54 protein-coding genes, 1 tRNA gene, 1 other RNA gene and 2 pseudogenes are annotated in these 57,671 nt (G+C 40.1%); 40 read left to right on the top strand and 18 right to left on the bottom strand.

Features of this window, described 5'->3' with window-relative positions:
• Positions 1 to 37: 37 nt before the first annotated feature.
• Entirely contained in the window at positions 38 to 325 is a 288-nt protein-coding gene (locus tag ACFIKQ_RS01615; RefSeq protein ID WP_375655701.1) for a hypothetical protein, read from the top strand.
• 186 nt (positions 326 to 511) lie between these two features.
• Here the strand turns inward: ACFIKQ_RS01615 and ACFIKQ_RS01610 are convergent.
• Positions 512 to 586, bottom strand: a tRNA-Thr gene (locus tag ACFIKQ_RS01610).
• 177 nt (positions 587 to 763) lie between these two features.
• Between ACFIKQ_RS01610 and ACFIKQ_RS01605 the strand changes: the two genes are divergently transcribed.
• The 6 genes and pseudogenes from ACFIKQ_RS01605 (at position 764) to ACFIKQ_RS01585 (ending at position 5,018) form a co-directional block, all read left to right on the top strand.
• Complete coding sequence (locus tag ACFIKQ_RS01605) at positions 764 to 916, top strand: hypothetical protein (protein WP_015856869.1); 153 nt, start codon at positions 764 to 766, stop codon at positions 914 to 916.
• A 159-nt stretch (positions 917 to 1,075) separates the two neighbouring features.
• Positions 1,076 to 2,371, top strand: coding sequence for a UDP-N-acetylglucosamine 1-carboxyvinyltransferase (murA, locus tag ACFIKQ_RS01600; RefSeq protein WP_375655699.1), 1,296 nt, complete (start codon positions 1,076 to 1,078; stop codon positions 2,369 to 2,371).
• Positions 2,372 to 2,561: 190 nt separating this feature from the next.
• Positions 2,562 to 2,757: pseudogene (locus ACFIKQ_RS09110) on the top strand (UDP-N-acetylglucosamine 1-carboxyvinyltransferase); the annotation flags it as partial.
• 163 nt (positions 2,758 to 2,920) lie between these two features.
• Positions 2,921 to 3,187: a hypothetical protein gene (locus tag ACFIKQ_RS01595; protein ID WP_375635614.1), complete on the top strand. Its 267-nt coding sequence runs from the start codon at positions 2,921 to 2,923 to the stop codon at positions 3,185 to 3,187.
• A 654-nt stretch (positions 3,188 to 3,841) separates the two neighbouring features.
• Positions 3,842 to 4,381 carry a helix-turn-helix domain-containing protein gene (locus ACFIKQ_RS01590; protein ID WP_375655697.1) on the top strand — a complete coding sequence of 180 codons (540 nt, stop codon included), beginning with the start codon at positions 3,842 to 3,844 and terminating at the stop codon, positions 4,379 to 4,381.
• Between the two features lie 172 nt (positions 4,382 to 4,553).
• Positions 4,554 to 5,018, top strand: coding sequence for a helix-turn-helix domain-containing protein (locus ACFIKQ_RS01585; protein WP_375655695.1), 465 nt, complete (start codon positions 4,554 to 4,556; stop codon positions 5,016 to 5,018).
• 368 nt (positions 5,019 to 5,386) lie between these two features.
• Here ACFIKQ_RS01585 and ACFIKQ_RS01580 read toward each other — a convergent pair whose 3' ends face one another.
• From ACFIKQ_RS01580 to ykgO, 5 genes are all read right to left on the bottom strand, one after another.
• Positions 5,387 to 6,208, bottom strand: coding sequence for a TIGR00282 family metallophosphoesterase (locus ACFIKQ_RS01580; protein ID WP_375652776.1), 822 nt, complete (start codon positions 6,206 to 6,208; stop codon positions 5,387 to 5,389).
• 18 nt (positions 6,209 to 6,226) lie between these two features.
• Positions 6,227 to 6,832, bottom strand: coding sequence for a 5-formyltetrahydrofolate cyclo-ligase (locus tag ACFIKQ_RS01575; protein WP_375644540.1), 606 nt, complete (start codon positions 6,830 to 6,832; stop codon positions 6,227 to 6,229).
• Positions 6,833 to 7,163: 331 nt separating this feature from the next.
• Positions 7,164 to 7,324, bottom strand: a non-coding RNA gene (ssrS, locus tag ACFIKQ_RS01570) — 6S RNA.
• A gap of 802 nt (positions 7,325 to 8,126) precedes the next feature.
• Positions 8,127 to 8,912 (bottom strand): tetratricopeptide repeat protein, encoded by a 786-nt coding sequence (locus tag ACFIKQ_RS01565; RefSeq protein WP_375635618.1) that lies wholly within the window; start codon positions 8,910 to 8,912, stop codon positions 8,127 to 8,129.
• A gap of 140 nt (positions 8,913 to 9,052) precedes the next feature.
• Positions 9,053 to 9,178: a type B 50S ribosomal protein L36 gene (ykgO, locus tag ACFIKQ_RS01560; RefSeq protein WP_013545486.1), complete on the bottom strand. Its 126-nt coding sequence runs from the start codon at positions 9,176 to 9,178 to the stop codon at positions 9,053 to 9,055.
• 2,597 nt (positions 9,179 to 11,775) lie between these two features.
• Between ykgO and ACFIKQ_RS01555 the strand changes: the two genes are divergently transcribed.
• Positions 11,776 to 11,916, top strand: coding sequence for a hypothetical protein (locus ACFIKQ_RS01555; RefSeq protein WP_375644522.1), 141 nt, complete (start codon positions 11,776 to 11,778; stop codon positions 11,914 to 11,916).
• Positions 11,917 to 12,163: 247 nt separating this feature from the next.
• Here the strand turns inward: ACFIKQ_RS01555 and ACFIKQ_RS01550 are convergent, their stop codons facing one another.
• The 3 genes from ACFIKQ_RS01550 to purE are packed head-to-tail and all read right to left on the bottom strand — an operon-like array spanning position 12,164 to position 13,976.
• Complete coding sequence (locus tag ACFIKQ_RS01550; protein WP_375655828.1) at positions 12,164 to 13,246, bottom strand: 5-(carboxyamino)imidazole ribonucleotide synthase; 1,083 nt, start codon at positions 13,244 to 13,246, stop codon at positions 12,164 to 12,166.
• Positions 13,216 to 13,533 carry a hypothetical protein gene (locus ACFIKQ_RS01545; RefSeq protein WP_375655836.1) on the bottom strand — a complete coding sequence of 106 codons (318 nt, stop codon included), beginning with the start codon at positions 13,531 to 13,533 and terminating at the stop codon, positions 13,216 to 13,218. Before ACFIKQ_RS01545 ends, ACFIKQ_RS01550 begins: the two co-directional genes overlap by 31 nt.
• Entirely contained in the window at positions 13,479 to 13,976 is a 498-nt protein-coding gene (gene purE / locus ACFIKQ_RS01540) for a 5-(carboxyamino)imidazole ribonucleotide mutase (RefSeq protein WP_015856858.1), read from the bottom strand. The genes ACFIKQ_RS01545 and purE overlap by 55 nt, the downstream gene beginning before the upstream one ends.
• A gap of 814 nt (positions 13,977 to 14,790) precedes the next feature.
• Here purE and ACFIKQ_RS01535 point away from each other — a divergent pair.
• The 3 genes from ACFIKQ_RS01535 to ACFIKQ_RS01525 all read left to right on the top strand — a co-directional run bounded on the left by ACFIKQ_RS01535 (position 14,791) and on the right by ACFIKQ_RS01525 (position 16,448).
• Positions 14,791 to 14,943 carry a DUF5993 family protein gene (locus ACFIKQ_RS01535; protein ID WP_015856857.1) on the top strand — a complete coding sequence of 51 codons (153 nt, stop codon included), beginning with the start codon at positions 14,791 to 14,793 and terminating at the stop codon, positions 14,941 to 14,943.
• A 10-nt stretch (positions 14,944 to 14,953) separates the two neighbouring features.
• Complete coding sequence (locus ACFIKQ_RS01530) at positions 14,954 to 15,535, top strand: disulfide bond formation protein B (protein ID WP_375655692.1); 582 nt, start codon at positions 14,954 to 14,956, stop codon at positions 15,533 to 15,535.
• A 697-nt stretch (positions 15,536 to 16,232) separates the two neighbouring features.
• The gene (locus ACFIKQ_RS01525; protein ID WP_375655690.1) at positions 16,233 to 16,448 is read left to right on the top strand and encodes a hypothetical protein; all 216 of its coding nucleotides are present in this window, start codon (positions 16,233 to 16,235) and stop codon (positions 16,446 to 16,448) included.
• 843 nt (positions 16,449 to 17,291) lie between these two features.
• On the opposite strand, the gene ACFIKQ_RS01520 is transcribed toward ACFIKQ_RS01525, so the two are convergent.
• Complete coding sequence (locus ACFIKQ_RS01520) at positions 17,292 to 17,657, bottom strand: helix-turn-helix domain-containing protein (RefSeq protein ID WP_375655688.1); 366 nt, start codon at positions 17,655 to 17,657, stop codon at positions 17,292 to 17,294.
• Positions 17,658 to 18,037: 380 nt separating this feature from the next.
• Entirely contained in the window at positions 18,038 to 18,403 is a 366-nt protein-coding gene (locus ACFIKQ_RS01515) for a helix-turn-helix domain-containing protein (RefSeq protein ID WP_375655686.1), read from the bottom strand.
• Between the two features lie 951 nt (positions 18,404 to 19,354).
• Here ACFIKQ_RS01515 and ACFIKQ_RS01510 point away from each other — a divergent pair.
• Positions 19,355 to 19,492 (top strand): hypothetical protein, encoded by a 138-nt coding sequence (locus tag ACFIKQ_RS01510; RefSeq protein ID WP_375652782.1) that lies wholly within the window; start codon positions 19,355 to 19,357, stop codon positions 19,490 to 19,492.
• 132 nt (positions 19,493 to 19,624) lie between these two features.
• On the opposite strand, the gene ACFIKQ_RS01505 is transcribed toward ACFIKQ_RS01510, so the two are convergent.
• Positions 19,625 to 19,990 carry a helix-turn-helix domain-containing protein gene (locus ACFIKQ_RS01505; protein WP_375635624.1) on the bottom strand — a complete coding sequence of 122 codons (366 nt, stop codon included), beginning with the start codon at positions 19,988 to 19,990 and terminating at the stop codon, positions 19,625 to 19,627.
• 155 nt (positions 19,991 to 20,145) lie between these two features.
• Here ACFIKQ_RS01505 and ACFIKQ_RS01500 point away from each other — a divergent pair, with 155 nt between their 5' ends.
• From ACFIKQ_RS01500 to ACFIKQ_RS01475, 6 genes are all read left to right on the top strand, one after another.
• Entirely contained in the window at positions 20,146 to 20,319 is a 174-nt protein-coding gene (locus ACFIKQ_RS01500) for a hypothetical protein (RefSeq protein ID WP_375655684.1), read from the top strand.
• A 392-nt stretch (positions 20,320 to 20,711) separates the two neighbouring features.
• Positions 20,712 to 20,855 (top strand): hypothetical protein, encoded by a 144-nt coding sequence (locus ACFIKQ_RS01495; protein WP_375655682.1) that lies wholly within the window; start codon positions 20,712 to 20,714, stop codon positions 20,853 to 20,855.
• Between the two features lie 331 nt (positions 20,856 to 21,186).
• A complete protein-coding gene (gene infA, locus ACFIKQ_RS01490) occupies positions 21,187 to 21,405 on the top strand; it encodes a translation initiation factor IF-1 (RefSeq protein WP_004857577.1) in 219 nt (72 codons plus the stop codon).
• Between the two features lie 220 nt (positions 21,406 to 21,625).
• Positions 21,626 to 22,339: a Maf family nucleotide pyrophosphatase gene (locus tag ACFIKQ_RS01485; RefSeq protein WP_375652810.1), complete on the top strand. Its 714-nt coding sequence runs from the start codon at positions 21,626 to 21,628 to the stop codon at positions 22,337 to 22,339.
• A 98-nt stretch (positions 22,340 to 22,437) separates the two neighbouring features.
• Positions 22,438 to 22,644: a DNA gyrase inhibitor YacG gene (gene yacG / locus ACFIKQ_RS01480; RefSeq protein ID WP_375622490.1), complete on the top strand. Its 207-nt coding sequence runs from the start codon at positions 22,438 to 22,440 to the stop codon at positions 22,642 to 22,644.
• Between the two features lie 305 nt (positions 22,645 to 22,949).
• The gene (locus ACFIKQ_RS01475) at positions 22,950 to 24,158 is read left to right on the top strand and encodes an MFS transporter (RefSeq protein ID WP_375655680.1); all 1,209 of its coding nucleotides are present in this window, start codon (positions 22,950 to 22,952) and stop codon (positions 24,156 to 24,158) included.
• A 426-nt stretch (positions 24,159 to 24,584) separates the two neighbouring features.
• Here ACFIKQ_RS01475 and ACFIKQ_RS01470 read toward each other — a convergent pair whose 3' ends face one another.
• Entirely contained in the window at positions 24,585 to 24,956 is a 372-nt protein-coding gene (locus ACFIKQ_RS01470; protein ID WP_375647308.1) for a helix-turn-helix domain-containing protein, read from the bottom strand.
• Between the two features lie 1,014 nt (positions 24,957 to 25,970).
• Between ACFIKQ_RS01470 and ACFIKQ_RS01465 the strand changes: the two genes are divergently transcribed.
• On the top strand, positions 25,971 to 26,111 hold the full coding sequence (locus tag ACFIKQ_RS01465; RefSeq protein WP_375635629.1) for a hypothetical protein: 141 nt from the start codon (positions 25,971 to 25,973) through the stop codon (positions 26,109 to 26,111).
• 982 nt (positions 26,112 to 27,093) lie between these two features.
• Here the strand turns inward: ACFIKQ_RS01465 and ACFIKQ_RS01460 are convergent.
• Positions 27,094 to 27,426 (bottom strand): hypothetical protein, encoded by a 333-nt coding sequence (locus tag ACFIKQ_RS01460; RefSeq protein ID WP_375655678.1) that lies wholly within the window; start codon positions 27,424 to 27,426, stop codon positions 27,094 to 27,096.
• Positions 27,423 to 28,019, bottom strand: coding sequence for a DUF3472 domain-containing protein (locus ACFIKQ_RS01455; RefSeq protein ID WP_375644527.1), 597 nt, complete (start codon positions 28,017 to 28,019; stop codon positions 27,423 to 27,425). Before ACFIKQ_RS01455 ends, ACFIKQ_RS01460 begins: the two co-directional genes overlap by 4 nt.
• Positions 28,020 to 28,500: 481 nt before the next feature.
• Here ACFIKQ_RS01455 and ACFIKQ_RS01450 point away from each other — a divergent pair, with 481 nt between their 5' ends.
• The 4 genes from ACFIKQ_RS01450 (at position 28,501) to ACFIKQ_RS01435 (ending at position 33,547) form a co-directional block, all read left to right on the top strand.
• On the top strand, positions 28,501 to 28,689 hold the full coding sequence (locus ACFIKQ_RS01450) for a hypothetical protein (RefSeq protein ID WP_375655676.1): 189 nt from the start codon (positions 28,501 to 28,503) through the stop codon (positions 28,687 to 28,689).
• 54 nt (positions 28,690 to 28,743) lie between these two features.
• Positions 28,744 to 28,869, top strand: a complete 126-nt coding sequence (locus tag ACFIKQ_RS01445; RefSeq protein WP_375655674.1) for a hypothetical protein — start codon at positions 28,744 to 28,746, stop codon at positions 28,867 to 28,869.
• Positions 28,870 to 28,937: 68 nt separating this feature from the next.
• A complete protein-coding gene (gene clpB, locus ACFIKQ_RS01440) occupies positions 28,938 to 31,517 on the top strand; it encodes an ATP-dependent chaperone ClpB (protein ID WP_375655672.1) in 2,580 nt (859 codons plus the stop codon).
• An 875-nt stretch (positions 31,518 to 32,392) separates the two neighbouring features.
• Positions 32,393 to 33,547 carry a hypothetical protein gene (locus ACFIKQ_RS01435; protein WP_375655670.1) on the top strand — a complete coding sequence of 385 codons (1,155 nt, stop codon included), beginning with the start codon at positions 32,393 to 32,395 and terminating at the stop codon, positions 33,545 to 33,547.
• Positions 33,548 to 33,720: 173 nt separating this feature from the next.
• Here ACFIKQ_RS01435 and ACFIKQ_RS01430 read toward each other — a convergent pair whose 3' ends face one another.
• Positions 33,721 to 34,092: a helix-turn-helix domain-containing protein gene (locus tag ACFIKQ_RS01430; protein WP_375655826.1), complete on the bottom strand. Its 372-nt coding sequence runs from the start codon at positions 34,090 to 34,092 to the stop codon at positions 33,721 to 33,723.
• 2,002 nt (positions 34,093 to 36,094) lie between these two features.
• Here ACFIKQ_RS01430 and ACFIKQ_RS01425 point away from each other — a divergent pair.
• The 4 genes and pseudogenes from ACFIKQ_RS01425 to ACFIKQ_RS01410 all read left to right on the top strand — a co-directional run bounded on the left by ACFIKQ_RS01425 (position 36,095) and on the right by ACFIKQ_RS01410 (position 39,702).
• Positions 36,095 to 36,385 carry a DNA polymerase gene (locus tag ACFIKQ_RS01425; protein ID WP_375655824.1) on the top strand — a complete coding sequence of 97 codons (291 nt, stop codon included), beginning with the start codon at positions 36,095 to 36,097 and terminating at the stop codon, positions 36,383 to 36,385.
• A gap of 434 nt (positions 36,386 to 36,819) precedes the next feature.
• Positions 36,820 to 38,056 (top strand): annotated as a pseudogene (locus ACFIKQ_RS01420) (MFS transporter).
• A 162-nt stretch (positions 38,057 to 38,218) separates the two neighbouring features.
• Positions 38,219 to 38,341 (top strand): hypothetical protein, encoded by a 123-nt coding sequence (locus ACFIKQ_RS01415; protein ID WP_273788452.1) that lies wholly within the window; start codon positions 38,219 to 38,221, stop codon positions 38,339 to 38,341.
• Positions 38,342 to 39,306: 965 nt separating this feature from the next.
• Complete coding sequence (locus ACFIKQ_RS01410; RefSeq protein WP_375655668.1) at positions 39,307 to 39,702, top strand: hypothetical protein; 396 nt, start codon at positions 39,307 to 39,309, stop codon at positions 39,700 to 39,702.
• A 1,932-nt stretch (positions 39,703 to 41,634) separates the two neighbouring features.
• On the opposite strand, the gene ACFIKQ_RS01405 is transcribed toward ACFIKQ_RS01410, so the two are convergent.
• A complete protein-coding gene (locus tag ACFIKQ_RS01405; RefSeq protein WP_375628909.1) occupies positions 41,635 to 42,006 on the bottom strand; it encodes a helix-turn-helix domain-containing protein in 372 nt (123 codons plus the stop codon).
• A 744-nt stretch (positions 42,007 to 42,750) separates the two neighbouring features.
• Positions 42,751 to 43,122, bottom strand: coding sequence for a helix-turn-helix domain-containing protein (locus ACFIKQ_RS01400; protein ID WP_375628911.1), 372 nt, complete (start codon positions 43,120 to 43,122; stop codon positions 42,751 to 42,753).
• Positions 43,123 to 43,954: 832 nt separating this feature from the next.
• Between ACFIKQ_RS01400 and ACFIKQ_RS01395 the strand changes: the two genes are divergently transcribed.
• From ACFIKQ_RS01395 to ACFIKQ_RS01335, 13 genes are all read left to right on the top strand, one after another.
• Positions 43,955 to 44,281 carry a hypothetical protein gene (locus ACFIKQ_RS01395; protein ID WP_375639170.1) on the top strand — a complete coding sequence of 109 codons (327 nt, stop codon included), beginning with the start codon at positions 43,955 to 43,957 and terminating at the stop codon, positions 44,279 to 44,281.
• A 13-nt stretch (positions 44,282 to 44,294) separates the two neighbouring features.
• The gene (locus tag ACFIKQ_RS01390) at positions 44,295 to 44,432 is read left to right on the top strand and encodes a hypothetical protein (protein ID WP_375647317.1); all 138 of its coding nucleotides are present in this window, start codon (positions 44,295 to 44,297) and stop codon (positions 44,430 to 44,432) included.
• Positions 44,425 to 44,616: a hypothetical protein gene (locus ACFIKQ_RS01385; RefSeq protein WP_375655667.1), complete on the top strand. Its 192-nt coding sequence runs from the start codon at positions 44,425 to 44,427 to the stop codon at positions 44,614 to 44,616. Before ACFIKQ_RS01390 ends, ACFIKQ_RS01385 begins: the two co-directional genes overlap by 8 nt.
• Positions 44,617 to 45,299: 683 nt before the next feature.
• Complete coding sequence (locus tag ACFIKQ_RS01380) at positions 45,300 to 46,661, top strand: PBSX family phage terminase large subunit (RefSeq protein ID WP_375635637.1); 1,362 nt, start codon at positions 45,300 to 45,302, stop codon at positions 46,659 to 46,661.
• Complete coding sequence (locus tag ACFIKQ_RS01375) at positions 46,661 to 48,502, top strand: portal protein (RefSeq protein ID WP_375655665.1); 1,842 nt, start codon at positions 46,661 to 46,663, stop codon at positions 48,500 to 48,502. The genes ACFIKQ_RS01380 and ACFIKQ_RS01375 overlap by 1 nt, the downstream gene beginning before the upstream one ends.
• Before the next feature lie 307 nt (positions 48,503 to 48,809).
• On the top strand, positions 48,810 to 49,583 hold the full coding sequence (locus tag ACFIKQ_RS01370; RefSeq protein ID WP_375635639.1) for a hypothetical protein: 774 nt from the start codon (positions 48,810 to 48,812) through the stop codon (positions 49,581 to 49,583).
• Between the two features lie 240 nt (positions 49,584 to 49,823).
• Positions 49,824 to 50,942, top strand: coding sequence for a N4-gp56 family major capsid protein (locus tag ACFIKQ_RS01365; protein ID WP_375635640.1), 1,119 nt, complete (start codon positions 49,824 to 49,826; stop codon positions 50,940 to 50,942).
• 82 nt (positions 50,943 to 51,024) lie between these two features.
• Complete coding sequence (locus ACFIKQ_RS01360) at positions 51,025 to 51,720, top strand: hypothetical protein (protein ID WP_375635641.1); 696 nt, start codon at positions 51,025 to 51,027, stop codon at positions 51,718 to 51,720.
• 264 nt (positions 51,721 to 51,984) lie between these two features.
• On the top strand, positions 51,985 to 53,448 hold the full coding sequence (locus ACFIKQ_RS01355; RefSeq protein ID WP_375635642.1) for a hypothetical protein: 1,464 nt from the start codon (positions 51,985 to 51,987) through the stop codon (positions 53,446 to 53,448).
• A gap of 232 nt (positions 53,449 to 53,680) precedes the next feature.
• Entirely contained in the window at positions 53,681 to 54,163 is a 483-nt protein-coding gene (locus ACFIKQ_RS01350) for a hypothetical protein (RefSeq protein WP_375628924.1), read from the top strand.
• A complete protein-coding gene (locus tag ACFIKQ_RS01345; protein WP_375655663.1) occupies positions 54,160 to 55,299 on the top strand; it encodes a tail fiber domain-containing protein in 1,140 nt (379 codons plus the stop codon). The genes ACFIKQ_RS01350 and ACFIKQ_RS01345 overlap by 4 nt, the downstream gene beginning before the upstream one ends.
• Positions 55,296 to 56,300, top strand: a complete 1,005-nt coding sequence (locus tag ACFIKQ_RS01340; protein ID WP_375635644.1) for a phage tail protein — start codon at positions 55,296 to 55,298, stop codon at positions 56,298 to 56,300. The genes ACFIKQ_RS01345 and ACFIKQ_RS01340 overlap by 4 nt, the downstream gene beginning before the upstream one ends.
• Before the next feature lie 848 nt (positions 56,301 to 57,148).
• Complete coding sequence (locus tag ACFIKQ_RS01335) at positions 57,149 to 57,304, top strand: hypothetical protein (RefSeq protein WP_375655661.1); 156 nt, start codon at positions 57,149 to 57,151, stop codon at positions 57,302 to 57,304.
• Positions 57,305 to 57,671 lie beyond the last annotated feature (367 nt).

Raw genomic sequence — 57,671 nt, 5'->3', positions numbered from 1 at the left:
GGAGTGAATGTGAAAACTTGTTGGGAAATGGAAGGAGATGTTTGAAGGGGGAATTAAGACCGTTAAAGCTTGTTTAGACGTATTGGGACAGAAGGGGGGGCTGGGAGCTTTTGTGTTGAGTGTTAAGGGGGATATTATTTTACTCATGAAAGGGCAAATGCTTCTTTATTGCGATGACAATGGTGCGCGTTATGCTTTTGTTTTTTGGGGGCTATCTGTTTTAGTCGGTATAGGGAAAGAGAGGTATGAAGAGCCTATGCATGAGGAACTGTGGGAGGCGTGTTGGGGAAGTGAGACAGGAGACGTATGGGGGCGTGGGTTTTAGCTGCTTTTATGTTGAGTGTTAGATGTTGAGTGTTAGGGAGCCACTAATAAATAAGGCAAGAGCCTTTCTCACTGGGGAGAGAATGCTGCGCATGATACTTTCGTTGATGGAGGATCAATGGAGGTGATTGATGCTTATAGAAAAGAGGAGAGGGGTAGGAGAAGAATAAACAAAAGAAGAATAAAATGGTGCTGCGAGAGAGGATTGAACTCTCGACCTCTCCCTTACCAAGGGAGTGCTCTACCACTGAGCTACCGCAGCCCCTTTTCAATCTTTGCGCTGTCTTGTGCCATATTGTCAGAAAATAGGCAAGAGAACATTTGTATATTCTTGCAAGAAAACGTATCTTATGTCATGACATATGTTTCTTATATGCTTAAATATTTAAGGTTATGAGTTGCTTGGATAGAAGCTCAACACTGTTTAAAAGGTTGCGCAATGACACAAATGCATCAAAAACAAAAACAAAATGAAATGAATCATCAAGATGAAAAGGCAAAACGGCGTCAAGAAAGATTGGCGCAACAATTGCGTCAAAACCTGAAACGTCGAAAAGAGCAAAGCCGACAAAGAGCGCAAACAGAGCTCTAAAATGCAAAAAAATGTTTTTTAGTGAAGCTTTGCAACTAAACTTCTCAATAATTTGTTCTCATATTTAGAATGCGTTCTAAAACGATTAATAAAGCATAACTTCCCGAAGGGGGAAAAACCTTTGGAAGGGCAGGCACAAAGGAAAAGAGGGAAAACACTATGGATTCTATTCAAATTGTTGGGGGGAAAAAGCTTAAAGGAACCATTCCTATATCAGGGGCAAAAAACGCTGCATTGCCTCTTATGATTGCGGCGCTTTTGACAGAAGAAACGCTCACTTTAGAAAATATCCCTCATCTGGCCGATGTCGAACTGCTTATTCGTATTCTCAATAATCATGGTGTTGGGTATGCTGTTGATGGACAAGAGTTTAACGATGAGTGTGTGAATTCAAGAACAATTCATTTTACTGCGCAAAAAATAGCGACAACACGTGCGCCGTACGAACTGGTGAAAAAAATGCGCGCAAGCTTTTGGGTTATCGGACCTCTCCTTGCACGATGCTTAGAGGCTTATGTGTCGCTTCCTGGAGGATGTGCTATCGGAACAAGACCTGTCGATTTTATCCTTGAGGGACTCAAAACTTTAGGCGCACAGATTACGATCGAAAATGGATATGTTCATGCAAAAGCACCAAGGGGGTTAAAAGGTGCTCACTATCGTTTCCCTAAAGTCACAGTTGGTGGAACACATGTAATGCTTATGGCGGCGACATTGGCAGAGGGAACAACCTTTCTTGAGAATGCGGCTTGTGAACCAGAAGTGGCAAACCTTATTCGAACTCTGAATGCTATGGGGGCTCAAATAACTGGTGAAGGAACAACAACGCTTACAATTGAAGGGGTTAAAAAACTTAAAGGAACAAAAATACGCGTCATTGCTGATCGAATCGAAGCGGGGACATATGCAATGGCTGTTGCTATGACAGGAGGCGATGTCTTTCTTAAAAATGCAAATCCTAATCATCTTACAAAAGTGCTTAAGGTGCTTCAAAAAACAGGACTCGAGATTCAAATAGAACCTCAAGGAATTCATGTTAAGCGAAATCCAAAGAACACAAAAATTATGCCTGTTGATATTAAAACAGGACCTTATCCTGCTTTTCCAACCGATCTCCAAGCGCAATTCATGGCGCTCATGACACGGGCTGAAGGAATCGCGCATATTACAGAGACGATTTTCGAAAATCGTTTTATGCATGTTCAAGAACTCAATCGTTTAGGGGCCTCGATAAAGCTTGATGGGCAGACAGCAACTGTCTATGGAACAGAGAATTTGCAAGGGGCTCCTGTCATGGCGACGGATTTGCGCGCTTCTGTTTCTCTTGTGATTGCAGCATTGGCAGCAAAGGGAGAAACAATCGTCAATCGTGTCTATCATCTTGATCGTGGATTTGAGAGATTAGAGGAAAAATTAGTCCGTTGTGGCGCAAAAATCCAACGTATCACAGTGTAATTCCCTTTGAGGGTATTCTTTAATCTCTCTCTTCGGGGGGCTTAATCTCAGAAAACAAGGTTTGTTAATCCTCTCAATAAACGTGGGGTTTATCTCATGGTTTTGGAGTTTTTACGAGCGGGCATAAGTGTTTGAGAGGCGGGTGGAGCTCATAAAACAAAAAAAGATTTGTATCATTATCTAAATGTCGTTTATGGCGCTCATAACACGGGGTTGAGGGAACCGCGCATATTACAGAGACGAGATTTTCGAAAATCGTTTTATGCATGTTCAAGAACTCAATCGTTTGAGGGCGTCTAGAAAGCTTGATGGGCGAGAGGGCAACGCATCTCATGGAACAGAGAATTTGCAAGGGGGGCCTCATCATGGCGACGGATTTGCGCGCTTTTTGTTTCTTTTGTATTTGTGTTATTTGTATTATCATTGCCAAAGAAAATAATTCAAAATGATAGTAAACGTTCACAATATTTATTGTTTTTTAATATAAAAATATGATAATAAAATAATCTATGTATTTTATAGTGTTTATAATTATTCAAGGAAAATGAAATGAAGCAGACTTTTAAATTATTGAGTGCTTTATTGATTATGATTGGATGTTATCAAGCTCAATTGCCTCAAACCATTGCAGGTACATGGAAAAAGTCTGGTGTAAATCAACTTGAAAAAAAAGTTCTTTATGGTGCTTCAGAAGATTTTCAGAATGACCCTGCTTATATAGAATGGTGTATAGTACATGACAAGAATCCGGAGTGTAATCCTTTAGAATCTCGCAATCCACGGAAGTTTAGTAGAACTCTTGGGCACGGGTACTGATGAAAAGGGCAATGTAATCTCTTTAATTGATGAAAAAACGAATATGGAAAACCTATAAAAGACAATCATAACAAAAAAGTATCTTCATTCTTTAAAAGCTGAGGATGGCATTGTTAATGGGGCGCCGATAAAGCGCTATGGATTAGAGGGTAGCGCATCTCATAAAACAGAGAATTTGCAAGGGGGGCCTCATCATGGCGACGGATTTGCGCGCTTTTTGTTTCTCTTGTGATTGCAGCCCTCTTATCTTGTTACATTGGCAGCAAAGGGAGAAACAATCGTCAATCGTGTCTATCATCTTGATCGTGGATTTGAGAGATTGGAGGAAAAATTAGTCCGATTTGGCGCAAAAATCCAACGCATCACAGTGTAAATCTGTAAGATGTCTCTCAAAAATGGCTTTGGGAGGGGGCTATATGTTGTTAGGTGTGCTTTTGGGAGGCTTGATCTCAAAAATAAAGGGTTATTAGTCCTCTCAATAAAAGTGGGTTTTATCTCATGGTTTTGGAGTTTTTACGAGCGGGCATAAGCATTTGAGAGGCGGGGGGGTGGAGCTCATAAAATAAAGACTGTTTTAAATTTTATTGTAAATTTCCTGAAATTGCTTTATTGGTAAGAGAATGTTTTGGTCGTCTACGCAACGGCCAACAGGGAATGAAAGACCCGAAACTTGAGACACGTATTTATCCAGCTTTATGGATATCCCGGATTTCCGGGAGCTTTTGTTATGTCCAGGTGCTCTTTAGCACTAAAAGCAAAAGGCTGAGTCAAGTTTCAGCTCTTTCAACTCCCGGAATACCAATGCGAGGGCGCTCGCAACCGGCAGGGGAGCTTGAAGTGAAAGCTAAAAATCCACACTTTAATGACATTTCGATAGGCAGAAAAATTCGCTTTAAAAGAACAATGCTGGGAATGTCGCAAAAGCAATTAGGTAGCCAGTTAGGTGTGACTTTTCAACAAATCCAAAAATATGAAAAAGGCTCCAATCGTATAGGGGCGGGGCGTTTACAAGAAATTGCTGATATTCTCAATGTTCCCATTTCCTTTTTTTACGCTGATCTCTCAACAAAAGAAGACGTCTTGTATCCTTATGATGAAAGGATCGGAAGTAAAGAAGAGCAAGTCCTTTTGAAAAGTTTTAGAGAGCTCAAACCTAAAAAGCAGAAAGCAATTTTGTGTTTGATTGTCTCATGAGATAAGAAACACTGTTTTAATTTTTATTGCTGATCTCCTGAAATTATTTTATGAACAAGAGCCAAGGTTCTCGTCGTACAGTGTGGTTGAATGGTGGAACCTAAAGCCTGAGAATTCAAGCTGAGACATTAGCCTGCTTTATAAGTATCGCGAGATTCCGGGAGTTTTTGCTATGTCCAGGTGCGCTTTAGCACTAAAACCAAAAAAGCTGACTGAACTCAGTGTTTTTGACTCCCGGAATACGCATAAGAGGCGCTCGCACTCGGCAGGGGAGCTTAAAGTGAAAGCTAAAAATCCACACTTTAACGACATTTCGATAGGCAGAAAAATTCGCTTTAAAAGAACAATGCTGGGAATGTCGCAAAAGAAATTAGGCAGCCAGTTAGGTGTGACTTTTCAACAAATCCAAAAATATGAAAAAGGCTCTAATCGTATAGGGGCGTGGCGTTTACAAGAAATTGCTGACATTCTCAATGTTCCCATTTCCTTTTTTTACGCTGATCTCTCAACAAAAGAAAACGCCTTGTATCCTTGTGATGAAAGGATCTCGAGCAAAGAAGAGCAAGTCCTTTTGAAAAGTTTTAGAGAGCTCAAACCTAAAAAGCAGAAAGCAATTTTAAGATTAAATTTTCGTTAGAATTAAAAAAAGATTAAAGAGGCTCTTGCTAAATAATAAATTATTATATAAACCCTTTTTCAGAGAAGGGGGTTAGCATTTCTCCCTCCCCCCCCCCGCAGAAATGTCGAAATAAAACCTCCTTCTCATCGTTTTAACAATCACGAAAAATTTTATCCTTTATCCTTTATTTTTTTTAAAAAGAGTGACTTATTTGTGCTAGAAAAGTTGCTGTATTAGGCAAATTGGGGGGTGGGGTGTTTTTAGGATTTGGGAAGGGTTTGAAAAATCGTCTTGCCAAATAGAGTTCTCAAAAGGAAACAGTGGAGAGCGATCATCCAAAGGGCGCACAGTGGAGAGTAATCATCAAAGGGGCGGCTTAAAAGAAGCTACCAAAAATCTGGAACTTCAGGCTTTAAATGAGGACCAATCCGTACCGCCGAGACCTTTTCTGCTAAACCTGTGCGATCTGAAATCTCAACCGCTAAACCACAAAGGGTGGCGGGACCACACGCCGGTTCAAAACGATCTTGCTTCGTCTTATAAAGAAAACGGTGTAAGGGTTCTTCTTTATCCATTCCAAGAGATGAATTATAATCTCCACACATGCCTGCATCTGTTAAATAGGCGCTCCCACCTTCTAAGATCTGCGCGTCAGCCGTGGGAATATGCGTATGTGTGCCAACGATAACACTCACACGACCATCAAGAAAATGGCCAAAACATTGCTTCTCGCTTGTCGTTTCTGCGTGAAAGTCAAAAATAACCGTATCGGCTTGCTCCATCAATGAACAGGCAAGCAGAATATTTTCCGCTGTTTCAAATGGATCTTCTACTTTGAACGGCATAAAAACGCTGCCCAACAGATTGGCGACAAGAACACGGGCTCCATTTTTTGCCGTAAAAATACCAACACCTCTTCCGGGAGTTTCTTTCGAAAAATTGGCAGGGCGTAAAAAACGATCGCTCTCATGGGCATACTGCAATGCTTCTTTGTGAGAAAAAGCATGATTGCCCGTGGTGACAACATCAACACCGGCTATCAAAAGATCTTGATACGTTTCTTGTGTGAGACCAAAACCACCAGAGGCATTTTCACCATTTACCACAACAAAATCAAGCTGCCACTTCTTAATCAGTTGAGGAAGGTGTTCAAAAACAGCTTTACAGCCTGTGTTACCAACAATGTCACCTAAAAATAAAAAACGCATAGGCACTTTAATCACATTTTAACATTTTAAGAAACCTTTTTCTGTAAAAATTCCCTGTACCTGTAGATCATGTTCTGCTGCGGGAATAGAGGAAACCTCCTGACATGAAAATCCTATGCCCCATAATGTCATTTGATGCCCTTGTTTTTCAAGAGCTTCAACCGCACGGTCATAATATCCTCCTCCATAGCCAAGACGGTGACATTGACGATCAAACGCAGAAAGTGGAACAATAATATTATTGGGGACAACAACACCATTGTCGGCACTGGGACCAAAGGTGCCAAAGCGCATGGGCTCTAAAATCGTGCTGGGCGAAAATGCACGGAAAACCATGGTGGTGGGATCAAGTACTGCTGGTAAGGCTAAACGTCCGCCGCGTAATGCTACAGCATCCAGTAAAGGACGCGGGTCAATTTCCGATTTAATGGGCCAATAGCCTGCCAAAATGAGGCGTGAAAAATCTGTCCCCTTTTTTTCAAGGTATTCAATAAAGTGGCAACAAGCACGCTGCGAAAAGAGTGTGCGCTCTTCTATTAAAAGAGCATCACGACGCGATAAACCGCTTTTGCGCTGCTGTGTACGAAGGGATGAAGCAGATTCACAGAGGGGATTTTGTGTCATTGTCTCGCCAGTTGTTTTATAAGATGCTGGCATTTTATCTATTGTTGGCGTTTTGTAAATCTCTGTTAAGATAAGAGCTGTGCTCATGAAAAAAAAGCATGAAAAAAGTGTGTGCTCTTTAGGGGGTATCTTGGTGCGACAAGCCGCTTTTGCGCTGCTTGCTGTGCAAAGGGATGAAGCGGATTTACAGAGGGGATTTTTTTGTAAGTGCTGTCTGTTTCATAAAATAAAGCCCCTCGTAATTTTTATTTTTTGAAAAGAGAGTATCGTCATTGGTCTTATGTAAAAGGATGCTCTCAATTTTTATCTGGAAAAATTTTGATGTAAAAAAGGGTGATCCACAACAGCCGATGGAAAAAGCTGATCCCAGGAACCTATACAAATAGGTGGGCGCCATATGAAAAAGCCCACGGGCTTGATCAGGGACAGCTCCCTTGGAGATCATTAAGGTCTCAGGAATACGTTATTTCCTGTCGAGAAGCGCAGAACACCCTCCTTAATATAAAACAATTTCAGAGTTTCTGCTAGAGATAAAATAACCGCGATCTCTTATTTTTCATAAAGTTTTTTCAAGATGGTTTTACAATCTTGCTGGTGGCTGCTGGAAATGGCTGTATTATATATAGAATGCTTTATTCAAAGCAAAAAAAGCAAAAAATATGATTGGGGGTGAGTGATTGAGTGACGCAGAACGGTTTATTGGCAATCGCTTGATTTTTATGTTTCGCGGGAATGCTTGGAGGAGCTTTGAAGGGGAAAAGTTTCTTATTCAAGGATGTTTGTTTAACTGACATTGCGTCTTTGAAGTTTTTTCCTTGTAGGGAATATTTCAGTGCTGTTTTATCAACTTTGAGGGGTGGAGGAGAGCCGATACGGTATGTGCTCCGCTATGGTTGAAGCTCATAAAAATAAAAAAAGACGATGACAGTTTATCAAAGGTGCTTAGCGATGTTTTAAGCTTTTTTCAAAAAATATTTTTTGAGGATCGTATTTACAAATTTTTTATCCATGATGGAGGGATGTAAAAAAAAGAGGAGGTGTGAAGAAGACTCAGGTGTGAAGCGTTTGCTTGCTATGAGAAGAAATTCTGTAGAGGGTATATTGGAAGTGTTTGGAAGCTGCCTTCAATACAAAACAGGTCAAAATTCAAAAAAGACATTGTCAATTGCGTGGTGGGGGGTGATGGCGTGGTTATAAGCAGGGGGCTTTTAGTTTATTGAGTGGAATGTGAAGCCGGCTTGCGTTTTATCTAAGTTTGAAAGGATGTCGTAAAGCGTCTCGTTCTTGAATGGTTTCAAAGAGCTTGTGGTGTTTGTTCGTCTAACAGAGCTTGCACGCGCTTTTGAATCCTGCGCATTTGTGGGTAATACTCTAATGCTGCTTCATAAGCTTTAAGAGCAAGTTTTGGACGCTCTGTTGCCTCCATGGTAACGCCAAGTTCAAAAAAAGCTATATAGTTGCGCGGCTCAAGTTCAAGAGCATGGTTGAGATCAAGCATGGCAAGCTTGAAGTCGTTTAGTTGAATGTGAATCCAAGCACGTCTTACCCAAGCTTCAGCGTAAGTAGGTAAAAGTGCAAGAGCATTATCAATATAATCAAGCGCAAGTCCATAATCGTCGCTACTGATCGCATTTTCAGCCCATGACATTAAAAGATCAATTGTATCGCTCCCCGATTGCGACCATAAAAGTTGAAGTTGTTGACTGATCTTTTTCGCTTGAGAAACATCAGCACAATATTTCAACTCTTTCAGTAAACGTAAAATTTCGGCTTCTTTGCGTTGCTTAACTCTGTCAACATGGGAAAGCTGCTCTTTGTCAAAATCTTCAAGAGTAATCGCAGACAAATCAGAATCAGAGGGCATTGAGGAAGGGGCAGGAGAATTGGGAATAAGATCATCTAACGGTAAAAGCGATTGTGGAGAAGGACGATCTTCAGGAAGCGAAGGAGGATTTTGCCCATAGCTAGAGGGAACAAAACAAAAAATGCCAACAAAAAAAAGAAAAAAAATGTGCTGGAAGATACAGAAAAAACGCAGCTGAAAAAATCGAAAAGCTTTTAGAAAAATAGAAGAATCCATAAAAACAAGCCCCCAAAAGATAAATCACCAAATATTATCAAACAATGGACTCGTAACCAACGGACTTATAACCAAAAAAAACTTAAGAAAAATTTTTAAGCCTACAAAAAGTAGGCATAAAAACATTAACCCTAAAAGAGTTAGCCCTGACGCGCTCTAAAACGTGGGTTCGTTTTATTAAGAATATAAATACGACCTTTACGACGCACCAAACGATTGTTACGGTGGCGCTCCTTTAGTGCTTTAAGCGAATTTTTAATTTTCATCATATTCACCGTTAAACAGTTTACGTAACACAATACTATAATACAACATTAAAACACGAAAATACAATATTACAACCCCAATACACTGCTCACACTATGAACATTGCATTGCGATATCGTACTTGCATCATAACATCACACGACACACTTTTTCACTGTGATCACAAAAAGAGAAGCGCACTCTTAAGGTACGCATTAACCACTTCATTAGCACAACGAATAAGTGAAAATTGCAAAAAAGTAAGAAAGATTTAACAAGAAGTCTTATTCTTGTCAAGGGTGTATTATACATTTCCTATGGTGGGTTAATGGTTGCCTTGAAGGTAAAAATATTCTCGCAAAAAAGAAGAATAAAAAGTGGAAACAAGTAAAAGCTTCTCATTTGTGAGAAGAGAAACCTGTTTTTCCGTAAAATATCATCGTTTAGGCGGTGTAGAAGGCTTATGTAAAATTTATACCATGATGTGTTTTTTGTTAGTGTGTGAGGATATTCTTAAAGTTTGCTCTTAAAACCTAGAAAATAAATTGCATGATGAAGACAAAAGGGATGAATTGATAAGGATCAATTTCTACTGTTCATAGTAGACATAGCAAACTTAAGAGTCTCGCATAGTGTTATGGTTTTCTCATTACAAATCTATGTATCTTTAACCATAGCATTTGCTGCCTGCATATCACAAGCGGGATTGGTGTATGGGTAAAAACACTTGAAGAGTAAGGAATAAAACGGTCTTTTATAAATGCTTTCAAGTGCAAGAGAGTGCTGCAACATTGGGGACTGGCAAAACGGTGTGATGAGGCTGGCGTTTACGCTTCATAAGCTTGAAGAAGGGGTGGTGCACTATAAATGTTTAAGCTATTATCGAGAGCTTTTATACTCTATGATGAGGGGCTGTTGTGAAGTGGTGGCAATGTGCATTGGCCAAGTGTTTCTTTAAAATAAGTGTTTCTCTAAAATAAGCGCGTAAATTGGTAATACAAGTGTCTTCTGTTTGAGGCTTTTTATTTTACGTGAGGGCTGAGAGGATGTTTGGGAATGGATAAGCTTAGTGCTGTAATCACGTCCTGTAATTATATCTTTGACGTGGAGATCAGGAACGGAGTGGCGCGCTTGGAACTTCTAATGGGGGATTAAATTTGTGCTATTAGAGTGAAAGATTCTGCATAAATTTCTCTTTGAAGTCAATAGCTTATGATTTTTTGCAACCCAATTATTTCTACGTGTATTTCTACGTGGGGTGGATTGCTGGATATTGTCAAGCGGATGGGGAATTCAAACCATCCGGTGAGGGAACCAGTATAGTGAGAATACACTTTGGCTCTTGAATGTGGATAGTTTGAATTCCTTTTAATATCCATGCTGTAGAAAAATTTGACCTTCCCAAGGGTGATCTATGATGATGTTTATTGAAAGAGTGAAAGGTTCACATTGTCTGGCGATAGACGTAATAAAAGTATGTCATAATACCAATTTATATACATGTTGCCAATGCCAAAGAGAGCTGACACAATGATCATTGGTATCCCGATCGATAGGGGCAGTGACTCTCTTCCTCCCATAAGGCATGCTATACAAAGAATTCCTGTCATTAATAAAAAGCCTATTGCGAAGACTTTCGTTACGAGAACAATGGGTTTACGAAAGATTAAAAGAAAGAGGAATAGCATGTGTCTGAATGGACCCCCTCTCCGTTTTTTTTGGGAGGAACAGGCTGTGCCTCATTTAAAGTTGCTTCCTTATTTTTAGAAATGAAGTATTTTTTCGCTAAATGAGCGTTTTAAAGGCAATGATAGTATTAAAAAGTATAATTTAGCTTTACTAGGATAATAAAATAAACATTTATACTTAGTCAATTAAGGGTGCTGTTAGGTGCTCTTGAAAGAAGCTTGGAGCGCGAAAAAAATTGAAACTTCGTGAAGTGTGCGGGTCTGATGGTCTTGATGAATGTCATTGTTGAGCAGGATAGAGAGTTACAGAGAGTCTTTTGTGGGTGAGAGTATGCGTAAACAAAGTACGCTTACGATAAGGGAGTTCATAAAGAACTGTGCGGGATGCAATAAAGATATGCCATAAAACCCATGAGCATTATACGGTGGTGATGCGCCTTATAATTTATTGTCTTAACAAGCTTAAAGAAAAGGTGGGAAAATCGATGCGCTGAAAAGAGGGGGAGCGTGAGAGAAGAAAAATTGATTTGTAAAGAAGAAATTTAAGCCGTTGGGGGACGTTGAGGAGACTTTTTCGAGAAAGATGTTGAGCGGATGAACAAAAGAAGAAGGTCCTCTATCCGTTAAGGAAAAAAGAGAGAGAGGAAAGTTGCTATGCTGGAGGGGCTATCTTCTGATCAATATTGGGCTGCGTTTGCGAGAGTTGTTTGGGTAGAGTAATACGTTTTACCTCTCAGCGATTTTATGAGAAAACAAAACTCATGCTTTTGTGAAAATGCTTTTGTGCAAAAATAAACATAAGAAGAGAGGCTAGAGGCAATAAAAGCGCATCGTGGATTGGTATCTATGGGCGCAATCGATCAGTCTCTTTCCTAAAGATTGGGATTAAAAGGAAAATGAAGGGGCTGCCTCTATCATGGGGAATAATGATGCCTAGAGGTAACATGTTGGATGAGGCGGTGATGTTGGATGAGGGGATGATGTTTTTGAGAAAAAAAGGGGGACAGAGTTTTGGGTGGGAAAGAAGGGTTGAAAGGGGTTGGGGAGCGTTTGTTGAGCCGCATGGATAGTCAATCGGTGTGGAGTGAAGATTTGTTTTTGAGGGGGGATGAGATGTGAAACGGTTTGTGGGCGAGAAGAGGTGATGTTTTTAAAAGAGCAGGGCTTGTCGGAGGGTGTGAAGGGGGGAGAAGCCATGTCAGGGGAAAGTTAAAAGGTCAGGGGTGTGCGCGATTTGAGCTGCTGGATATCGGTGTGAGGGGAGAGGGTGCTTTTTCTGTCTTCACTTGGGCGAAAAAGCGTTTTTATATGTGAGCGTTAAGATTTGCTCGCTGGTCCCATTAATTGGATGACATGCCCCATTTTGCGGTAGGGTTGAACAGTGCTTTTGCCATATAAATGGATTGAGGTGCGCTCTTGCGTGAGAAAATATTTTAACGTGCTTAAATTGTTCCCAAGAAGATTTGTCATTTGGCAATCGCTATGACGGTATGTGCTGCCTAAGGGAAGACCGCAAATAGCACGGATATGCTGTTCAAATTGTGAAGTTATGCATGCTTTTTGTGTCCAATGACCAGAATTATGGACACGCGGCGCGAGTTCATTTACTAAAAGATGACCATCCGTTAAGACAAAAAGTTCAATACAAAGAACACCAACATAATCGAGGGCATCCATTACTGTTAGGCTGATTTCTTGGGCTGCTTTTTGCACGTCAAGTGGAATATGGGATGGAACAAAGGATTTATGAAGAATTCCGTTTTTATGTTGGTTTTCAGGGCAATCATAAAAAATATGTTCCCCTTGTTTTGTGCGAGCCGAGAGAACTGAAATTTCTGATAAAAAAGGAACTATTTCTTCCAAAATACAAGGCTGCTCCTGAAAAGTCCTTAAGGCTTCGTCAAGGGTTTGTTCATTGGGGCGGTCAAGTTTGATCTGGTTTTTCCCATCATAACCAAAACGACGCGTCTTTAAAAGACCACGTTCGCCTAAGGCATCGAGAGCGGAAAGAAGAGAAGAAGAATTGTCAACAGCATACCATGAGGCGGTTCCAATCCCTTGATCACGTAAAAATTGCTTCTCAAAAAGTCGATCTTGCGTGATCTCTAATGCTTTGGAAGAAGGATAAACAGGCTTACTCTTCTCTACATATTGAACCGTTTGAAGCGAAAGATTTTCAAATTCATAGCTGACAACATCACACTGAGAAATAAAATGATCTAAAGCTGATGTATCGTCATAGGAGGCAACAATATGGCTGTTTGCTGTTTGAGCGGCTGGGCAATCGGCCTCAGGGCAAAAAATAACTGTTCGAAACCCTAATTCTGCGGCCGCTATGGCGAGCATCCGTGCTAATTGTCCGCCCCCGATTAAACCAATGACGCTGCCTGGAGGTAATATGTTAGGTGAGGGGGCGTTGGACGAGAGGGGCGTGTTGGATGAGAGGGTGGTGTTGGATGAGAGGGGCGTGTTGGACGAGAGGGGCGTGTTGGATGAGAGGGTGGTGTTGGATGAGAGGGGCGTGTTGGATGAGAGGGGCGTGTTGGATGAGGGGGTGGTGTTGGATGAGGGGGTGGTGTTGGATGAGGGGGTGGTGTTGGATGAGAGGGTGGTGTTGGAAAACGGTGCCATTTTAAACCTCCGTTACAGGCGTTTTGGCGACATTGGCTGTTTGTTGTTGACGCCAATCTTGTAATCGCTGGGCGAGATCATGATCATAAATGGCCATAACGGCTGCGGCTAAAAGTGCTGCATTAATTGCACCTGCTTTGCCAATTGCTAATGTGCCAACGGGTATCCCTGCTGGCATTTGCACAATTGAAAGCAAAGAATCTTGACCAGAAAGAGAATGAGAATGCACTGGAACGCCAAAAACAGGAAGAGGCGTAAGGGCCGCTAGCATACCAGGAAGATGCGCTGCACCCCCTGCACCGGCAATTAAAACTTTAAATCCTGCGTCTTTTGCTTCTTTTGCAAATTGATAAAGGCGTTCAGGGGTTCGGTGTGCTGAGACAATATGCGAACTATGAGAAATACCAAGATTTGTCAAAATATCTGCACTATGGCACATCGTTTGCCAATCCGATTGGCTCCCCATTAAAATCGCGACATCACATGATTTTTTCATCATTCACCATCCTTTTCAAAGGTTCAATGCGATTCTTTATCATTATTTTTTTAAAAGTTTTATATTCTCTTTGCAAAGCCAATTGATGACAGAGAAACAGTTATTTTTCAAATAAGATGGAAAGCTAAAAATTTAAAGGGGGATCTCGAGAGTTGAAAAATTAAAGTATTGAAGGTTATGAAGCACTTCTTTTGAGGGGGAGGGATGAATTTTGAGGGGGGTGTTAAGGGGTGGTGTGGGACCTATGAGGCTGTTGAGCTTCGGGATTGTCGTTTATTTAAGGTAAGAGGAAAAAATACATCGGGGGAAAGCCATTGATTGTAAGTTTTAAAAAATGTCTCATTTTTATTTGCTAAAATAAACATGGTCACCATATATTATAAAATCTGCTGCAATTTGAAAAATTGCTTATGAGAAAAAGAGATTTTTATGGCGAAAATGCGTTGCAAAGTGAGGATATTCTTTTGAGAAAAAAGAGATGTCGCTCTCTTAATTTCAAAGGCTATTTATTTTGCTGTTCAAGTGATTCTATTAATTGAGTGGGGGAATATGCTCTTTGTAATCGTTGATATATTTTTAATAATAGCTGATATAAAGGGAAGCGAATAATCAACGCTTTTGTGCTTTTGTTAAGATGTGTTTCTTAGCGATTATATGGTTCTGCGTTTTTTTTTCACTTAAATATAATGACAAGATAAAGTGAATGACGAATTGTGAATAATAAATCCATGGTCTCTTTTTTGCCCAATTTTGTAATAATGGTGGAAGCTGAAATAAATTAAAAGTTAAACACCGGATGTAAAGGAGATTTAAAGCTATGTTTTTTCCATTTTTAATCGCTTTAGGTACTGCAATAACGACTATGTATGGCAAAAAAAATATAAGTTATGCTTTGTGGGCAATTTTATTCGTTGTCATTCTTCTCACTTTCAATCATCACGCAACTTCTACTTTAAATTTATCTTTTTGAGAGAATAGCCATGGAACAAGTTGAACAAAAAAACCCTCATTTCGTCATCTTTATGAATACGCTAGGACTCATTGGGTTATCTATTGTCTTGGTGGTGGCTTTTTATTATCAATTGGTAAAGTTTGAGTTACCTTGTCCCCTTTGTTTGCTACAGCGCGTTGGATTGATGCTGGCAGGTTGTGGGTTCTTGCTCAATATTCACCATAAGGTGAAAAATACCCATTATGGTATGGTTATTCTCGGTTGTATGGTAACGAGTGCCGTTGCAGCACGGCAAGTGTTTTTGCATATAACACCTGATGATTTGGGATATGGTTCAACGTTCTTTGGATTGCATTTTTATACTTGGGCTTTCATTATTTCTGTCCTTTGTATCTTTGCTGTCTCATTTGTCATGATTTTAGGCGAATTGGCACATAAGTTCAAAGAATTTTCTTCTTTTCCATTTTTGAGTAAAACGGCAAGTTTTTTATTTGTGTTTTTGATTGCGGCAAATTTGATTTCTACCATACTGGAATGTGGTGGTGGACAATGTGCTGATGATCCTGTAAGGTATGAATTGTTATCAAATTGGTTCCCTTCACAGTCTTGAATTTTTAATAATCCCTCATCGTGATTTTATTGTTAAAGAGGCGGAAATGTTAAAAAATCCGCTTCTTTTTTATTGATTGGGAAGACATTTTAGCAAGATTATTCGATAATCTGATCTTTTATGCCAACACTGGCTTTTATGAGCGCTTGCGATTGATGTTTTTTAAGCGAAGACTTGCTCTGTGAACCTTTTATACTGTCTTTTGAGGGAGATAAAAGGATTGGTTGCAGGTGTTTTTAGAACAATCCCAGATTGTTGAGCTGCGTGGGTTAAAAAGCTTCGTTTTTTAAAGGTGCATTAACGATAAAAAATTTTTATTCTTGATTTTTCTTAACATTGCGTTAAATAAGTTATTGTATTCATTTTGATGCTTCTGAAGTATCTTTGCTGCTTTTAGAGGGATTAATTTAAAATTTTGAAAATTATCTGAATAATTTTCTGCAGAGGTTTGTTTATTAGAGGCAAACCTTTTTTTTTATCTAATTTTTAGATCTTTTCTTTTCAGTGTGAAGCCTTTTTTAGAAAAAATAAAGCGTCTGGATGACTCTCTTTTTTATTAAGGTGTTGATTTATAATGATAAATTATCATTTCCAACGTGAAGCACAACGCTGAAAAATAATAAGATTTTCTCATCACCCGTTCTCTCATATTGAATCAATTAAAATTACTTGCTTGCACATCATGAGCGGATGGGCCATGTGGGTAAAAACTTTACAAGAAAGGCATGCCTTTAATGAATTGGCTCTTGAACTGAAGGCTGTCCGCAACATTGGGAGCTGGCAGAGTTTTTGTGATGCTGCCAGTGTGTTCCTCCATAAGCGTAAAGATAGGGGGGCTGAATGGATTTTATACATTTCATGGGGGGGGATTTTGCCATTCCTATCATGGATAGCGTTGGCGAAATGGGTGTGATGAGCGTTGAGAGATCTGTCTTTAAAACAAGCGTGTGAATATGCAACGCAAGTATATTGTGTTTTGTGCGTTTTGTCTTACGAAAAAATACTGTGACTTATAAGGATAAGTTATCATTGCGGATGTTGAATGAGAAAAACGAAAAGGTTCTCTCATTTCAAATTTTCTTATAGTCAATCAATTAAATGTACTCTCGTACGTTACAAGAAAGCACTGGATGTAAATAAAAAATTTTTTAAAAGTCGTAAAATGCTTCCTATAAATCCTTTTGATAGCTAGAAGTTGTCGAAAAAATTTATGCTGGTCAATGCAAATAATAGGGCGGTTTATATCTATGATTTAAGTGAAAATAGAGGGATTTAAATGAAAAGGGAGGCGAGATTTTAATGACAGTTGGTGAAAACGTTATTGTGTAATGCATTTTTTACAGATTTTCTGCTTTCTGTAATGACGTAAAAGCGTAAAAACGGAAATGTGCAAAAAAGTAAGCTGCGATTTTATGTGTGGTGTGTGATTTTATCATGGCATGGAATGTGGAGAGAAGATTGGGGTTTGGGGATGAAGAGTCTGTGAAGGGAGGGGAAGTTTGGATGAAGAGGCGAGGGTGCGTTGATGAGAGAGAAGAGAGGGTGTGAGGGAAGAGAGGGGGAAAGTTGCTTTTTGAAGAGGGAGTGAACGGGTGCTTTCAGTGATCTTACTTTAGGGTGGTGAAGGGGCAAGAATATTTTAGAATAGGACGTATCTGTCGCGTTTGATGAAACATCATCTTTTGAGGGGTGGGTGATCTGAAGTTTATAGGGGGAGTTGGATATTGGCAAATAATGTCAATTGTTACTCTTTTGCTTAATCAGAAATCAGCCATAAGATTGCTTTTTGTTTTTTCGCTTTGAGTTCTCTAAAGTTTTTCAAAAGGGTGTGTTCTTTTTCGCTGTATGTTTCTTGATCATAGTGTGCGGCATGTGTCGAAAGATTTTCTTTTGTGGCAATATCTGCATAAAAAAAGCTTATGGGAACATCCAGTTTTTGGGTGATTTCGAGTAAACACCCTGCGCTTACACGATTTAAGCCTTTTTCGTATTTTTGGATTTGTTGGAAACTGACGCCTAAATAGCTTCCTAATTCTTTTTGGGAAAGTCCCATTGAAATGCGTCTATGGCGGATTCTTTTGCCTATCAAAATGTCGATAAAATTTGGATTTTTAGTTGGCACTTAAAGCCCCCTCCGGTTGCGAGCGCCCTCGCATTGGTATTCCGGGAGTCTAAAAGTACTGAATCCGAGTCAGTTTTTTTGCTTTTAGTGCTTAAAGCACCTGGACATAGCAAAAACTCCCGGAATTCCGGGATACCCGCAAAGCGGGATAAATTCATGTGTCAAGTCTTCGGGTTTTCAGTTCCCTATTGGTCGTTGCGTATACGACCAAACTTACAGTATTCATTCATAAGGCAATTTCAGAAAATTGGCAAGAGAAATCAAAATCTTTCTATTCTATTATGCCGTAAAACACTGCTCTTTGAGAGGTGTGGTGTGCTGGTTTGAATTTGACTTAAGGGGGTATATGAATGGAATAATGTTAATTGTTACTCTTTTGCTTAATCAGAAATCAGCCATAAGATTGCTTTTTGTTTTTTCGCTTTGAGTTCTCTAAAGTTTTTCAAAAGGGTGTGTTCTTTTTCGCTGTATGTTTCTTGATCATAGTGTGCGGCATGTGTTGAAAGATTTTCTTTTGTGGCAATATCTGCATAAAAAAAGCTTATGGGAACATCCAGTTTTTGGGCGATTTCGAGTAAACACCCTGCGCTTACACGATTTAAGCCTTTTTCATATTTTGGGATTTGTTGGAAACTGACGCCTAAATAGCTTCCTAATGCTTTTTGGGAAAGTCCCATTGAAATGCGTCTATGGCGGATTCTTTTGCCTATCAAAATGTCGATAAAATATGGATTTTTAGTTGGCACTTAAAGCCCCCTCCGGTTGCGAGCGCCCTCGCATTGGTATTCCGGGAGTCTAAAAGTACTGAATCCGAGTCAGTTTTTTTGCTTTTAGTGCTTAAAGCACCTGGACATAGCAAAAACTCCCGGAATTCCGGGATACCCACAAAAGTGGGCTCAATTGTACGCTCGGATTTAGGGCTTTTAGTTCCCTATTGGTCGTTGCGTATACGACCAAAATTACAGTATTCATTTATAAGGCAATTTCAGAAAATTGGCAAGAAAAATCAAAATAATCTCAAAGACTACAAGATTGGGTACTTTTTAAAAAAGTGCGAAATATGGATTATAAATCGCGTTTTTTTCCTATAGAAATGTCGATAAAATATGGATTTTTAGTTGGCACTTAAAGCCCCCTCCGGTTGCGAGCGCCCTCGCATTGGTATTCCGGGAGTCACAAGTACTGAACCCTAGTCAGTTTTTTTGCTTTTAGTGCTGGTAAGCACTTGGACATAGCAAAAACTCCCGGAATCCCGGGCCCCCCACGAAAGTGGGTTCAATTGTACGCTAGGGTTTAGGGCTTGTTTTCCCTCTTGATCGTTGCGTGGACGATCAAAATATCTTTTAAGTGATAAAGTAATTTCAGAAGATTGGCAAGAGAAATCAATATGTCATAAAACGGCGTTATTTGGAGGGGCGGTGATATCGGGCATATCAATTTATCAAGGTGTTTTTTAGAGTGTGATGAATATTTTAGGATGGATTTCTTTGCCTGGCCTGATGAAACAGTCTCGTTTGAGGGGTGGGTGATCTGAAGTGCGTGGGGGAGATTGGCTAGGCAAGAAGCTGGGTTGTAGAGCATTGTTTTCAGAGAAGTGCGGGGTTGGTGGTGTGGGAATTTTATTTGGCTTTATTCTGTGAATGTGTAAAAGCGTGAAGACGTATATTCGTGAAAAAGGAGAGGAGAATTTGTGCATTGTGTATGCTTTTAGCATGGCATGGAATGTGGTGAAAAGATTGTGGTGGGAGGATGAAGAGTCTATGAAGGGAGGGGGAAAGTTGCTTTTTGAAGAGGGATTGATCGGTGCTTTCAGTGATCTTACTTTAGGGTGGTGAAGGGGCAAGAATATTTTAGAATAGGACGTATCTGTCGCGTTTGATGAAACATCATCTTTTGAGGGGTGGGTGATCTGAAGTTTATAGGGGGAGTTGGATATTGGCAAATAATGTCAATTGTTACTCTTTTGCTTAATCAGAAATCAGCCATAAGATTGCTTTTTGTTTTTTCGCTTTGAGTTCTCTAAAGTTTTTCAAAAGGGTGTGTTCTTTTTCGCTGTATGTTTCTTGATCATAGTGTGCGGCATGTGTCGAAAGATTTTCTTTTGTGGCAATATCTGCATAAAAAAAGCTTATGGGAACATCCAGTTTTTGGGTGATTTCGAGTAAACACCCTGCGCTTACACGATTTAAGCCTTTTTCGTATTTTTGGATTTGTTGGAAACTGACGCCTAAATAGCTTCCTAATTCTTTTTGGGAAAGTCCCATGGCAATTCTTCTTTGACGAATTCTTTTGCCTATAGAAATATCAATAAAATTTGGATTTTTAGTTGGCACTTCAAGTCCCCTCCGGTTGCGAGCGCCCTCGCATTGGTATTCCGGGAGTCAAAAATACTGAACCTAAATCAGCTTTTTGCTTTTAGTACTCATCGCACCTGGACATAGCAAAAACTCCCGGAAACCCGGGAAACCCACAAAAGTGGGATAAATTTATGTTTAGGTTTCGGGTTTTTGATCCCCTATTGATCGTTGCGTATACGACCAAAGTTACAGTATTCATTCATAAGGCAATTTCAGGAGATTGGCAAGAGAAATCAATATGTCATAAAACGGCGTTATTGGGGGGGGTGATATCAGGCATATCAATTTATCAAGGTGTTTTTTAGAGTGTGATGAATATTTTAGGCTGGATTTCTTTGTCTGGTCTGATGAAACAGTCTCGTTTGAGGGGGGGTGATTTGAAGTTTATAGGGGGGTGTTGGGTAAGAAGCTGGGTTGTAGAGCATTGTTTTCAGAGCAGCGCGGGGGTGGTGATGTGGAAGTTTCATTTGGCTGCTTTCTGTGAATGTATAAAAGCGTAAAAACGGAAATGTGCAAAAAAAAGGAAAAGGCTTTATGTCGTTAGGGGGCGTTGTGGTTAATGAGACGGAATGTATAGGGATCGTGTTTTCAAGCTGGGAGAGCAACATAAATAGAAGGAGTGGCTTAGAGGAAGTGTGTGGAGAGAGGAAAAATGGGGCAGGCTGTGTGGGGAAATGCATAGAGAGTGGAGAGGGCTGTGGAGCATGTCGTGGATGGATTTGTGAAGGATGTTTTTGAAAAAAGGAGGGGGCTTCTGGATGGGGAGAGGTGTTTGCATTTATCCCAATGGCGCATGTTTAGGGTGTGGAAGGCGGAAGGTGAGGAAAAGTTGGAGGGATGAGGATTGTTTGTAAGTCGTGGAGATAGTCAGAGGCATTGGGAAAACGCTTGAGGGGGAGAAATTTTAGCGCAATTTCTCGTCACTCTGAAATCAAGATCATCCTAAAAATTGGAGGAAATGGGTGGGAAAAATTGGTGGAGAGAAAGTTTTGAGCCTCAATGTGTGTGGTGATATGTGTGGTGATGTTTTTTGAGCGCATGAGAGAGTAAACTTGAAAAACCTTTCTCTTTTTGTTGAATTTTTATTCACAAACTTAAGAAAATAGGATATGAACGCTGGAAATAACGCACAGCTTAACAAAATATGTGCACTGTAAAGGAAATGTTTGTTTATGTCAAAAGAAGAAGTTTTAGAATTTTCTGGTATCGTTACTGAACTCTTACCGAATGCAATGTTTCGTGTGAAACTGGAAAATGATCATGAAATTATTGCGCATACTGCTGGTAGAATGCGGAAAAATCGTATTCGCGTGTTGGCAGGTGATAAAATCATGGTGGAAATGACACCTTATGATTTGACAAAAGGGCGCATTACATATCGCTATAAGTAGCCTAAGGGGTGGCTTGCGCTTTTTTGTAAAAGCCATCATATTATTTCTATTATTTTTTAACAGTTTTAAAGCTTGCTTTTCATGAGTGAAAAAAGGGGAGTGTTTGAATGGCATTGAAAAACTGTAAAATCAATGCGGAAAAAAGATAAGGAGATTAATGGCGCTTAAAAAGGGGGCGCGTAAAAGGGGCGAGAGGGAAGTCGATTGTGAAGGGGTGGAAATGAAAAATATAAGAGAGTGGGGGAAAAAACGTTTGGCAGATGCTCTTACAGAAGGAATTCATTTGGTGCTTGCTTCTGCTTCGCCAAGACGTTTAGCGCTCTTAGCACAAATAGGGATTGATCCTCAGCAGGTTTGTGCAAGCGATATTGATGAAACGCCAAAATTAAAAGAACATCCTGCAAACCTTGCTAAACGTTTGGCAAAAGAAAAAGCCCTGAAAGCCCAAGAAATTTTGCGCTGGTACGATCAGAATGGTCAAGAAGAGTTGCAGAATGGTCAAGAAAAATTACCTCAACAGAAAATGATTATCTTGGCTGCTGATACGGTGGTGGCTGTGGGGCGCACCATTCTCCCCAAACCAGAGGGTGAAGACGAGGCTTATGAATGTTTGCGATACCTTTCTGGGCGTTCGCACAAGGTCTATGGCGCCGTTTGTGCGCTCAATGAACGTGGAAAAATAACCGTAAAATTGGTTGAAAGTCGTGTCCGTTTTAGACGCTTAACTTCTGCTATGATGAAGGCTTACCTTGCTTCTGGTGAATGGCAAGGGAAAGCTGGTGGCTACGCTATTCAGGGAAAAGCCGGTGCTTTTGTTGTCTATATCACGGGTTCTTATTCTAATGTTGTGGGATTGCCTTTGGCTGAAACAGTCGATCTCTTGACCGCTTATCACTATCCACTTTTCACTCATTGGGTTGAAGAAACGCATTAGAAAAACTTTAAGGCAAGATCAATGCAAGGTGAAAAGCAACAAAAAGAAAAAAGCAAAAATGAAAAAAAGGAACAGAAGAAAAGTTAATGAAGGAGCAGATGACAAAGGTGCGCCAAGAAAAAAAAGAGCTAAATTTGCAAAAAGAGACTCGTCCTCCGCATCCTTGTCCTATTTGTGGTCAAATGTCACAACAAAACGCCTATCCTTTTTGTTCCACACGGTGCCGAGCCATTGATCTTAATCGTTGGCTTTCAGGCGCTTATATTTTACCGCCCCCGCCGCAGAAAAGTGATGAAGAAGAATAAAGAGTCCTCTTGAGAAGAGAATGCTCAGAGCGTTTTTCGTGTTGGAGCTGAAGGTGAGGGCGCGCGGGATTATCGTAAATGGATTCAAGAGCTGGATTAACGGCTTGGTTATTGTCGTCATTCGCAAAGACGCAGATTAAGTTCAATCAATGATGAAAGTTTTAATACATATCTAAGACTTAGCACCAGTGGTTTTGTAATTATAAATTGCTTTGTTGCGGAAGGTGGTTGATGCCTTTAGGGTGTGAGGGAAGAATTGATAATCCAATCAGTATTGCTAAGGAAAAAGAGGGGGGCGTGTTTTAGTGCAAATAGACGGGGCAACAAACAATCGCTTGTTGGTGCTTTTGCTGGGTAATGGCATGGTGTCATTTGGGGGCTGGATTGATTATATCGTGATTTTGACCGTATCTGTGTTCATCTGGAAAGCTGATCAATATGATGTCGCTTTTATTGGAGCGGCAACATTATTACCGGGTATCGTTCTGTCTAAGCCAATTGGAATGTTGGTAAGTCATCGTTATATGATACATTGGTTGCGTGCATCGTTGTTGTTACGGGCGTTATGTACTGTCGTTTTATTGATGGCGACGAGTCTGCAGGGATTTATTATACTGGCAGTTATTCGAGCGACATTCAATAGTCTAGCCATTCCAGCAATTTTCGTTCTCAGTGCAAATTCTGTGCCTGAAAAAGAACGTACTCGTTACTATTCTGTGCTTAACATGATCAATAGCATGGCGAAGATGATAGGACCTGCTTTGGGGAGTACGCTCTCTGCGTTTTTGTCAGATACATATACTTTATTGTTTTCTGGATTTCTGACGTTGCTAGGCTTTATAGTGTTTTGTTGTCTTGGTGCACAACCTGTCTCGTCGCTCATAGTAAAAACAGCGAACACCATGAAATCACGGCATAGGCTTTATGGGACAACTTGGTATGCCTATGTGGCGGTGATGTTTGTGTATTTTGCCATGATCTTTATGGTGAATAATCAGTTGCCTGTCATCCTTAATGCACTGAAAATGAATAAACAGGCTCTTGGGATGTTGGTATCTGCTTCAGGGATTGGTAATTTTTTATATGGGTTTTGGAGAGTGAAACAATCAAAGCATAAACCCCTTACAGGCAAAATATCAGAGTTGTTAATGCCTGCAATGTCAACAATGGTTTGTTTTGTAATGATTTCAGTGTGCTTTTTTTACTTGGATTTACTCCGTATTGAAACTTTGTTTTTCTGTTCTTTTCTTGTTGGAATGGTTAGTGCCTACTTTTCCATATCTTCTAATGTTTATCTGGTAACCAATTTCAATGAACAGATTGGGTTGGCTTCTGGATGGGTGCAGTCTATACAAAATTTAGCTATGTTGGTGGCTCCCTTTGTTGGAGCGTTTGTTTTAGGTCACACTTCGGCTGGGCAGTTGTTCCTTTTTTCTGGATTGAGTGGGTTATTCTGTTTATTGGGTATCAGGATATTGGTAAGCCGTTCTTTGTTCATTATTCATTCTGAATGATTGGCTCATCAACGAAACATGTGTTGTAAATCATTTTTCTGAGATTTAGAGGACGTGGAGATAATCCAACATAGAGCAGCTTTTTCAACGTTATAAGCTCAATCTTTTGATTTTTACTTAACCGCTCATATGTTTTTTTCGGGGCTTTGCCTTCTTGACACTGTTCTACCGTCTCATAAACTCAAGCGGAGACATGGTTTTGAGTAACGATTGCACTGTATTGAACCCTGTTATGCTACGAATAGTTAAACTTTCAACCCCAGCCACTGATCCTCAATCAGCTTGGCTTGAAGCAATAACGGAAACAGAAAATGAGCTATAGTATAAATTATCCTACATGCCGTAAAATATCACTCTTTGAGGGGTGTGGTGATATCAAGTATGGGAAATTTTAGGCAGGGGGTATGTTAACTGTTGTGCTTTTGCTTAATCAGAAATCAACCACAAGATTGCTTTTTGTTTTTTCGCTTTGAGCTCTCTAAAATTTTTCAAAAGGGTGTGTTCTTTTTCGCTATAGGTTTCTTGATCGTGGTGTAAGAGAGTGTCTTTTATTGAGATATCTTCTTTTGTAGCAAGGTCTGCATAAAAAAAGCTCATGGGAACATCTAGTTTTTGGGCGATTTCCAGTAAACATTTGGCACTTACACGATTAAAGCCTTTTTCATACTTTTGGATTTGTTGGAAACTGACGCCTAAATGGCTCCCTAATTCTTTTTGGGAAAGCCCTATTGAAATGCGTCTGTGACGGATTCTTTTGCCTATCAAAATGTCGATAAAATGTGGATTTTTAGTTGGCACTTAAAGCCCCCCTCCGGTTGCGAGCGCCCTCGCATTGGTATTCCGGGAGGTTGGATTCACTGAACTTAAACAGTCTCTTGTTTTTAGTGCTGATAGCACTTGGACATAACAAAAGCCCCCGGAATTTCCGGGATAGCCATAATTGTTTATGTGTTAAGTTTTAAGGAATCCAACTCCTTATTGACCGTTGCGTGGACGATCAAAAACACAGATCAATTCATAAAGTAGTTTCAGGAAATTGGCAAGAAAAATTAAAATAATATCAAAGACTATAAGATTGGGTACTTTTTAAAAAAGTGCGAAATATGGATTATAAATCGCGTTTTTTGCTTAATCAGAAATGTCGATAAAATGTGGATTTTTGGTTGGCACTTCAAGCACCCCGCTGGGGGCGAGCGCCCTCGCATTGGTATTCTGGGAGTCAAAATACTGAGCTCTAGTCAGTTTTTTTGCTTTTAGTGCTGGTAAGCACCTGGACATAGCAAAAACTCCCAGAATCTCAAGATATCCGCAAAGCGGGTTTGTTTTTACGCTAGAGCTTAGGGCTTGTTTTCCCTGTTGATCGCTGCGTGGACGATCAAAATATCTTTTAAGTGATAAAGGAATTTCAGAAAATTGGCAAGAAAAATCAATATGTCATAAAACGGCGTTATTTGGAGAGGCGATGATATCAGGCATATCAATTTATCAAGGTGTTTTTTAGAGTGTGATGAATATTTAGGCTGGATTTCCTTGTCTGGTCTGATGAAACAGTTTCGTTTGAGGAGTGGGTGATCTGAAGTTTATAGGGGGTGTTGGGTAAGAAGTTAAATTGTAGAGTATTGTTTATAGAGCACTGCGGAGTGGTGAACCTTTCATTTGGTTGCATTCTGTGAATGTGTAAAAGCGTGAAAACGTATATCCGTACAATGATGCGGAGGATTTGTGGATTTATGCATTGTGCATGTTTTCGGGTCATGTTGGGATTTTGTCTGGCGTGGAATGCGGTGAGATAAATGGGGAAAGAGTTTGTGAATGGAGGAGAAGTTGGGAGGAAGAGAGTTGTTAAGCGCGTTGGTTGGAGAAGAGTGTGTGGGGAATATTTTAGGGCATGGCTTATCTGGCGTGTTTGATGAAACAGTCTCGTTTGAGGTGTGGGATAGCCATATGAAATAATCAGCAGGGGAATCTGATAGACGGGAAATCAGATTGTTTACAGAACAGTGTTTACAGAGTGGTGCGTGGGGTGCTGGTTTGGAAGTTTCGTTGGCTTCGTTCTGTAAAGATGTAAAAGCGTAAAAATGTATATCTGTAAAAGTGAAGCGAAGGACTTATGGATTTGATTGATGCATTGTGCGTGTTTTTGTCATGTTTGGCTTTTGTCTGGCGTGGAATGTGTTGACAGGATTGGCGAGCTGGAGGGTGTGCAGACTGGAAAGGAAATGAAAGAATGCTGTTAGGGGCGTTGGTTGGAGAAGAGTGTGTAGGGGGAAATGGGGGAATGATCTGAAACGAATGGGTGGTCAGTGGTGGAAACTTGCTATGCAAGCATTTGAATTATTTACAGACTATTGTTTATAGAGTGGCGTGGGGTGCTGGTTTGGAAGTTTCGTTGGCTTCGTTCTGTAAAGATGTAAAAGCGTAAAAATGTGAATCTGTAAAAGTGAAGCGGAGGATTTGTCCTTTGTGTATGCTTTTATCATGGCATGGAATGTGGTGAGATAAATGGGGGGTGAAGAGACTGTGAATGGAGGGGGGAAAATTGAGATGAAGAGGGGTGTTAAGTCGTAAGTATATGACGGCGAGGAAGGGGTGTGTGGAATGGAGGATGAAGAGAGTGCGTATGGACAAAGAGAGGGGGTGGATAAGAGGCGGGTGGTGCAAAGGGATGCGTGAAGGATGGTGTAAGGATGATAGAGAGGGAGGTGAGGATTCTATTAAAAGGGTGTTGTGGTTTTGAGAGGAGGGTGAGAGTGGAGAAAATGTGCTGGAAAGCATGGTGATGAGGTAAGCTAAAGGGTATGGGATGAGAGAAGGGGCGGAAAAAGGAACTAGAAAATGGAGAAAAACAGTGGTGGGGAAATGAAAAAAGCTACCTCACCTCCCCTTTGTTTTCAAAGGGGCGTGAGGAATTTATGTTTTATCAAGAAGAAAAAGCTTAGTTTGCTTTCATAATTTTCCAAGTTTTTCCATCAGACATATACATGATTTTTTGGCCTGTGGTTACTTTTCGTATCTCATGATCGGTACGAATTGAGGAACTTGAAGCTGCGCGGTTGTCTACGAAGATTGATTTCCACATAAATGGGCCGGGGAGTGGGAAAAAGATATTGGGTGCCCAAGCACCATCTTGTAAATGAACGACGACAAGCTCTTCTTTTTTCAATTTATCCGAAATAGTTTGTGCAGAGAGGTCTTTCCCATTGGAAATGGGGACTTTCGGCTCAGCTGTGGGGGAGGCTAAACCTCCAAGGTCGCTTATACTATTCATGCACTGAATTTACATAATATTTGGACGACGTGAGGATCTTTACAGTGTCCTTCAGCAGAGGCATTTATGAACGCTTGGTATTTGTAATCAGCTATAGGGCTGAAAAAGGTGGAACTTTGTGGACTTAACACATAACAGGAGGAAAGATGCCTCTTCCAACGAGAATGGTCTTCAACAAAACTCGAAGATTTATAGAGTTTGCCAAAAGTTTTTGGAACTTCGATAACACCGACTATTGTTGCTTTATCAGCTATAAGGTCGATTATTGTTCCTGTAACTAGATTTCCATTCTTGGAAACATCCAATCTATATCGATGTCCAATTTTCCAAGGAAATTCAATATCACAGCGTACTCCTGAGCCCTCATGGGTAAAATGTTTACATTTCTCACTCTTCCATCCTGTGGCATTCCGGATAGAAAAGTGAATGGTGCGGGTGCCTCTGTTGAATAAACCAATATAGCCACTTTTTCCATTTTTGAATTGAAACTCGTTTCCCCAGAAATAGATGGAATGAGGTCCACCATCATAAGTTATTTGCTGAAAAAAAGAAAATGTATCAAATGACCTATTTTGAGACCATGTGTGTTGCATCGTGACAACTTTACCAGCAAAAACAGCGTAGCTTGGCTTGCTTATGAGACAAAATAGAATAATTATAAGAATATTTTTTACTTTACTGTACAAATTAACCTAATTTCATTTAATAAATTTGAAATGATTCCATAAATAGAAGTATATTTAATGTATTTTAAATAGAAAATATAATAAATACTTTTTATTTCACTCTTAACTACATGTCGTAAAATACGCTTTTTAAAAATCAAAAGGTGTATTTGCTTTCATTTAAATTCAATTCATTAATAATGATGTACTGATGTTGTGGTTTTACTTGTGAGGCTGTGCTGGAGGGGGCTGTGCTGGAGGGGGCTGTGATGGTGGGGTTGTGCTGGTGGGGGCTGTGATGGTGGGGTTGTGCTGGTGAGGCTGTGCTGGTGGGGTTGTGATGGTGGGGTTGTGATGGTGTGGCTGTGATGGTGAGGGCTGTGATGGTGGGGGTTGTGATGGTGAGGCTGTGCTGGTGAGGTTGTGGTGGTGGGGTTGTGATGGTGGGGCTGTGATGGTGGGGGTTGTGATGGTGAGGCTGTGCTGGTGGGGGGTGTGGTGGTGGGGTTGTGATGGTGAGGCTGTGCTGGTGAGGTTGTGGTGGTGGGGTTGTGCTGGTGGGGGGTGTGATGGTGGGGTTGTGATGGTGGGGCTGTGATGGTGGGGGCTGTGATGGTGGGGTTATAGGGGAGTTGCAGTTTTTATTTAAATAATGACAGTGCGCCTTTCTCTCCCTCTTGCTATAGGGCTTGTGAGGACCCATATTCTTTTTAGCACTACGGTTCTTCTTCATGCGGCGTCATTTGCGGTGTTTGGTGGGGATTGGTTGGTCCTTTGAAGATGTCTCTTTTGTGGAATGTTGGGGAGTTTAAAGTGCGGCGGTGGCTTGAGATTTAAGGAAAAAAAATGAACTTGGAAAAATATAGCGAACGGTTGCAAGGTTTTTTACAATCAGCACAAAATAGTGCCCTCTCTTCTGATCATCAGCAATTTATGCCGGAGCATCTGTTGAAAGTGCTGTTAGACGATTCTCAAGGGTTGGCAGCATCACTGATCCAAAAAGCGGGTGGTGATCTTACTCTTATTCGAAAGGCGCTTAACGAAGCACTTGATGCTTTGCCAAAAGTGCAAGGGGGAAATGGACAGCTCTATCTCTCTCAGCCGTTGGCAAAAGTCTTTAACATGGCTGAAGATCTGGCGAAAAAAGCCGGTGATCAATTTGTGACTGTGGAGCGTGTGTTGCAAGCGCTGATCATGGAAAAGACCGCAAAAACCGCTGATGTTCTCACAAGTGGAGGGTTGACAGCGCAAGCGCTTAATCAGGCTATTAATGATTTGCGGAAGGGAAAAACAGCAACAAGCCCCCATGCCGAAAGCCAATATGATGCTTTGCAAAAATATGCTCGTGATTTGACAAAAGATGCTCGTGAAGGAAAACTTGATCCTGTGATTGGGCGGGAAGAGGAAATTCGCCGCACTATTCAGGTGCTTTCACGGCGTACCAAAAATAATCCTGTGCTGATTGGTGAACCAGGGGTGGGGAAAACAGCTATTGTGGAAGGGTTGGCATTGCGCATTGTTAATGGCGATGTGCCTGAAACTTTGCGTGATAAACAGCTTCATGCGCTCGATATGGGAGCGCTTATCGCTGGTGCAAAGTTTCGTGGGGAATTCGAAGAGCGCCTCAAAGCGGTGCTGGCAGAGGTGCAAGCTGAAAATGGACAGATCATTTTGTTTATCGATGAATTGCATAATCTCGTGGGGGCAGGAAAATCCGATGGTCCTATGGATGCTTCCAACCTGCTAAAACCTGCTCTCGCACGCGGAGAACTCCATTGTGTGGGGGCTACAACTTTGGATGAATATCGAAAATATGTTGAAAAAGATGCTGCTCTTGCACGCCGCTTCCAGCCTGTCTTTGTGCCTGAACCTTCTTTAGAGGATACTATTTCTATTTTGCGCGGTATTAAAGAAAAATATGAACAACATCACAAAGTGCGCTTGGCTGATAGTGCACTGATCGCGGCGGCGCGTTTGTCTAACCGCTATATTACGGATCGTTTCTTGCCTGATAAAGCTATTGATCTTATCGATGAAGCGGCGGCACGGTTGCGGATGCAGGTCGATTCAAAGCCGGAAGAACTTGATGCACTTGATCGGCGTATTTTACAGTTGAAAATTGAACGTGAAGCTTTGAAAACGGATGTCGAGCCAACAGCAAAAGAACGTTTGAAAAGCGTGCAGGATGAACTGAAAATATTGGAACAACAGTCCGCTGAGATGACAACGGCTTGGCAGGCTGAGAAACAAAAATTAGGGCATGCTGCTGATTTGAAAAAACAACTCGAAGAAGCACGCAATGCTTTGGCTATTGCACAGCGTGATGGACAATTCCAAAAAGCTGGAGAGCTCGCTTATAGCGTTATCCCTGAACTCGAAAAACAATTGAGCATCGCTGAAAATGATGACCAACAAAATCATCTCGTTGAAGAAACGGTCACTGCTGAACATGTGGCACGGATTGTTTCACGCTGGACCGGTATTCCTGTTGATCGAATGCTGGAGGCAGAACGGGAGGCGCTGTTGCGGATGGAAGATGAAATTAGCAAACGTGTGATTGGTCAGGGGGAGGCTGTTCAAGCTGTTTCTCGCGCTGTACGCCGCGCGCGCGCAGGGTTGCAAGATCCCAATCGTCCGCTTGGCTCTTTCATGTTTTTGGGTCCTACTGGTGTGGGAAAAACCGAATTAACCAAAGCTCTGGCCGCTTTTCTTTTCCAAGACTCCAATGCTATGTTGCGCATCGATATGTCTGAATATATGGAAAAACATGCTGGGGCGCGGCTGATTGGGGCGCCACCTGGATATGTTGGATATGAAGAGGGAGGCGTGCTGACCGAAGCCGTACGCAGAAGACCTTATCAGGTCATTCTGTTCGACGAAATTGAAAAAGCACATCCTGATATTTTTAATCTCTTGTTGCAAGTGCTCGATGAGGGACGTTTGACCGATAGTCAAGGACGTACCGTTGATTTTCGTAATACCTTGCTGATTATGACTTCTAATCTTGGCGCTGAATTTTTAACCGCTTTGCCTGAAGGACAAACAACTGATCAGGCAAAAAATGATGTCATGAATGTCGTCAAAGCGGCTTTTCGTCCGGAGTTTTTAAACCGTATTGATGAGATTATTCTCTTTCAAAGATTGCAACGCCACGATATGGAAGCGATCGTCGATATTCAGATAGAACATTTGCAAAATTTGCTCAATGAACGCAAAATAACTTTGCAAATCGAGCCAGAGGTGAGGAAATTTCTTGCCGATAAAGGCTATGATCCCCTCTATGGTGCACGTCCGCTTAAACGGATTATCCAAAAAGAAATTCAAGACCCACTGGCGGAAAATATCTTATTTGGAAAAATTCACGATGAAACAACGGTGAAAATTATAAAACAAGGTGATCGGTTGGAATTTTTGCCTGAAGATTAAGTTTGAAGAAATTCACGCTATAAAGGGCGGTGATAATCCTATTGTGTGATAAAACACCGCTCTTTGAGGCGTGCTGATTTAGAAAAATTCACGATGAGATAGGCGGGTGTTTTATTGCAAAGCAAAGGGAGTGGTCGGTGTTTTTGCATGTTAAAAGAGTGTTCTCGAATATCGTAGGATTCTTTTACTTCTGTTTGTAGTGAAAACTATTTTCTTGCAATGTAATGAGTGAAGTCACAAGCGGGATTGCTTTATTGCTTTATTGCTTTATTGCTTTGTGCGTAAAAGCGTTAAAGAGAAATGCCGTTTATCTGCCGTAAAACATTGCTCTTTGAGGGGGCTGATCTGTGACATGGGGAATTTTAGACGAAGATATTTTGACGATGGATTGGAGTTTTGCTGTTTAAGCAAAAGGTGGAGGATGCGGAAAATGCACTGCTCTCTCATTTTTTCGGTGCTATGCGTTTTTCTGCTTTAAAATTTTGCTAAAAGTTTTTTAAAACTGTTTGATTGATCACAACTCTATGTTGGTGGCTAATAGATGATGGAGCATGATTATCTGCACAATCAAGTTTGCTCCTTTGCAGTTTTTTTTAATCAAGATAAAGACTTGAAAAACAAGACCCCTAACCTGTTTTTGGTTAAAATTTCCGCTATTCGTTGTTATAAAAGCAAGTTTAAGTGAAGGTGTATATTAAAAATATCATCTATATCTTAATTGATTTTACTTTACTTATTTACCAATAAACTATAATATGGTAAATACTAAGTAAAACAAAAATATAATGAACTTTTTTCAAGAACTTTAATAAAAACTGTATTGGAGTTTATTGATCAAAAGGATCATTTGAGATTTAAATGGGGGGTGTAATCTCGTGAAATTAGCCACAAACTTAGCCACAAACAAGGAAATAATTAACAGCTGGTTTGCAGAGGGAGTGAAGAGTTACAATTGGCATATTCCAAAAGGCTTAAAGGATTTCTACGAGGATAGGAAAGATTCGTTAATAAGTGATGATAAGCTTCAACAGGAAATTTTGGACTCTTTAATACAGCGTATATCGTTAACACCGGATGATTCCAATCCATTAAAGATGTTTCTTGAACAAGGCATTTCTTTTAGGGAGGAGCAAGGGGAGAGAGTTTTTGATACTATTAGAGGTGAGCATTCGATATTTGTTAAAAGTGGAGAAAGCGTTGATCCATTTAAAGTGAATGATCCAGAAATTGACGCATCATCTATACCGGACAAACGAGAAAATACCCATACATTTACGATGACGTGTGATCGAAGAGAGCGTGCTTTTAGAGAAGAGTGTGGGCTGGACAATCTTTTAGAAGAGATCAGATCGTTTGTTCGAGAGCAGGATAATGTTGAGAGTTACAATTGGTTAGAAAAGCTTATTGATCGTGCATTAAACAGTGAAGTTGCACCGTTACAAGAAACACAAGAAATCTACATTCCAGACATTCGTGATCTTCGTTTAGATGAAAAATCATATGAGCTCGCTATAAAAATCATTCGACAAGCAGTCGGATGTCTTGGGATTCACTCACGTTTGTACAATGCTTGTTATTTTCAAAAAGCTTGTTCTTGGCGTGATCTTGTATTCATTTTTGGCATAGGTGCTCAATTTGACATAAATGATCAAGTTCTTAACGAAGTCATGAATATGTCGACAGTTTGTGACGCTAAAAATAACCTTTTAAAAGTGAAAGATTTTGGTGAGAAAAATAGCGATGTTATTGGTCTTGCTATGTCAAAAAAAGCGATATCTATCGATGACTTAAAAATAAAAAGGTATAGCAAGTTTGATCCAAACAATTTGCGCACGAATATCTTTTTTCATATTGGGCAATCGTCATTATTTCGTCCGTTTGAAACAATGATTGTCTTTAAAGCAGGGACTGATGATCAGATTGAAAAAACAATAAAAAGGTACGAAGGCGCCAATGACATGAAGTTAAAAGAAGAAGCAGAGAAAGAAGCTTTAAAAAGAGTAGCTTTGAAAAGAGTAAAAGCGCTATAAGAAAGACTAATTGAGGCATTCAAAAGTCATTGGAAAATTATAAGTGACAACAAAAATGCAGCTGATTATCCTCCCTTCCATAAAACATTGCTCTTTGAAGGGGTGTGGGGTGCTGGTTTGAATGTGACTTAGGGGGGATATGAATGGAATAATGTTGATCGTTGCGCTGTTGCTTAATCAGAGATTAGCCACAAGATTGCTTTTTGTTTTTTTGCTTTGAGCTCTCTAAAGTTTTTTAAAAGGGTGTGTTCTTTTTCGCTATAGGTGCATTGATCGTGGTGTAAGAGAGTGTCTTTTGTTGAAAGATCTTCTTTTGTGGCAAGGTCTGCATAAAAGAAGTTTACGGGGACATCTAGTTTTTGGGCGATTTCGAGCAAACATTTTGCGCTTACACGATTGAAGCCTTTTTCATATTTTTGGATTTGTTGGAAACTGACACCTAAATGGCTCCCTAATTCTTTTTGGGAAAGCCCTATTGAAATGCGTCTGTGACGGATTCTTTTGCCTATCAAAATGTCGATAAAATGTGGATTTTTAGTTGGCACTTCAAGCCCCCCTCCGGTTGCGAGCGCCCTCGCATTGGTATTCCGGGAGTTAAAAACACTGACTTGACTCAGCTTTTTGCTTTTAGTGCTAAAGCACCTGGACATAGCAAAATCTCCCGGAATTCCGGGATACCCGCAAAGCGGGATAAATTTATGTGTCAAGTCTTCGGGTTTTTAATCCCTATTGGTCGTTGCGTAGACGACCAAAATTACACTTTAAGTGATAAAGTAATTTCAGAAGATTAGCAAGAAAAATCAAAATAATTTCAAAGACTATAAGATTGGGTACTTTTTAAAAAAGTGCGAAATATGGATTATAAATCGCGTTTTTTGCTTAATCAGAAATGTCGATAAAATGTGGATTTTTGGTTTGCACTTCAAGCCCCCTCCGGTTGCGAGCGCCCTCGCATTGGTATTCCGGGAGCCTGAAAGCACTGACCTCGAATCAGCATTTTGCTTTTAGTGCTGAGAAGCACCTGGACATAGCAAAATCTCCCGGAATTCCGAGATATTCGCAAAGCGGGTTCGTTTTTACGCTAGAGCTTAGGACCTTTAATCCCTCTTGATCGGTGCGTAGACGATCAAAATTACACTTTAAGTTAAAGGAATTTCAGAAGATTAGCAAGAAAAATCAAAAATTTTCTATTCTATTGTGCCGTAAAACACGGCTCTTTGAGGGGGAGTGAAAATCTGGAATATTTGAGGGCAGGGCTTGATTTATTGAGCCTGATTAAGTGCTGTTGTTTGAGGGAGATTTGAAGTTTAAGGGTACTAGGCAAAAAGCTTTGTTCGTTTGCAGAGCAGTGCGGAGTGGTGGTTTGGAAGTTTCGTTTGGCTTCGTTCTATGAAGATGTAAAAACGTGAAAATGTGAATCTGTAAAAGCAAAACGGGAGATTTGTGCTTTATGTATAGTCAAGATGATTTTAAATTTAAAGTACTAGGTTGTTCAGCTGGTAAAGCAGAATTTCCTCGTTTAGACAAAAAGACTAATACTGTACAAACAGTTCTATATTTTGATGATAAAAAAGTTCTATTTGTCATAGCAAGAACAGCTATTCCAGATTTTTTGATATTGTCTCTAAATTTGAAACCCCCAGTCAAAATATGGGTCTAATTTTATCAGTAAAATTAACTAAATCTAGTAACAATAATAGAGCTTACTATGTAATAAAATACACGGTATTGCTAATGAGATTTGACTTTAAAATAAGAATGTAAGTTCAATTTTCTAATCCAGAAACAAAAAACTTATGAGTTTAAAGATTATGAAATTTTAAACAGATGTTTTAATGGTGAAAAATTTATTAATTTATTACAAGAAAAAATAGATGATACAGTTACACTTGTCACATTATTATAAAATAAGCCCTCTGCGGGAACAGAGGGCTTCAATAGTGGAAAAAATTCTCAACATTGGGGAAACAATGTCAAAAAAACTGATATGCAAAACTTAAAACCACATATAAATTATGCATGTTCATATCTTAGTAATTCATTAGGTATAAGGGCGATGGAGGAAATTGCACCTTCGGAAACCGTCACTACTAAGAATGTGTGTGAGGCTAGCAGAGAATTAAAAAAATGGCAAGCAGAAAAAAAGTTTAAACAAAAAAAGAAAACTTTGCTGTTCGTGCCCATAAATATAATGAATTAATTCCAAATAGTGCTTTTTATTGTAAAGCGTATCCAGAAACTGAAAATCAGTTAATTCACTACAATAAATATAATAACAAAATTAAACAGAAATATTGTTAAAGATAGAAGTTCTAAAAGACTGATTTAAAAAAAATAATTTCTCAAAAGCTAAAGATGATATCATAAAAGATATGGTTAAAAGACATTTTATTAAAAAAGGATATTTTAAAAAAATACGATACTTTACCAAGCCCTGTAATGAAAAATTTATCGGGAATTACAAAAGCAACTTTTTAACACCTACTTTAGAATTAAATGATGATGAGATATTAAAAAATGCATATAAAGGTGGGCTTTGTTTTTTAAATCAAGAAATGGGGACATATATATAATGGAATTGAAGTATATGATGTTAACAGTATGTACCCAGCTATGATGTTAAAACTGTTACCTATAAGTAATTCTATCTACAAAAAAGACGAAATATTCACAAATTCATATTGTGCGTGTTTTTTGTCACGTTGGGCTTTTTGGGGCGTGGAATGTAGTGCGAGGATTGGGGGAAGTGTTTTCATAAATGGAGGGGGAAGTTTAGAGGAAGAGTGCTGTTCAGTTGTTAAGTGTGTGATGGGAGAGAAAAGGGGGAATGGAGGATGAAGAGAGTGCGCATGGATAGGAGGAGAGTGGGCTTGATTTGTTGAGCCTGACGAAGTGTTGTCGTTTGAGGGGCGGTTGGGTGTAAGCTTTGTTCTGTGGGGAAAGCTGCTTTTTGAAGTGGGGTTGTAGACCAGTGCTGGTTGGGAATTTTCATTCTTTGAGATGTGGGCTGGAAGTCAATATAATAATATAGCAGATTTTGATCTCATAATTTTTACATTCTTTCTTTTTTAAAGCAAATAAGAAAGAAAAATTAATATATTACTTGATATTGGTCTAAATGCTTATACCAAGAGGAGTATTTCTTTAAAAATTTTCACTTAACTTATTAAGCAATTTGTTAGAGTAAACAACTCTTTTGAAGTTCATATCACCAATTGTATTGAAGGGAGTGCAACTTTAACTGTAGAAAAGTTTAATATCGGATGGTTGATATGAATTTATTTTTAAAAAAGAGTCCTTTAGCTCTTTTTTCCTCTCTCTTTATTTCTAAAGTTGGTGATTATGCTTATGAAGTTGTTTTTGTTTTACTGGTCTTAGAATTAACAGATAACATCTTTTTTACAGGTCTTGTGTATTTTTTTCGATTTATCCCTTTTCTCTTTTTTGGTCCTATAGGAGGTTGGTTAGCTGATAATTTTTCTTTGAAGAAAAATATGATCTTAAGTGAACTTGTTAGATTATTAGCCTCATTATTCGTTTTTATAACCACTATAACAGGGACTGCACATATTATTGTTCTTATTTTCGCAGCAATATGTACAACGATAGGAAGAAGTATTTTCCAACCAAGTTTTCAAGCTGCTATTCCCAGAATGTTCTCAGTAAAAGGATCTGACAAAGGCCAATAGCATTGCACAAATTATAGAGGAAACTGCATCCGTCATGGGTCCTTTAGTTTGTTCCCTACTGCTTTTTTTAGCAAATAAATCGGCAGTACTCATTTTTGATTTTTTTACCTATTTTATATCTATTATAGTGTTATTTAATCTCATGAATTTAAATTCAAGCGAGAATAAATCATTCAATTTTATAAAAATTTATCGAGAAACAGCTTCCTATCTTAAATATATTTCTAAAGAAAATAATAATTTATTTATTACGCTCGTTGGCTCGTCGTTTGCTATTCTCTTTACTGGTGCAATTTTAAGATTTTTAATTCCAGCTTTTGTCCTCTCTATAGGGGGAGAGGAAAGCCTTGTGAGTTATATTTTTTCTCTCATGGCTGTTGGAACTATTGTTGGTGGTTTGTTATATCATAAAATTATATTCAAGATTACATCGTTGAAACTCATGGTATTTTGGCTTCTTTATGGGGTTATTCTGTTTGTTATGCCCTTAGCTGCAGAACTTTATTTAAAACTCCTTCTCGTGTTAGCATTTGTTTTAGGATTTATTGGTGCATTTGTGGATATTAGTTTAGTCTCAGCTATTCAATTATACTCTCGTCGTGAAGATTTTGGTAAGAGTTTTGGAACTTTTTCAACTTTAGCGAACTCTGCGGAAGCAGTGTCTGGCTTTATTGCTGGACTTTTTGCACTCGTGGGATTGTTAAGCTCCTTTTTAGCTATGTCTGCATTAATTATTTCCACGGGAATGATTGGCATTTTAAAAATTAAGAAAAATAAAGATACAACATCTCTTAATACGACAGTAGATGACGACCATTGATATATTTAATATCTCCATGCCTTTTCTTTTTTCTAAGACGGTTCGTTAATTATCCTGTTGTAATGTAAAAACATCGCTCTTTGAGGGGGAGTGAAGAGCTAGAATATTTGAGGGCAGGGCTTGATTTGTTGAGCCTGATGAAGTCCTGTCGTTTGAGGAGGGGTGTCTGAAGACTGTGGGGAGCGGATTGGCTGGGCAAAAAGCTTTGTTCGTTTACAGACCAGTGTGTATAGAGCAGCGTGGGGTGGTGAGCCTTTCCTTTGGCTTTGTTCTGTAATGACGTAAAAGCGTAAAAATGTGTCTGTGAGAAAGGAGTGGAGGGATTATGCGTTGTGCGTGTTTTTTGTCACGTTGGGCTTTTGGGGGCGTGGAATGGGGTGTGAGGATTGGGGGAAGAGTTTTCTTGAATGGAGGGGGACGTTGGGAGGAAGAGGGGTGTTAAGTTGTTAAGTGTATAATGGGAGAGAAAAGGGGGAATAGAAGATGAAGAGAGTGCGCATGGATAGGTTAGGAGAGTGTGGATAAGAGGTGGTGGTGCGAAGGGATGAAGGATGATGTGTGAGGGGTAGATATCCCCCTTGGGATGGAGAAAAAATGAAAAGGGGTGGGGATAAGCTTGCCAGTGGAATTTAAGTTGTGAAGTGTTTTGTTTTTATCAAATTGTCGCGTGGGATTTGGGAAATTTCATTCGTTGTTTTAGGGTAGAGCTTTACAATTGTTTCAAAAAACACATAAAATAGCTAATGATGAGCGTAAATGAAAAACCAAAAGAAACAATATCGGTACAAATTGGTAGACAGTGGGGAAGTCGGGATCTAAATGGCTCGTAAAAGCCTAAGTATTCAAACAATAATTACTCTTCGATCACGTGATAATTTCAATGTTATGGGGATAAAAAATATCATTTTTATTGCTTGGAAAGTCATACAATGTCTGTACTTCTTTAATGATAAATCTGTCTTAAATAATATGTAATACAGAAAATCATGAAAATAAGTATAAATATATTATATGTATACTACATTCTTTACATATGTTTTGTGTACTTTTAATATATATATTTTTTATGTTAAGCGTAAGCTTTGAGTACTATTAGAGATGATGGTCGTTTTTTTAACAAGCGAGAAAGTGATTAACTAATGCTTGATTGGAAAGAAATATGTTGTTAAGGCTATTCTTAGAAAGGATGCTCTTATTTCTGGTGTAGGAGCTTCTCAAAAAAGGAAATACAATTTATAGGGGAAGTCTAGATGTCTAAATATTTATTTCCGTTGCCTCTTGTCTTGGTGGCTGGTTGTGCATCTATGAGTAATTATTCATCAAATTATGTCAGTCCAAATATTACGAAAGATGATGTAAAATTAATTGCTAACGATTTTGTCCGTAATCTTAAAAAACCTTTACCGCCCGCTACAACAACACTTATTGTGAAAAAAAATAAAACAGAAGACAACTTTACTCCTGTATTTATTGATCTCTTGCGACGGAATGGATATAACGTGATCTATACAGATCAACCAAACAAACAGCAAAATGGTGTAATCTTGACTTATCAAATAATGCCAATAAAGACAGGTATTCTGTCTATGGTTTCTTATGATGAGGTTGGAGTAACCCGTTATTATTTCCGTACTTATAATAGATGAAACCCCTTTGCCGGTTTGTCTCAAAGAAGTAGATAATGAAGAAATGTGTTTCAGGGGAAATGTTGGGATTGAATTAATCAATAAAAATTTACAGATGTGAAAATTATATATTCAGCTGACAATTACCAGTCGTCTCGTTTACAATTTCAGTATTGTAATGAAAAGAGATATCGTTTTATCTGTTCGCAATTCTTCATGTTCTGTCTCAGTTATATAGCGCTTTTATCATTTCTGTCTTATAGAAAATTACTTTCTGTTCTACAGCTCTATATGCCAATTTAATAGTCAGATCTAAACAATCAAATTCATATGAACTCTTTACGGAAATCTGTTGTTTGAGATTGTTGAAGGGTGTTTTGTTTTTATCAAATTGTCGCGTGGTGGTTTGGGAGTTTCGTTTGGCTGCGTTTTGTAAAGATGTAAAAGCGTAAAAATGTGAATCTGTAAAAGTGAGGCGGGGGATTTGTGCTTTGTGTATGCTTTTATCATGGCATGGAATGTGGTCAGAGAACTAGGGGGACGCGTTTGTGAATGGAGTGGGAAAGGCTGGGATGAAGAGGGGTGTTAAATGCGTTGACTGGAGAAGAGCTTGTGGGGAATATTTTAGGGCAGGGCTTATCTGTTTTGTCTGATGAAACAGCCTTCTTTGAGGTGTGGGATAGCCATATGAAATAATCAACAGGGGAATCTGATAGACGAGAAATCAGATTGTTGCAGACCAGTGTTTATAGAGCAGCGTGGGGTGGTGAGCCTTTCCTTTGGCTTTGTTTTGTAATGACGTAAAAGCGTAAAAATGTGAATCTGTAAAAGTGATACGGAGGATTTGTGGATTTATATATTGTGCGTGTTTTTTGTCATGGTATAATGATAAATCCATTGAGCACTCCTATCTTTACGCTTGTGAAGAAGCAAGCCGGTATCATCATTATATTTGCTAGCTCGTGGGTGTTGGCTACAGCCCTTGGCACTTGAGACGGTTCATAAGAGCCATTTTTATTCCTTTCTGAATCGTTTTTTATCCACACGGGCTCTCCTTGCTTTTGACGTGCAAGCGAATGATTTTGATTGATTCAACATGGGAGAGATTTGAAATGAGAGAATCTTACGATGTTTGGAACTCTCAATCAGTATCAATAATGCTAAATTATTTCTTATAAATCAATATATTGTTATGGTATGGAGTGGTGAGAAGGAGGGGATGAGGCGAAGAGTTATGCAAACTGGAGGGGAAATGAAGAGTGCTGTTCGTGCGTTGGTTGGAGAGGAGAGTTTGGGAATAGCTGTGAACAGATTGAAAGGGGGATGTGTAAAGAGGGGATGTGTGAAGAGATGTGAAGAGAGAAAAATCGTGGTTGGCTTTTATATTCTATGCGGAATTTAACAATTATATTTGCGTCTATATTTGTATGGGGGATATCCGTGAAATGGGTGTGAGAAGCATTGAGAGATGTTTTTTTAATAAGTGGGTGAATGAGAAATACAATGGTAATCCTATTTAGAGGGGAAATCCTATTAGGGGCAATACTATTTAGGGGTAATCCTATTTTAGCTCTTGTTGTTTTGGACATTGTGTTTTTTATGAGAGGCGTTTTGCTGGAATGGCGTTTTGCAAGAGAGGTGTTTTGAGGCATGTGGCTCCCTTAAAGAAAAACACAAAAATATAAAAAGAAAAATATAAAAACTTGACAAGGTAAATGTAAAAAGGTATCATAATGATACAATCGGAATTGTGCGTTTAAATCAGAAGAGATCTCTTGATAAGATTCTGTGAGAGGGGTGGGGATGTTTTTCCAAGGCTTTGGTGTTTGTTATTCTATTATGCTCCGTAAACCGGTGCCGTAAACCGTTTTTTTGAGATGTGGTGGTATCAGGTGGGCAAGGCTTTAGGCAGAGGGGGATATTGGCGAGGGATGTCGATAGGTGCGCTTTTGTCTAATCAGAAATCAACCACAAGATTGCTTTCTGCTTTTTCGCTTTGAGTTCTCTAAAGTTTTTCAAAAGTGCGTGTTCTTTTTCGCTATAGGTGTATTGATCACGCTGTAGAAGAGTTTCTTTTGTGGGAATATCTTCTTCTGCAAAAATATCAGTGTAAAAAAAGGTAATAGGAACTGCTAGTTTTTTAGCAATTTCGAGCAAACACCCTGCGCTTACACGATTGGAGCCTTTTTCGTATTTCTGGATTTGTTGGAAACTGACGCCTAAATAGCTTCCTAACTCTTTTTGAGAAAGCCCCATTGCAATGCGTCTATGACGAATTCTTTTGCCTATCGAAATGTCATTAAAATGTGGATTTTTAGTTTGCACTTTGTGCCCCCTCCGGTTGCGAGCGCCCTCGCATTAGTATTCCGGGAGTTTGAAAGCACTGAGCTCAGTCAGCCTTTTGCTTTTAGTGCTGACAAGCACTTGGACATAGCAAAAGCTCCCGGAATTCCGGGATACCCGCAAAGCGGGATAAATTTATGTACTGAGCGTTCGGGCTTTCAAATCCCTATTTGACCGTTGCGTGGACGATCAAAAACACAAGCTAATTCATAAAGTAGTTTCAGAAGATTGGCAAGAAAATTAAAATATTTGCTATACGGTTATACTGTAAAATAGGGATGTTTGGGGGCGGTGATAACCATGTGAAGTGGTTAGCAGGGAAATCTGATAGACGAGAAATCAGCTTGTTGACAGACCCCTGTTTACAGAGCGGTGCGGGGTGGTGGATATTTCGTTTGGCTTACGTTCTGTAATGATGTAAAAGCGCAAAAACGGTGATCTGTAAAAGTGAAGCGGAGGATTTGTACTTTGTGTATGCTTTTATCATGGCATGGAATGTGGTCAGAGAACTAGGAGAGATGCATTTGTGAGTGGAGCAGGGAAAAGCTGGGATGAAGAGGGGTGTTAAGTGCGTTGACTGGAGAAAAGTGTGTGAAGGAATATTTTAGGGCAGGGCTTATCTGTCTTGTCTGATGAAACTGCATTCTTTGAGGTGTCGTGATCTGAAGCTTATATTTTAAGGGTGTTGGATATATTGGTGAGGGATGTCGATAGGTGCGCTTTTGTCTAATCAGAAATCAACCACAAAACTGCTTTTTGTTTTTTCGCTTTGAGTTCTCTAAAGTTTTTCAAAAGGGCGTGTTCTTTTTCGCTATAGGTGTATTGATCACGCTGTAGGAGAGTTTCTTTTGTGGGAATATCTTCTTCTGCAAAAATATCAGTATAAAAAAAGGTAATAGGAACTGCTAGTTTTTTAGCAATTTCGAGCAAACACCCTGCGCTTACACGATTGGAGCCTTTTTCGTATTTCTGGATTTGTTGGAAACTGACACCTAAATGGCTTCCTAATTCCTTTTGAGAAAGCCCCATTGAAATGCGTCTGTGACGGATTCTTTTACCGATCAAAATGTCGTTGAAATGTGGATTTTTAGTTGGCACTTAAAGCCCCCCTCCGGTTGCGAGCGCCCTCGCATTGGTATTCCGGGAGGTTGAAAATACTGAACTCAAATCAGCTTTTTGCTTTTAGTGCTGACAAGCACTTGGACATAGCAAAAACTCTCGGAACTCCGAGATACCCACAAAGTGGGGTAAATTAACGTTTGAGTTTTTGGGCTTTCAAATCCCTATTTGACCGTTGCGTGGACGATCAAAAACAGAAGCTCATCAATAAAGTAGTTTCAGAAGATTGGCAAGAAAATTAAAATATTTGCTATACGGTTATACTGTAAAATAGGGATGTTTGGGAGCGGTAATCTGATGTTAGTAGGGTAAGTAATCTGATGTTAGTAGGGGAATTTATTGGGTAAGAGGTTGGATTATAGTTTAAAACCGGTGCGGGGTGGAAGCTTTATCCAGCAGAGGAAAATTTGCTTTTTGAAGTCAAATTGTAGATCAGAGCTTATCTGGCGTGTTTGATGAAACACCAATCTTTGAAGTGTGGGATAGCCATATGAAATAATTAGCAGGGGAATCTGATAGACGAGAAATCAGATTGTTGACAGACCCGTGTTTATAGAGCGATGCGGGGTAATGGTTTGGGAGTTTCATTTGGCTTTGTTCTGTAATAATGTAAAAGCGTAAAAACGTTGATCTGTAAAAATGGAGATCCATAAAAACGGAGCAGAGAATTTGTGCTTTGTGCGTGTTTTTTATCTTTTAGGGTGTGTTCCATTTTTTTAGATTGCTGGTTGCTTTTGAGGTTTCATTCCTGATTTTCATGTCATTTTTTTGTGTTTGAGGTTTTGGTTTCTCTTTAGTTGGAAGGAACATGATGATGGTAGATGAACATTGTCTTCCCTTACGTCGAAGAGGGCGGAAAAAAGGGGCTTTGAATAAAACAACAAAGCGATTTAATGAAGCTCTTCTGACAGCGGCGGAGCAGGCTGGCTATCACTATGGTGAAGATGGATTGGTGTCTTATCTTCAGTATCATGCTCTGAATAATCCCGTACCGTTTTTTTCGCTGCTTGCAAAAGTGTTGCCTCTTCAGGGGACTGGAGAAGGGGAGGTTAAAACAGTTTCGCGTATTGAGATTGTACCAGTGAATGCAAAAAGTATCGAACCGGAGAAGCGTGATCCTTCAGCAACGGAGGCTTGAAGAGGGGGCTGTGATGTTTGGGCGTTTATTGGAGAGCAGAATATTTCGGGGGGAGATATTTGGGCTTGGCTTTATGGGGACGCCGGCTTTTATGGGCGATGACAGAGGGGCGTGTGCTGAAGAGGTGATACTCGAGAGGTACGATGCTTAGAGGGCGTGATATTATCTACTGTTTTGGATTTTTTGTAAAGGTTTGGTCTTTTCTCGTTATTGAAGGTGTGGAGATATTAAAAACAGTTTTGCGTATCGAGATTGTACCAGTGAATGCAAAAAGTATTGAACCGGAGAAGCGTGATTTTTCAGCAACGGAGGCTTGTGATATTGAAAAATGTTAGGCTGAGGTGGATGATGCGGGGTGACATCTTGGAAGGGGGCTGCTTTGGTGATTGCTTGTCTTGAGGGGATTGAAGCGGAGGCTTATCGTCTTTGTAGGCGCTCGTGATACTTGGCTTGGGTGAATGATGCCGTAAGAGCCATGTGCTGGAGGAGATTTGGTGCAGGATGTTTGTGTGGTGGATATGGGACAGTGTTTTGATGGGTGAAGGGCGTGAAACTTGAGAGAAGTGTTATGTTTGCGGGATGCATGTGTTTTGGTGGGGGTATTTTGGGGGATAGACAAGTGTGAGGATTGGGGAAGCTTGAGAGGCATGATATTGGAGGATGTTGGGCTTTGGATATGCCTGAGAGCCATGTGTTGAGGCTATGATTTGGTGGGGGGATGCCGTGCTTTGGTTGGGGGATGACAGGGCGCGGTGTTTGAGGGGTGGGACCCTTGGGGGGGCGCATATCGTGTATATGCGGGGTCAAACGCGGTCAAAGCGGTCAACGCGGTCAAAGGGGGGCTTCATGCAAAAAAGTGAAATTCATTGCGTATTAGGATGAAGAGAAGATAAAGCGCTGCTTTTGAGAAGGGCGTTTTTCGTTCAATTGCTCGTTTCTTTCAATTGCTCTGGGATAATTAAACTTGGGATAAGCAAAAGGATGAAGCGCAATTATTGCTAAAGTATGAAAATTTATAATGAAAATTGTTCAGAAAATTTCTCAAAAAATAGAGCAGAAAACGGCTCAAGTGGCTCTTATTCCAAAGCTTATTCCTGTTTTTACTGGAAAAGCAGATGTGCGAGCTGCTTGGGGAGGACGGGGTTCTGGAAAAACACGTTCTTTTGCTTTGATGTCGGCTGTTGTGGGATATCGCCATGGAATGGCTGGAGAACGCGGGATTATTCTTTGTGCAAGGCAATTTCAAAATTCTCTCAATGACAGTTCTTTGGAAGAAATTAAACGCGCTATCGAATCTTATCCTTTTTTACAAGACTATTATGACATTGGCGATAAATATATTAAATCAAAAGATGGACGGATTGTCTATGTGTTTGCTGGGCTTGATCGCAATATCGCAAGTATTAAATCAATGGGGCGCGTTTTCCTTTGTTGGGTCGATGAAGCCGAGCCCGTGACAGAAACTGCTTGGCAAACCCTCATTCCAACTTTGCGCGAAGAAGGAAAAGATTGGAATGCAGAATTATGGGTCACATGGAACCCGTGCCATGAAAATGCACCCGTGGAAAAACGTTTCCGAAATGTCGATAATCCTCATATCAAAGGGGCAGAAATTAATTGGCGTGATAATCCGCAATTTCCTGAAAAACTCAATCGTGATCGAATGGACGATTTGCAGCAAAGACCAGAGCAGTATAACCATATTTGGGAAGGCGAATATCTCCAAGCTGTCCAAGGGGCTTATTATCAGAAATGTCTTCTCGAAGCTGAAATGGAAGGGCGGATTACCACCGTTCCACGTGATCCTTTGATGCAGGTGAGAATCTTTTGGGATATCGGGGGAACAGGAGCAAAGGCTGATGCTACCGCATTGTGGGTTGCGCAATTTATTGGACGGGAAATTCGAGTGCTCGATTATTATGAAGCCCAAGGACAGCCTCTCTCAGAGCATGTGGGCTGGGTCTTTCAAAGGGGATATGAAAAGGCTCTCATGGTTTTGCCCCATGATGGCGCAACAAAAGATCGTGTTTATAATGTGAGTTTTGAAAGTGCCCTTCAACAAGCTGGGTTTCAAACTAAAGTGATCCCTAATCAAGGGACAGGCGCTGTGAAAATGCGTATCGAAGCCGTAAGGCGATTGTTTCCTGCACTATGGTTTAATCGTGAAACGACATGTGCGGGCAGAAAAGCACTCGCTTGGTATCATGAAAAGCGCGACGAACAGCGCAATATCGGACTAGGGGCTGAACATGATTGGGCTAGCCATGGGGCCGATGCCTTTGGACTGATGTGTGTGGCTTATGAACAACCAAATGCTAGAGCGCGAAAAAAACCTTATCGCTCGTTTCACCATTCTCAAACTTCATGGATGGCTTTTTAATGAATATTTCTACAGATTCTTCTTTTGATCAAATCGAAACGCTTGAAAATCAAGCACTCTTTAAAAAACTCGTGGGGTGGTATCAGGATGATATTGCCCATGTCGAAAAATGGCGAAAAAATGCCCAAGAAGATTACGATTTTTATAATGGACGGCAATGGAATGAGCAAGACTTGGCTGCCTTGCACGAACAAAATAGACCGGTCATGACTTTTAACCGTATTGCGCCTTTAATTAATGCCGTGATTGGGGCTGAGCGCAATAATAAAAGACAAGTTCAATTTATTCCACGACAAGAAGGAGCAGCCTTTGCAAACCAGATTCTGACAGGGGCAGCTGAGTGGTTTCGTGATGAAGCCGATGGGGAATACGAAGATTCCGATGCCTTTCAAGATGCAATTATTTGCGGAATGGGGTGGACAGATACACGCCTTGATTATGAAGAAGATCCACAAGGAAAACCGATCATTGCGCGGCTGGACCCTATGAAAATGGTGTGGGATGCAAGTGCTGTTAAGCCTAATCTTATTGATGCACAACGTTTATGGTATATTGATGAAAAACCTCTTGCTGTGGCTCAGGAAATGTTTCCTAATGTTCATTGGAGTGATCTTAATGCTGATTGGGTTAAACATCAGAGTTTTTTACATTCATCCAGCAATGGGATGACACAAAGTTATCAAGCTGAGAGGGGATATCAAGGAGAGTGGGAAGAGGGAGGGACCTATCAACGTCCTAAAATGGTGACATTGGTAGAATGTCGCTGGTTTGAACGCGAGGTGATTTATAAAGTTCTCGAGCCTCAAAGTGGAAAGTTTATCGATTATTCAGAGCAGGATTTCCAAAATTTAAGCAAAACCTTTCCTCATGTTCAAGCAACAAGGTTGAACAGAAAAATTGTCAAACGGGCATTTTTGGGCAGAAAGCTGCTCGAAGCGCCTGATAAGCCCTTGGTCCCACACAATCAATTGGGATGGGAATGTATTACCGGTACTTTTGATAAGTTAAGCCGGCACTTTTACGGACTTGTGCGCCCTACAAAAGATCCCCAACGGTGGGCAAACAAATATTTTAGTCAAGTGATGCATTTGCTCAATAGCCAATCAAAAGGCGGAATTATGGCAGAACGCGATGCTTTTGATGATGATCGACAAGCCCTCGAGAGTTGGGCTAGAGCCGATAGTATTACTTGGTTGAAAAGTGGTGCTGTGTCTGGGGGAAGAATTCAGCCTAAACCCGTGGCACAATTTCCGCAAGGTTTTTTCCAATTGTTTAATGAAGCAAAGAGCGCACTCGAACAGGTGACGGGGTTGTCTTCTGAATTTATTGGGACAAGAGCTGTCAACCAGCCCGGCGTTCTTGAACAACAACGGCGACAATCGTCACTTAATCTTTTGGCTTCCTTTTTTGATGGGTTGCGTCGATATCGGCAACGACAGGGGAAAATTATTCTCTATCTTATTCAAAATTATCTGTCCGATGGGCGGCTGGTCCGTATTGCTGGTGATGAAAATGCCCAGTATGTTCCACTGACACGCGAAATGGTGACAAGTTTGGAATATGATATTGTTGTGGATGATGCGCCAACAAGTCTTAATGAAAAAGAGCGTACTTTTGCACTGATCATGCAACTGCTTCCTTTGATGCAAAATTTTGCAACGCCTGAGATTATGCTTGATCTCTTACGCTATTCGCCTTTACCAGCCTCACTCATTCATAAAATTGCGATAAAGGCGCAAAATTCTCTTCAAGAAGAGCAAAATGCCTCAGCGCAGATGGGGGGGAATGTGGGAACAGAGCAGATAATGCAGATGTTGCAGACAGTAAAGGCTCAACAATAGGGTGCTTTATCATGTGCTCTCTTGGATGAATTTCATCTATCAGAAGTTGCTTATCTAAACAATTTCCATAGTTACCCATGTTGCTTATGTCGTGCAATGTCGCCTCTCTTTATCTCAGAAGAGCTGTTTTATTGGACAGTGTGTATTGGGGAAAATGTTCGATAGTGTTTTGTCGTCATGGTGGGGGAGCCATGTGGGGGGAATGTTGGAGCCAAAAGATGGGTAAGCATTAAGGGGATAAATGCTCTCAGGCTGTTTTATCTGAAAAATTTAATTTTATTGTTTAAAAAAAGAGAAGGCTAATGTCATGGATCAAGAACACTTAACGCCGGCAGAACAAAACCAATTGAAACAGGATTATCTGCTCTCAACACAAGAGGGAGAAGACGGTGAAATTGGAAGAGAAGAAAAAACTCTTGAAGATAATTTTCAAGGGCAAACGCATCAAAAACAGTATTCTTCGCAAAAGGCTGGAAAAGAGGTTCAAGGGGGAGAAGATGCTCCGCCAGATCCGCAAAAAGACTTTATGGGCTATATGCAATGGTTGGGAAAAACACTCCAAAAACAAGGACTTGTTAATGAAAAACAACAACCTTCTCTGGCTCGCGAAGCAGAACAGTTGCATGCGTTTTTTCAGCAGTCTGTTGCAAGTGTTAAACAAAAGCATCATGATTTTGATCAAGCAGCTGATTTTATTTATGAAACGCGGGCTAAACAGTTAGCAGCTTGCGCTTCGCTCTATCCTGAGATGGCAGATCCCAAAAATATTGATGCGTTGATTGGCGATGAGTTGAAGCAGATCTTGCGCGATTGTGCGCAAAAAAATCAAAATCCGGCTGAAGTGATTTACTCTATTGCACAAAAAATTGGCTACACAAATGTTCCCAATAACATGGATGAAAATTTACAGGAAAGACACAATTCTGCACGTACACTTGCTGCTTATAACGGCTTGACGCCAAATGGGCCGATTTCTTTGGAGATGCTTGATAAAATGTCAGAAGCAGAGTTTAGCGCTTGGGTTTCTGATCCTAAAAATAAAGCTGCTTTTAATCGTTTAATGGGGGGAAGAGAATTTTAAAAATAAAAATGCGGGGGGTGTTTTTTGCGGGAACTTGGAGAGGCTTTTAGCGCAGGGAATGCGGGGGATTTCTCAAAGCACGGATGTGGTGAGGAGAGCTCTTATAAGGGGGAGGCAGACGCTAACAGAAATTAGATAAAACTCACGAACAACCTATTCACCATTTGAAATGAAATGTGGTGTTTTAACAACCGGCGCTTTGCCGGGTTTTTTATGTCAATAAAACTTTTAGAGGATAAAATGACTGTAACTTATATCGGACTTAATGACCCAATGGCAGTGCGCACATGGTCTAAATTACTAAACCAAGAAGTCTCAAAAGCAATTCCGATTGCACCGTTGATTGGAAATGATTCAAACAGTATCGTACAATTAAAGGATGAAACCACGAAAGCAAGTGGGGATGCCATTAGCTTTAATTTGCGTGTGCAGTTGCTAGGCGATGGGGTGAGTGAAGGGCAGACATTGGAAGGCAATGAAGAAGCCTTACAGTTTCTCAATGATCGCTTGGCAATTAATGAACTCGTTCATGCTGTGCGTGTCAAAAATGAGGGAACGATTGATCAACAACGGATTCTTCATGATTTGCGCACCGAGGCAAAAAATGGTTTGGTTGATTGGTATGCAGATCGTCTGAGTATGATGTTCTTCATTCAAGTGTGTGGATATACCGCAAAAGCTATTAACTTTGAGGGACGTACGATTACTCTTAAACCTGTCCATTATGGGTTTAATGCGCCAACGGCACCAACCGATAAACGCATCGTGCGCCCTAATGGAAAAACAAAAGATGAAGATTTAAAATCAAACGATGTTTTTGATCTTAAGCTCATTGATAAAGCTGTCGAAAGGGCTAAATTGGCAAATCCCAAAATTAGACCCGTGCGGATCGATGGGGAAAATGTCTATGTGCTTTATCTACATCCAACCCAAGTGACGCAATTGCGAACCAATACAGATGCGGGGCAATGGCTCGACATTACCAAGGCAATCTATAGTGGAAGTCGTATCAAAAATCCGCTCTATGATGGATCTTTGGGCATGTATAATGGTGTGGTTTTGCGCGAAGCTGAACATATTACCGAAGGAGTCGAATCTGGGACGGCAAATAAAGCTGTACCAAATGTGCGTCGTGCTGTTCTCCTTGGTGCACAGAGTGCTGTGATTGCTTTTGGTAAAGATCGAGGGGCGACACGCTATAAATTGGTGGAAGAACTCTTCGATTATGAAAGAGAATTCGGGGTCGCGGCAAAAACCATTATGGGTATGAAAAAAACTTGCTTTACCTTGCCAGGAAGTACGCAAGGGGCTCAGGATTTTGGCACTATTGTCATCCCAACTTATGGAGCACCTGCTTAAAGCGAATGTTTGCTAACTTCCCCCAACAAGAGGGATCTGTTGGGGGAAAAATTTAAAATGCTTCCAGAAAAAGGACAGGATTATGACCACTTTATACACTGATCCCAAAAATCTAAACCTTACACATTCAGACCATTCTAAAACTTTTGCTTATATGGTCGCGCTTATTCAAGATGAAATTGACGATACAACAGCGGAATATTCCCTGCAAATTCAAGATTCAATTTTTACGGCTTTGCGTGTGTGTGAATGCGAACCCTTTTTCTTTAATGAAAAAAGAGAAAGGACCTTTAAAACACAAAGTGGTAAAACATGGTATGGGCAAGAAGAGGGAGTTTTTATTGAATCAGAAAAGAGCTTGGAAGGCGTCTTTTTAGCAACAAAGAATGCAACACCAACAAAGTTGTTCTTTAAGCCCTTGGAAGTGTTGCATCAACAATATGGTATGCATCCTGCGCTAGGAACGCCATTCTTTTATACGTGCCTTGATCAAAAAATAGGACTCTTTCCAACACCAGAACATGTGGAAACTATGCAGCTTTCTTATGCTCCTGTTCATTTTGCCGATGAACAGCTGAAAGAAAGCGATAATCCTTGGTTGATTTATGCTTTTGATCTTATTAAAGCACGGGCAAAATATGAACTTTATAAAAATATTCTTAAAGACCCTGAATATGCCGCCGTTTCTTTCAGAGATTTTCAAGAACAGCTTCAAGCTTTGCGCATTGAAACATCGCGCCGAAAAGGTTCCTCAAAGATTCGCCCAATGAGTTTTTAAAAGGCTTTGTTCCAAATCGTTGATGGCTGGTTTGTCCCTTATGGTTGGATAAGCGCTGGGGATTGATGGTGAAGGGCTGGTGGATGGCGCTGGGTATGCCATTATTTATGGTATCTTTTTTTTTCGACGTGTTAATCAACTTAAGGTTGTGTGCTTTGTTGAATTTTATGCCTTTAGAGTTTTAAGGGCTTTTGTGGTTTTTTATCAATAAGCCTTGGTGTTTTGAATGGCACTAGGCTCTTCAAAGATTTTATGGGGGTCTTGATGGCTTTTTTCCCAATCGCTGATTATCGACCCGATGTGGCGGATATCAATGGAATTTTTACCGATGAACTTGTTAATGTGCTACCGGCTGATGGCTCCTATATTCCTATGCCAAGTTTTGAACCTTTATCAGAGCCTTGTCCTGAGCCAATTTTAGGTGCTCTTGCGGTTAAAACAAAAAATGGGGTTTCTATTATTGTTGGAACAAGAGAAAAAATATTCTTGCTTGATAATACAACAATGAAGTGGAAGGATATTAGCCAAAAAGGAAAATCTTATCTTGCTAATGTTGATGCTCCGTGGTCTTTTGCTTTATTTGGTGATTTTATCATTGCAGTGAATGCCAATGATAAACCACAAGTGATTGATATTAATCATGATAAAAAATTTAGAAATTTAGGGGGAAATCCACCACAAGCAGGGATTGTTCGAATCTGGGGAGATTTCGTTTGTTTGATGAAATTAACCGAGCATCCAAGGCGGGTTCATTGGTCTGGATTAAATGATGCTGAATTTTGGACCGTGGGGAAAAAAAGTTGCGATTATCAAGATTTTCCTGATGGCGGATTCGTCCAAGGGGCAACCGAGACAACAAATCCAATTATCTTTATGCGTTCTGCAATCTATGCTGGTTCTTTTATCCCTGGCTCTAAGATTATTTTTAGTTTCCAAAAAATTCACGATAAACGAGGTGCAAAAAATGCTGAATCGATTGTTTGTAGAGGCGATTTAGCATTCTTTGCCGATGAGGGCGGTTTTTATCAAATAACAAATGAGGGACAGATTATCCCTATTGGGTTCGAAAAAGTCGATCGAACGATGACCGCAAAATCAAGGCAGGATAATCTGTATACCATGTCTGCGGCTATCGATGGGGTGTATAATCGTGTTTATTGGATGGTTGATTCTGATGAGAACCTTCATAAACGTATCTTGCTCATTTATGATTGGGGATTGCAAAAATGGACAAAAGCTCTCGTGGATATCAAAATGATATTGCCTATTTTCTTAGCAGGAACAACCCTAGAAGGTCTTGATTTTGTGACTAAGAATATTGATGATTTGTCCTTTTCTCTCGATAGTAAAGCTTGGAAAAATGAATCGCCTATTCTGGGGGCATTTGATCAACAGGGGAGACTGGGTTCGTTTTCTGGGGGGGCTATGGCTTGTGTTGTGACATCACAAGAAATGGGGCAGACAAATGGCATGATAACACGGGTGAAAAATATTATGCCTCAAGTCAATAGTGGAAAGTTTTATTTGTCTGTGGGAATGCGCTTTCGACAATCTCTTGAAGAGGAAACTGTTTGGTTGCCAGAAAAACAGCCCTCTTATAATACTGGACAAATTCATTGTCGCGCAAGGGCACGGTTTTATCGCTTTAAATTGCGCATTCCTGAAGGGGTGAATTGGACTCATGTCACTGGATTTGATGTGGAATTGACGCGAGCCGGTATGCGATAGGCCAAAGCCTCTATAAACAAAGGAACAAGGTGGTGCGTTATGCTTCATGCTTTTCTGCGATAAAGGAAAAATAGTCTGCACAATGGCTTATTTTTATAAAGAAGAAAGTTTCCTATTTGTTATGACAAAGGGATGATGGGGCTTCTTTTCTTTTGTTTTATTCTTCTTTTCTTTTTTTGTGCGGTAAGTATGGAACGTGAGAAATGCGTAGGGGGATGTTATTTAAGGGGAGATGAGTGATAAAGCTAAAAGAGCCAAAGTTATGATGCAAGAGAGTCAAGATTTGTATTCTGCTCATTTGACAGAGCAATGGCCATGGGAAAAAATCGCTCCCTATCAAGAGGCACTCAATGCTGCATTGAAAAAATATGCTCAGCGCTTTCCTGATGATGTTTGTCTGGAAAAAATTGCTGAAGAAATCGCTACAGGACAAGCACAATTGTGGCTGGTCTTAAAAAATAAAATCCAATTTAGTGCTTTTGCAATAACCAAAGTTGAAATAACCCATACAGGGAAAAAATGCGTCGTTCTCTCAGATCTTGCTGGAGAGGGAGGGCTGAAATTGGTCAAATTGATTGATGAAGTCGAAAAATGGGCGCGAACAATTAATGCTGAAGAAATGCACATGTTTGGAAGAACTGGATGGGCGAAAAGGCTCGCTCATCACGGATATTCTCGTAATCTTATTCAATATAGAAAGGTTCTCAAGCCATGAGTAGAAAAACCACACCTCAAGTGCAGACAACAACACAAACAAATGCTCCACCTGCTTGGGCGGCTGATATTTTTAAACAAGCCAGTGCTGATGCACTAGGACTTTATAATAAAGGAATTGGCGGCAACGTTTATCAGGGAGACAGAGTCGCTGGTCTTAGCGATATGACAAAAAATGCTCTGACCGGTTTACAACAAGCAGCAGGGCTCTATAACAATCCAACGGTAACGCAATGGTTGAATGCACCAACCAACAGCGCTACAAATCTTTCCAGTATGGCTAAGGGAAGCTGGATTGGAAGCAATAGTAAATTTAATACTGCATTGCAAAATGCCCTGAATAAAACTTCCGATGCAATTAATCAGTCGATGTCTGGGGCAGGACGTTATGGCTCTGGGGCTCACACCGGTGTGCTGGCCGATGAACTAGGCGCTTTAGCAACAAATGCTGCAGCACAGCAATATAATCAAGATATTAACAATATGATGAATGCAAACCAGATGATTGATCGCTCTCAGAATGATCAGGTTAATGCGGCAAATAGCTATTATCAAGGACAGAGTAATGTGCAAAGCAATGCTTTGAAAGGGGGCATGATTCAAGATGTAAATCGTCAAAATATCTTAGATGCTGAACGCCAAAAATGGTCAGAAAAAGATAATCAAGATTGGAACCGATTGCAAAGCTTGTTACAGATAGGAACACAGGCTGCTGGAAATTACGGAACGACTTCAGGAAAATCTACGACAATGCCTTCTGTGACAAAAGATCCATTGCGTGATGCGCAGCAAGTACTTGGATTGGTAGGAGGAATTTTAGGGCTTTGTGATGTGAGAGCAAAAGAAAATATTATCCCTGTGGGGCAGAAAAAGGGATATCCACTTTATACCTTTAATTATAAAGGAAATCCACAACGTTATCAGGGCGTTATGGCGCAAGACGTATTGCGTGTGAAGCCTGAAGCTGTTTATGTCAATGCAAAAACAAAGTTATTGCATGTTGATTATGACAAAATAGGACTGAAAATGGACAAAATGAAAATGGACAAAATACCGGCATCTAAAAATAAAATTGCGGCTTTCTTTTCTTCATTTTTTGCTCGTTTTCCCTTTTTGAAAAAAGAGTATCTTCTATGAGTTCGATTTATGATTGGTCAATTATCGCATCAGAAAATGCTTATGTCGATGAGAGTATAAACTGGGCAGAAGGGCAACCGCCAAGCACAGTCAATGATAGTGCCCGCGCTATGATGCAACGCATCAAAGAATATTTGTTGGATAATGGGGGCGGGATTGAAACACAGTTTACTGTCGATGTGGAAAACGAGAGGACATCACTTCGTTTGGCGACAAAGTCTTTTTTTGAGACTTATATGGATGGCATTGTTGTGCGCTTTAAAGCACAAGGCGTCAACAGAGGAATAACAAATGTTTCTTTAAATCAATTGCCGCCAAGACCAACTTATATGGCAACGCCAGAGGGTATTATGCCTTTAAAAGGGGGGGAAATTCAAAAGGGGGGGCTTTATGAAATCGTCTATACGTGTGATATTGCCGGAAAAAATGCTGATGGATGGTTTTTAACCAATCCTACTATAAAACTTCCTGAAATTCCGCCCTTTCCTCCTTTGCCTGAAACTTTTTCTTCTGGATTTATTGGGACTTTTGCTACAGAAAAAATACCCTCTGGATGGTTACTCTGTGATGGTAAAGAATATTCGCGAAAGAACTATGCCAATCTCTTTGCTGTTTTGGGGGAAACGTGGGGAAAAGGAGACGGGAGAACAACATTCAATGTTCCCGATTTGCGTGGAATGTTTTTACGGGGGCTCGATAGTGGAAAAGCAATTGATAAAGGACGTCGCTTGGGAAGTCGACAAGAAGAGTCTTTTAAATCTCATACCCATGAAGGAAAAACAGATTCAACAGGTAACCACCAGCATAGTTATCCAATGATTGACAAGGTAGTTTGGGATATGAATCACGGTGAATATTATAGAAATCTGGCTCAAGTCTACAATAAAGATCGGTTAACGAAGGCTGCGGGAGAGCATGAACATAAGGTCTTGTTGCAAAAAACAGGGGGGGATGAAACACGCCCCGTCAATATGGCGGTGGTTTATGCTGTCAAAGCCTGAGAATGAAAGCTTTGAGAGAGAAAGATAAAAATGAGCAAAATATCTGTTATGAGAAAAAGTCTTATAGAATATAAAGTCTTATAGAATATATTGTGCAGAAAGTTTTGAGGCGCTTTAGAAAAAAACTGAACTCTCTTTATTATTTTATTTTTTGTGCTGCCTTTGTTGGATGTCTAAAGGTAAGTTTGCCTATTGTTCTTTAGAGGATCAAGACAGTAATTATTGAAGGTAGGGGTAAAAGAGAACAAAAAATCTTCCTTTATTCATAGAGTTTTTTTCTGAGGAATAAAGATTTTATCCAAAAGGCTCCCTCTTGTGGTATCGTGATACATTGTTTAAGGTGCTGGGTTTAAAGCGCTGGTGGGCGATGACAAAAAGCCCATGGATAAAATTTTATCTTGTTATACCGTAAAACACCGTCATTAAAACACTATTATTGAAGCTGGTGATATGGTGATATAAGGAAAATAAGACATACAATACTTGATCCATTTAAGTATTGAAGAGACATCTATTCAGGGGATGGGTGCTTCGTTAAGCCTTATGCAAGTGAATTATATAAGTGAGCAGCAGACGGAATCCCTTCAGAGTAGTTGGATTGTTTCAAACCGATGTGGGGCTAAAATCTTCGTCCTTTTAGGTGGCGGGAAGAGATCAATGGATATGTTTATTTAAAGAGAGAAAAGGCAAAATGGTGCTCTCCTTCTTTTGGGTAGAGCGTGTATGCAAAAAGCGTTCATTCTTTCAAAATGGGCATTTTATTGGCTAGAGCAGATTGGCGATGCGTTTAACACATGGTGAGTAATTGAACTCTCTTAGATGGCATTTTTTACTTGTTAGGAAACTTCTTGAAACAGAATGAGAGTGATACGAGAAAATCTGTAAGACAATGGTTTATCCCGTTGTGTCGTAAAATACCATTGTTTGAGATGCGGTTAAAACTTTATGAATTGGGATGTTTTTCGTCTGTGCGTATTCTTAAAGCAGCGTTTTTTGTAGAATAACTCTAGACAAGGCTGCATTTGAAGGGGAAGCTCAGTCAAATCCATTAGATAAGAAGTCAGATTGTTTACAGACTATTGTTTATCGATTGGCATTGTTTGAAGACCGGTGGGCGTGGCTTTGTCATTTTGGGGAAAGCCAACAAAGCAGCAAGGTGACATGCATTTTTCTTTGGTTTCAGGTGATAAAATCATCATTTTAGGTGGAAAACAGACTATAATCTAAAAAAATACCTTGTAAAAATTTTCAATGAGGAAATTTTTTTCAAAAGCCTTTCACATAGTTGTCTGAGGTTGTCTGAGGTTGTCTGAGGTTGTCTGAGGTTGTCTGAGGTTGTCTGAGGTTGTCTGAGGTTGTCTGAGGTTGTCT

The sequence above is a fragment of the Bartonella sp. MR63HLJHH genome, from assembly GCF_042194155.1.
GTDB lineage: Bacteria > Pseudomonadota > Alphaproteobacteria > Rhizobiales > Rhizobiaceae > Bartonella > Bartonella grahamii.
The sequence above is the reverse complement of the archived record's forward strand: the minus strand, read 5'-3'. Positions and strand labels throughout refer to the sequence as shown.

Bases quoted from the DNA above. Each gene is read 5' to 3' on its own strand.
- ACFIKQ_RS01530 (WP_375655692.1), top strand. From the start codon at position 14,954: ATGGAACAAGTTGAACAAAAAAACCCTCATTTCGTCATCTTTATGAAT.
- ACFIKQ_RS01575 (WP_375644540.1), bottom strand. From the start codon at position 6,832: ATGACACAAAATCCCCTCTGTGAATCTGCTTCATCCCTTCGTACACAG.
- yacG (WP_375622490.1), top strand. From the start codon at position 22,438: ATGACAAAGGTGCGCCAAGAAAAAAAAGAGCTAAATTTGCAAAAAGAG.
- ACFIKQ_RS01375 (WP_375655665.1), top strand. From the start codon at position 46,661: ATGAATATTTCTACAGATTCTTCTTTTGATCAAATCGAAACGCTTGAA.
- ACFIKQ_RS01410 (WP_375655668.1), top strand. From the start codon at position 39,307: ATGTCTAAATATTTATTTCCGTTGCCTCTTGTCTTGGTGGCTGGTTGT.
- ACFIKQ_RS01565 (WP_375635618.1), bottom strand. From the start codon at position 8,912: ATGGATTCTTCTATTTTTCTAAAAGCTTTTCGATTTTTTCAGCTGCGT.
- ACFIKQ_RS01455 (WP_375644527.1), bottom strand. From the start codon at position 28,019: ATGCAACACACATGGTCTCAAAATAGGTCATTTGATACATTTTCTTTT.
- ACFIKQ_RS01535 (WP_015856857.1), top strand. From the start codon at position 14,791: ATGTTTTTTCCATTTTTAATCGCTTTAGGTACTGCAATAACGACTATG.
- ACFIKQ_RS01445 (WP_375655674.1), top strand. From the start codon at position 28,744: ATGACAGTGCGCCTTTCTCTCCCTCTTGCTATAGGGCTTGTGAGGACC.
- ACFIKQ_RS01580 (WP_375652776.1), bottom strand. From the start codon at position 6,208: ATGCGTTTTTTATTTTTAGGTGACATTGTTGGTAACACAGGCTGTAAA.
- ACFIKQ_RS01525 (WP_375655690.1), top strand. From the start codon at position 16,233: ATGTGGGTAAAAACTTTACAAGAAAGGCATGCCTTTAATGAATTGGCT.
- ACFIKQ_RS01615 (WP_375655701.1), top strand. From the start codon at position 38: ATGTTTGAAGGGGGAATTAAGACCGTTAAAGCTTGTTTAGACGTATTG.
- ACFIKQ_RS01595 (WP_375635614.1), top strand. From the start codon at position 2,921: ATGAAGCAGACTTTTAAATTATTGAGTGCTTTATTGATTATGATTGGA.
- ACFIKQ_RS01380 (WP_375635637.1), top strand. From the start codon at position 45,300: ATGAAAATTGTTCAGAAAATTTCTCAAAAAATAGAGCAGAAAACGGCT.
- ACFIKQ_RS01350 (WP_375628924.1), top strand. From the start codon at position 53,681: ATGAGTGATAAAGCTAAAAGAGCCAAAGTTATGATGCAAGAGAGTCAA.
- ACFIKQ_RS01395 (WP_375639170.1), top strand. From the start codon at position 43,955: ATGATGGTAGATGAACATTGTCTTCCCTTACGTCGAAGAGGGCGGAAA.
- ACFIKQ_RS01345 (WP_375655663.1), top strand. From the start codon at position 54,160: ATGAGTAGAAAAACCACACCTCAAGTGCAGACAACAACACAAACAAAT.
- ACFIKQ_RS01460 (WP_375655678.1), bottom strand. From the start codon at position 27,426: ATGAATAGTATAAGCGACCTTGGAGGTTTAGCCTCCCCCACAGCTGAG.
- ykgO (WP_013545486.1), bottom strand. From the start codon at position 9,178: ATGAAAATTAAAAATTCGCTTAAAGCACTAAAGGAGCGCCACCGTAAC.
- infA (WP_004857577.1), top strand. From the start codon at position 21,187: ATGTCAAAAGAAGAAGTTTTAGAATTTTCTGGTATCGTTACTGAACTC.
- ACFIKQ_RS01590 (WP_375655697.1), top strand. From the start codon at position 3,842: ATGAAAGACCCGAAACTTGAGACACGTATTTATCCAGCTTTATGGATA.
- ACFIKQ_RS01385 (WP_375655667.1), top strand. From the start codon at position 44,425: ATGCTTAGAGGGCGTGATATTATCTACTGTTTTGGATTTTTTGTAAAG.
- ACFIKQ_RS01390 (WP_375647317.1), top strand. From the start codon at position 44,295: ATGTTTGGGCGTTTATTGGAGAGCAGAATATTTCGGGGGGAGATATTT.
- ACFIKQ_RS01360 (WP_375635641.1), top strand. From the start codon at position 51,025: ATGACCACTTTATACACTGATCCCAAAAATCTAAACCTTACACATTCA.
- ACFIKQ_RS01465 (WP_375635629.1), top strand. From the start codon at position 25,971: ATGGAGGAGAAGTTGGGAGGAAGAGAGTTGTTAAGCGCGTTGGTTGGA.
- purE (WP_015856858.1), bottom strand. From the start codon at position 13,976: ATGATGAAAAAATCATGTGATGTCGCGATTTTAATGGGGAGCCAATCG.
- ACFIKQ_RS01605 (WP_015856869.1), top strand. From the start codon at position 764: ATGACACAAATGCATCAAAAACAAAAACAAAATGAAATGAATCATCAA.
- ACFIKQ_RS01500 (WP_375655684.1), top strand. From the start codon at position 20,146: ATGTTTAGGTTTCGGGTTTTTGATCCCCTATTGATCGTTGCGTATACG.
- murA (WP_375655699.1), top strand. From the start codon at position 1,076: ATGGATTCTATTCAAATTGTTGGGGGGAAAAAGCTTAAAGGAACCATT.
- ACFIKQ_RS01485 (WP_375652810.1), top strand. From the start codon at position 21,626: ATGAAAAATATAAGAGAGTGGGGGAAAAAACGTTTGGCAGATGCTCTT.
- ACFIKQ_RS01370 (WP_375635639.1), top strand. From the start codon at position 48,810: ATGGATCAAGAACACTTAACGCCGGCAGAACAAAACCAATTGAAACAG.
- clpB (WP_375655672.1), top strand. From the start codon at position 28,938: ATGAACTTGGAAAAATATAGCGAACGGTTGCAAGGTTTTTTACAATCA.
- ACFIKQ_RS01555 (WP_375644522.1), top strand. From the start codon at position 11,776: ATGCCTAGAGGTAACATGTTGGATGAGGCGGTGATGTTGGATGAGGGG.
- ACFIKQ_RS01365 (WP_375635640.1), top strand. From the start codon at position 49,824: ATGACTGTAACTTATATCGGACTTAATGACCCAATGGCAGTGCGCACA.
- ACFIKQ_RS01355 (WP_375635642.1), top strand. From the start codon at position 51,985: ATGGCTTTTTTCCCAATCGCTGATTATCGACCCGATGTGGCGGATATC.
- ACFIKQ_RS01340 (WP_375635644.1), top strand. From the start codon at position 55,296: ATGAGTTCGATTTATGATTGGTCAATTATCGCATCAGAAAATGCTTAT.
- ACFIKQ_RS01585 (WP_375655695.1), top strand. From the start codon at position 4,554: ATGTCCAGGTGCGCTTTAGCACTAAAACCAAAAAAGCTGACTGAACTC.